The following is a 54,668-nucleotide window of genomic DNA, read 5'->3' as shown; positions in this document are numbered from 1 at the left end:
CTGGCGGGCAAACCCATCGCCAAGGCCCTGGGCCTGGACCAGCTTTCCCGCAGCTACAGCCGCATCCCCGCCCAGGCCACGGGTATGGACTTCCTGCGCGGCCTGGTCGACGCCTTCGGCTTCAAGTGCAACGTCTTAAGCGAGGACCTGGCCCGCATCCCCGCCAGCGGCCCCGTGATGGCGGTGGCCAACCACCCCTTCGGCGGGCTGGAGGGCATCTTCCTGGCCGAGATGCTCAACCGCGTGCGCCCCGACGCCAAGATCATGGCCAACCACCTGTTGGGCCGCATCCGGGAGCTGCGCGAGCTGTTCATCCTGGTGGACCCCTTCGGCACGGAGAACTCCCTGGGGCGCAACATTGCCCCCCTGCGCGAGAGCATCGCCTGGCTGCGCGACGGCGCGGCCCTGGGCGTGTTCCCGGCGGGCGAGGTGGCCCACTTCAACGTGCGCGAGGGCAGGGTGGCAGAACCCAGCTGGAGCCCCTCCATCGCCAGGATCATCAAGGCCTGCGGGGCCACGGTGGTGCCCGTGCACTTCGCCGGGGCCAACGGGGCCATGTTCCACCTGGCCGGGCTGGTGCACCCCAAGCTGCGCACCATGCTGCTGCCCCGCGAGTTCGTGAACAAGGCCCGCACCACCGTGGAGGTGCGCGTGGGCCAGCCCATAGCGCCAGCGCGCCTGGAGGAGCTCTCCGACAAGCAGGCCGCCGACTACCTGCGCCTGCACACCGAGATGCTCGGCGGCGGCGAGGCGCGCAAGAGCCCCTTCAGGAGCTTCCCGGTGCGCTCCATCAGCCGCCAGGAGGCCCTCATCGCCCCGCAGGACTCCTCGCTCATGGAGGCCGAGGTGGCGCGCCTGCCCGAGGCGTCCCTGCTCCTGGAGAGCGGCGGCTTCCGCGTGTACGAGGCCCGCTCCAAGGACATCCCCCTGGTGCTCAAGGAGATCGGGCGGCTGCGCGAGGCCACCTTCCGCAAGGTGGGCGAGGGCACAGGCTCCTCCTGCGACTTGGACTCCTTCGACGCGTTCTACTCCCACGTGTTCATCTGGAACGTGAAGGAGCGCGAGGTGGTGGGCGCGTACCGCCTGGGCCGCACGGACGAAATACTTGCGGAGCGCGGCCCCGCCGGGCTGTACGTGGGCACACTGTTCAGGCTCAAGCCGCGCTTCCTGCACGAGCTCGGCCCGGCCTTGGAGATGGGGCGCTCCTTCGTGCGCGTCGAATACCAGAAAAGCTACAACGCCCTGCTGCTGCTCTGGAAGGGCATCGGCACGGTGGTGGCCCGCGAGCCCAGGTACCGCCGCCTCTTCGGCCCGGTGAGCATCACCAACGAGTATCAGGCTTCATCCCGCCAGCTCATCGCCGGGTATTTCGAATCCTGCGGGCAGAAGCCGGACCTCTCCCGCTTCGTGAAGCCCCGCAAGCCGCTCAAGGCCCCGGGCTGGCTGAAGCGCGCGGCCAGGACCCTGGTGGACGACGTGGAGCGCCTCTCCGAGCTGGTCAGCGCGGCCGAGCGCGACCGCAAGGGCATCCCGGTGCTCCTGCGCCAATATCTCAAGCTTGGCGGCAAGATACTGGCCTTCAACGTGGACCCGGGCTTCAGCGACGCCCTGGACGGACTCATCGTGGTGGACCTGCTCCACACCGAACGCAAGCAGCTGGAGCGCTACCTCGGCAAGGAAGGTCTGGCGGGCTTCCTGGCCTTCCACGACGACGGCGGATTCAAGCGCAGCGCGTGATTAACGTTTTCGTAAAAAAATAATTCTGAGTCCGGCAGCGTAAGCTGCCGGGCTTTTTAGTTAATTTGCTCGACTCCCGCGCCAGCCTGACTATGACGCATTTGGGGGATTGCAAGCATACATTTTTGTAGTTAGTACGGGGGCACAGGCATGGCCGCGCTGGGCGGCCGCCGTCTCCATTTTTTCCCGGAATCGCAATGAACAGCGTCAGCCAGCTGGAACTGAAAGTCCTTTACGAAATTTCGCAAATCATCGGTCAGGCCCTGGATCTGGACCAGACCCTGAGCGACATACTGCGCATCCTCTCCGAAACCCTGGAGATGAAGCGCGCCACCATCACCCTGCTCGACGAGGAGACCAACACCCTGGCCATCAGCGCCTCCCACGGGCTCAGCCCGGAGGAGAAGCGGCGCGGCGTCTACCGCCTGGACGAGGGTGTCACCGGGCGCATCTTCCAGACGGGCAAGCCCTTCGTGGTGCCCGACATCAGCAAGGAGCCCCTGTTCCTGGACAAGACCCAGTCGCGCGGAATGGAGCGCGGGCGCATCGCTTTCCTGGGCGTGCCCGTTACCATCAAGGGCCAGCCCGGCGGCGTGCTCACCGCCGACCGCCTCTTCAGCGACGACGTCTCCTACGACGAGGACGTGCGCTTCCTCTCCATCGTGGCCGCGCTCATCGGGCAGTTCGTGCAGCTGGGCAAGCAGGTGCGCGCCCGGGAGGAGAACCTGCGGCGCGAAAACCTGTCGCTTCGCTTCAAGCTCTCCAAGACCTACCACCGCTTCTTCATCGTGGGCCAGAGCCAGCCCATGACCCGCGTGCACCAGATGATCGAGAAAGTGGCCCCCACCAGGGCCACGGTGCTGCTGCTGGGCGAGTCGGGCACGGGCAAGACCCTCACGGCGCGCATGATCCACGAGCTCTCCGACCGGGCCAAGTATCCCTTCATCAAGGTCAACTGCGCGGCCATCCCGGAAAACCTGCTGGAGTCGGAGCTCTTCGGCTACGAGAAGGGCGCCTTCACCGGCGCGGCCGCGCCCAAGCCCGGCCGCTTCGAGGAGGCCGACAAGGGCACCATCTTCCTGGACGAGATCGGCGAGCTTTCGGCGGGCATCCAGTCCAAGCTGCTGCGCTTCCTGCAGGAGCGCGAGTTCGAGCGCCTGGGCGGCATCAAGACCCGCAAGGTGGACGTGCGCATCATCGCGGCCACCAACCGCGACCTGGCCGAGGCCGTGACCCACGGCGAGTTCCGGGAGGACCTCTACTACCGCCTCAACGTGTTCCCCGTGCTGGTGCCCTCGCTGCGCGAGCGCCGGGAGGACATCCCCGCGCTGCTCAACCACTTCCTGGACAAGCTCTCCCGCGAGTACGGGCGCAGGCTCTCCTTCACGCCCAGGGCCCTGGACGCCCTGGTGAAGTACGACTGGCCCGGCAACGTGCGCGAGATGGAGAACCTGGTGGAGCGCCTCTCCATCATGGTGGAGGACGAGCGCATCGACCTGGCCGACGTGCCGCCCTACTTCTTCACGGCGGGCAAGCCCGCGCCCCAGGCCAGCCTGGACGGCCAGGCCAGCCTCAAGGACATGGAGAAGCGGGAGGTCATGGCCGCCCTGGAACGCCACAACTGGGTGCAGTCGCGCGCGGCCAGGGAGCTTGGACTGACGCTGCGCCAGATGGGCTACCGCATCCGCAAGTTCGGCCTGGAGCGCATGGTCAACGAGCGCCGCGGCCGCGACCAGGACCTGGACCTCGGCTAGCCAGGAGCCGCAAGGGGGCAGAATTGCCAAGACGCGGGGCTCCGCCCCGCACACCGCCAGGGGGCGTGGCCCCCTGGACCCGCAAACGGGACGCGGGGGGCGAGTTTCAGGCGTCATGCCCGGGGCGGTAATGCGCGATCGGAGCAACCGGATTGGATACGGTTTGGCGCGGGGTTCGACCCGCACGGCGAATACGCGAAAGGGGGCCCCACGGCCCCCTTTTTGATTCTGGGCAGGCCACGGCGAGGCTACTGCTCCACAGGTTTTGCCTCGCCGTCTTCATCGGTTTTGGGAGCCTCTTCGGGCTTCTTCCCGTGCTTCTTGTCGTGTTTCTTCTCTTTGTTCTTCACGGCCTTCTTGCCGTCCTTGCGGTGCTTCTCCGGCTTGGGCTCCTCGGCGGGCGGGGCGGCCAGGACGGCCTCGCCCGGTTCGCAGGGCCCCTCGGGGGCCGCATCAGGCGCGGTCGGCTCAGTGGGGCTGATGGTGAACTCGCTCGCGGGAACCTGCTCCGGCACCTCCTCCCACTTCACCTCCAAGCTGAACTTCTGCTTGCCCTTCTTGATGGCGGCCTCGATCTCGAAATCCATGCGCGTGGATGGCTTGAGCGTGACGTACTCCGCGCCCTTGCGCAGGCAGATGGTGCCCGCCCGCAGGCTCCCGGCGAGGTCCGAGAGGATCTGGGCCAGGGCTTGGGGGTCCGTGACGCCGGAGATGGCGATGCTGGCTTTGCTCATGGGGTGCTCCTGTGTCGGGCCGCTTCAGGCGGCCGGGTCTGGGGTGGGGTCCTGGCCGGGCTCCGTGGACGGGGTGGCGGCGCGGCGCGGCCTGTCCTTGTTGTCGCGCTGCATCTCTTCGAGCTTTTTCTCGGCCTTGTGCAGGAATTTTTCGAGGGCCTTGTTGATGCACGTATCCACATCGAGGCGCTTGTCGAACGAACGAGATGCCTCGCGAGCCCTGTCCAGCCGCTCGGCAACATCGACATAAACATTGAAAATCATGCGTTTTGTTTCGCGATCATTCTTGAAGATAGACATGGGTTCCTCTCAAATTCCGTACAGAATTTGTACGGATCATACACAAATCGAAAAGCCCTGCAACCACCACCGGCCTTGACGCGGCAAGCCCATGGGGAACATGGAACCCACAACGGAGGATACGCCGATGGATGGTAAACTGGATATGATCTTCAAGGCCGCCGCCCTGGTGCTGCTGGCCATGCTGCTGCTCGTGTACGCGGAGGGCCGCGACGTGGGGCGCTACGCCTATTTCCGGGACGGCGAGCTGGAGTTCGTGCTGGATACGAAGACGGGGGAGGTCTACCAGGGCGGCTACGCCATGAACCACCTGACAGGCAAGGAAGGGCCGGCGGCCAAGCCCTGAGCGGACGGAATTTTCAGAAAGATGGCGCGCCGGACGGGCGTCCGGCGCGCCGGGAAGGTTGTCCTACTGGCTGTTCATGATGCGCCAGGTGCCGTCGGGCTGGCGGCAGGCCGTGCCCCGGCCGGTTTCCTTCCTGCCGTCGATGTAGATGGACTGGGTGAACTCGCGGCAGGGGGTTCCGCTGGGCTCGTAATAGGTGCGCTCGGGCGTGATGGACGCCTGGCGGTTGGTGTTGGGGTTCTGCCACTGGGTCTGGCGGCGGTCGGGGCTGTTCTCCAGGGCGTAGGCCGCCTGCTTGCGGTCGTAGTCGTCCCAGAGGCTGCCCAGATATCCGCCCACGGCCGCGCCGATGATGACGCCCGCGATGGTGCCCATCACCCGCCCGGCAGGGTCGTTGCCGCCGATGGCTCCGCCTGCCACGCCGCCGGCAGCGCCGCCCGCGACCATGCCCACGTCGCGCTTGGTGATCTGGCCGTCAGGAGCGCAGGCGACCAGCAGTTGCAGGGCGAAGGCGAACAGAACCAGCCTGGTAACGTGCTTCATTACAATCCTCCTATGAGAAACTCGCAGCTTGTAACGCCACTGCGGGCGGTTGGCTACTGAAACCGCGTTCATGTTGCCGCCGCGGGCACCCTTAGGCCGGGTCCACGGTCACGGTGAATTTCTTCAAAAACATCGTTGGGTTGTAACTCATCTTGGCCTTGCGCAGGCCTTCGTCGCCCAGGTCCTGCTCGCGGTTCACGTAGGCGTATTCGCGGTCCAGGTGCTCCAGGAACATCTGGTTCACGGCCTGGTACACGCCCTTGAACGCGGTGTGGCCCTTCTCGAAATGGATCACGAGCATGGAGTCGTCCAGGGCCTCGGCCACGGTGTAGGCGATCATGCGGCCCTCCACCCGGATGGCCCCGCCCAACAGGTTGGGCAGGCGGTCCCAGTCCTTGACGACGCGGGCGATGGCCATGTTCTCGGCCCTCAGGGTGGCGTCGCACTCGGCCTCGCGCCACTGGCACCACTCCAGCTGCATCTGGAGCACCTCCTCGATGCAGTCGGCGGAGAGGGGGCGGTAGTCGTAGTCGTAGGACTTCATGAACTGCGCAAGCAGGTTCTTCTTCTTGTGGAAGCGGTTGCCGGAGAGGGCCACCAGCTCGGGCACGGAGTACACGTAGTCCCAGTGCTCGCGGGCCTCCTGCGCGTGGACGCGCCCGGGCATGGCGTCGGCCCAGATCTCGGCCAGGGCCTCGGGCACGCGGGTGAAGGCGCCGCCCTGGGCCAGGGTGGGGCAGCGGCTCCAGTCCACGTCGCGCCAGGGGGCGATGGGCGCCCAGTAGACGGTCTCGGGGCGGGTCTGGCGGAGCCACACGTGGGAGTCGCCGAATGACCACTCCAGGCCGTACTCCTCGCACCAGCCCCAGAGGTTGGCGAAGGAGTAGTCGGAGGTGCGCTGGGGGCAGCCCGCAAGGCGGGCGAGGTAGTCCTCCCGCCTGTCGAGGGAGAGGGAGACGTAAGGCCTATTCACGGAAACTCCTGGATTTTGTCATGGCGAACCTGGCCCAGTTCTTCACCTGGTAGACGGCGATGAGGGCCGAGGCCTGGAACATCTGCGATACGAGCATGGAGAGCCACACGCCGTCGGCGGTGCCCCAGGCCCTCCAGCCCAGCCACCAGGCCACGGGGAGGCGCACGCACCAGATGGATACGGCGAACACCACGAGGTTGTACACCGTGGCCCCGGCCCCGGTCAAAGCTCCGGCCAGGATCATGCTGGTGCAGCTGAAGGGCGCGGCCACCAGGTTGTAGCGCAGGTAGGAGACGGTTTCAGCCGCGACCACGGGGTCCGGGGCCATGGCCGCGGAGAGGAAGGGCAGGAAGGGCCACAGGCAAAGGGCCAGCAGGCTCATCAGCCCCGTGCCCAGCAGCCAGATGCGAAAGCCCATGCGCTTGGCCTCGGCCGGGTCGCCCGCGCCAAGGGAGTGCCCCACCATGATGGAGGCCGTGAGGTTGAAAGCGAAGGCGGGCAGGAACACCCCGGACTCGATGCGCGCCCCGGCCGCGAAGCCCGCCAGGGCCTCCACCCCGCCGGAGGGCAGCCCGCCGATGACGGCCAGCAGCACCATGTACCCCGAATGCCAGACCACCTGCATCAGCCCCGAGGGAATGGCCACCTTGGCCATGTAGTACCAGGCCCGGCGCACCCAGCGCAGCGGCGGGATCATGGAGGCCCGCAGCAGCCCCGCGCGGCGCATGAGCCAGAGGTTGAGCGCCAGCCCGCCGGTGACAGAGGCGAAGGTGCTCCAGGCCACGCCGATGTAGCCCATGTCCGGCAGGCCGAAGCGCCCCAGGCCCAGGCCCAGGTCCAGCCAGGCGTTCACGAGGCAGACCAGGCCCATGGAGTACAGCGGGGCCATGACCAGCTTGTGGGCGCGCAGCACCGCGCTGGTGATGATGAACAGGTAGTTGATGGGCAAAAGCCAGAGGAACACGGTGAGGATTTCCCTGGTCGGGCCGAGCATGGGCGCGGGGACGTTCAGCAGCGCCAGGAATCCGTCGCGCCAGGCCAGGCCCCCGGCCTGGGCCAGTAAGCCCAGCGCCGCCCCGGAGACCAGGCACAGCCCGCCGTAACGCGCGGCGCGCCCGAACTTGCCCGCCCCCAGCGACTGGGAGAGCGCCGCCACCGAGCCGTTGGACACCGCGATGGCCACCGTGAGGAAGATGAACAGGGCCTGGGCCACCAGGCCCATGGCCGCCTGGGCCTCCCGGCCGATCCGGCCGCACACGGCCACGTCCGCCACCCCGATGAGGAAGTTGAAGACCATCATCAGGATCTGCGGCCAGGTGAGCCGCCAGATGGAGAGGTAGGGGCGGGAAGTGTCGATGTTCACGGGATTCAAGGCCTACGTAAGCGCGGGCGCGTGGTCAATGGGGGATCGCGCCCCGGCGCGAGGTGATGAACGCACGGGCTTCGGGGGGCGATGGTCTTGTGCCGCCATTTCTGTTATGTTAGCCCTAGCATACATGCTTTGTAAGGAAAAGGTGATCCATGGACGCACCCTACGCCGTGCTGCGCCTGCACACCTGGCTTGAGGTCCCCGAGGGGATGCTCTTGGGCCTTGGCAGGGCGGAGCTGCTGATGCGCATCGAGGAGACGGGCTCGCTCAACAAGGCGGCCCAGGTGATGGGCATGTCCTACCGGGCGGCCTGGGGCAGGCTCAAGGCCAGCGAGGCCATCGTGGGCGAACCCCTGGTGGAGAAGACCCCGGGCAACAAGGGCTTCGTGCTCACCGCCCTGGGCAAGCGCCTGACCGTCGATTTCAAGGCCTGGCACGACGACGTGGAGCGCTACGCCCTGGCCCGCGCCCGGGAGACCTTCCCCTGGCCGGTGGAACCCTTCCAGCCCAAGGAGAAGAAGCGCGATGCCGCGGGATAGGCGGGTCTGCGGCCTCAGCCGCGCTGAATACGTGGAGCGCATCACCTGGTTTCACAACTATGCCGCCCCCGGCCTGCTGGTGGGCGGGTTCATGGTGGACGCCGCGCGGCGCAGGCTGCCCGAGGGCACGCTCTTCGAGGCCGCCTGCGAGACCACATCCTGCCTACCGGACGCGGTGCAGCTCTTCACTCCCTGCACCGTGGGCAACGGCTGGCTGCGCGTGCTGGACCTGGGCCGCTACGCCCTGACGCTGTACGACAAGTACACCGGCGAGGGCTTCCGCGCCCACGTGGACCCGGCGCTTCTGGGACCCTATCCCGAGATCGCGGGCTGGTTCCTCAAGCGCATACCCAAGGCCGAGCAGGACACCAAGGCCCTGGAGGACGAGATCTTCGAGGCCGGCGAGTCCATCCTCACGGTGCGGCCGGCGCGGGTCTCCGCCGCGTACCTGGGCAAGAACCACAAGGGCGTCATAGCCGTCTGCCCGGCCTGCGGGGAGGCCTATCCGGCCAAGCACGGCGGGCTGTGCAAGGGCTGCCTGGGCGGCTCGCCCGTGCTGCGTGCCGAGGCCGCGCCCAGGCCCCGCGCCGTGCCAGTGGACGAGGCCGTGGGCAGGCGCGCCCTGCACGACATGACCGAGGTCCAGCCCGGCGTCTCCAAGGAGGCCAGCTTCCTGCGGGGCCAGACCATCACCTCCGGCGACCTCTGCCGCCTGCAGCGCATGGGCCGCATGGAAGTTTTCGTGGAGGACGAAGGCACCCCCGGCACAGGGTTCGTCCACGAGGACGCCGCCGCCACGGCCCTGTCCGAGGCGCTGTGCCAGGGCGGCGCGCTGGAGCCCGCAGGCCCGCCGCGCGAGGGCAAGATCACCCTGCTGGCCGCCCGCGACGGCCTGTTCACCGTGAACGTGGAGCGCCTGCAGGCCCTGAACGCCCTGGCGGACGTGGCCCTCTCCGTGCGCCACCACGGCAGCCTGGTCAAGGCCGGGGAGGCCGTGGGCGGTGTGCGGGCCATCCCCCTGCACCTGGACCGCGCCGTGCTGGACAAGGCCCTGGCCCTGTGCTCCGGGTCGCTGCTGCTGGACGTGGCCCCCCTGCGCCGCGTGCGCGCCGGGGCGCTCATCACCGGCACCGAGGTGTTCACGGGCCTCATCGAGGACAAGTTCGCCCCCGTGCTCGCCGCCAAGCTTCAGGCCCTGGGCTCGGAGCTCGCCGAGGTGCGTTTCGCCCCGGACGACGCCGAGGCCATCGCCGCGGGCGCGCGCGAGCTGCTCCAAAATGGCTGCGACCTGATCCTGACCACGGCGGGCATGAGCGTGGACCCCGGCGACTTGACCCGCAAGGGCCTTCAGGACGCGGGCGTGAGCGGCGAGCTGTTCGGCATGCCCGTGCTTCCCGGCAACATGCTGCTGCTGGCCAGGGCCGGAACCGTGCCGGTGATCGGGGTGCCCGCATGCGCGCTGTTCCATCAGGTCACCAGCCTGGACATCCTGCTGCCGCGCGTGCTGGCCGGGCAGGAGATCACCCGGACGGACCTGGCGGCGCTGGGCCACGGCGGCTTCTGCATGAATTGCGCGCGCTGCGTCTTCCCGCATTGCCCGTTCGGCAAGTAGACGCTATGGGAGCGACATGCTCCTGAGTTTAAAAATCGCCCTGCAGGCCCTGGCCACGCACAAGCTGCGTACGGCCTTGGCCATGCTGGGCGTTTTTCTTGGCGCGCTGGCCCTCACGGGGGTGCGGCACGTCTCCAAGGCCATGCTGCGCCAGGCCGAGATCGAGGTGGAGAAGCTCGGCCCCAACCTCTTCGCCGTGATGGCCGGGCAGGTGCGCTTCACGCGGGGCGGGGCGGCCCGCACGCCCGGCGGGGCCAACACCTTCGCCCTTGAGGACGCCCAGGCCCTGATCCGCTCGCTGCCGGGGGTGGTCAAGGCCGTGCCCCTGGTGCTGCGCACGGTGCCCATCCGCAAGGGCAACACCACGGTGCAGGCCCAGCTGGTGGCCGCCTGGCCGGACTACCCGGCCGTGCGCTCCTTCCAGCCGGAGCTTGGGCGCTTCTACACCTGGCAGGAGGAGAACGAGCGCGCCAAGGTGGTGGTGCTGGGGCTCAAGATCGCCCAGCGCCTCTTCGGCGACCCGCAAAAGGCCGTGGGCGAGGTCGTCTACATCTTCAAGGCCGGACTGGTCGTGGTGGGCGTCATGGAGGAGAAGGGCGCGGACATCTCCGGCACCGACCAGGACGAGCAGATCTTCGTCCCGCTCTCCACCTACATGCGGCGTATGGCCAACCAGACCTGGGTCACGGGGGTGTTCATGCAGATGGCCGACGGCACGGACTTCGCGCGCACCAAGACGGCCGCCACGGAGATCATGCGCCTGCGCCACAATATCACCGGCGGCAAGAAGGAGGACTTCTCCGTGCTCACCGCCGAGGACACCATGCAGCTCAAGCAGCAGGCCCTGGACCTGGTGGAGGTGCTGGGCATCATCAGCTCCACGCTCTCCTTCGCGGTGGGGGGGCTGGGCATCCTCTCCATCATGATCCTGCTGGTGCGGGCCAGGCGGCTGGAGATCGGCGTGCGCCGGGCCATGGGCGCGCGCAGGGTCGACATCATGCGCCAGTTCCTGCTGGAATCCGGCATGATGAGCGCCGCCGGGGGCGCGGCCGGCGTGGCCGCAGCCTTGGGCCTGCTGACGCTGGTCTATTCGCTGGGCGGCTTCCCCTACGTCTACGACGGCTGGCTCATCGCCCAGGCCCTTGCCGGGTCGGCGCTGTTGGGCATCGCCGCGGGGGCCTACCCGGCCTGGCAGGCCGCCAACGTGGAGGTGCTCCAGGTGCTGCGGGGGAAGGAGTAAGAGAGATTTCGGCAAGGCGGGGCGCTGCCCCGAACTCCGCCTGAGAGCGGGATTGTTCGCAGGATACCGGACTCCGGCCGCGCCCGCCAGAGAGCGGGATTGTTTGCAGGATACTGGGCTCCGCCCGAACTCCGCCAGAGAGCGGGATTGTTTACAGGATACGGGGCTCCGCCCCGAACCCCGCCAGGGGGATGATCCCCCTGGACCCCGCAATTAAAAACCGGGAAGGCTTCGCCTTCCCGGTTTTTTGTTATCGGCCCCGGATGATAGTGTCGCGCTTGAGTGCGAAGCGATTGGGGGTGCAGGGGAGTCACTCCCCTGCCGGAGGGGTTCGGGGAGGCAGCGCCTCCCCGAGGAAATTTCACCCCCTGCACCTCAATCGCAGCCGATGACGCGCCTGAGCATCTGCGCGAACTCGTCCATATCCAGCGGCTTGGAGATGTAGTCGTCCATGCCCGCGGCCAGGAATCGCTCCCTGTCGCCCTGCAGCGCGAAGGCGGTCAGGGCGATGATTGGCACGTTCGGGTTGCCCGCCTTGCCGGAGCGGATCAGCTGCGTGGCCTCCTCGCCGCTCATCTCGGGCATGAGCGCGTCCATGAGCACCAGGTCGTAGTTGGCGGCCCGCAGCCGCTCGATGGCCTGCGTGCCGTCCTCCACCACGTCCACGGTGTGCCCCCAGTCCTCCAGGAGGCGGCAGGCGAACAGGCTGCTGACGGGGTTGTCCTCCGCCAGGAGTATATGCAGGGCGGGCGTGGGCTCCACGGGCTGGCAGGAGTCCGCCGGGGGCGCCTCCTCCTCGTACACGCGCTCAAGCTCCACCGTGAAGGAGAAGGTGCTGCCCTTGCCGGGCTCGCTGGTGACCCAGATGGCCCCGTTCATCATCTCCACCAGCCTCTTGGCGATGGCCAGGCCGAGCCCGGTGCCGCCGTACTTGATGTGCGCGGAGGAGTGAAGCTGCTCGAAGCTGTCGAATATGGCCTCCAGCCTGTCGGGGGGGATGCCGATGCCCTCGTCCGCCACCACGAACTGCAGGCGCTTCCTGAGCGAGTCGGAGGTGTTGACGAGGCCGAGGCTCACGCTCACGCAGCCCTTGGGGGTGAACTTGAGGGCGTTGCCCACGATGTTGGTCAGCACCTGGCGCAGCCGCCCGCTGTCGCCCAGGACCTTGGCCGGGATGTCCGGCCCGTGGGAGAAGCTGAAGCGGAGCCCCTTCTCCCTGGCGGCGATCTCCACGGGCTTGAGGGTGGATTCTATGGTCTCCAGCAGGTCGAAGGGCTGGGCGTTCAGCACGACCTTGCCGGCCTCGATCTTGGAGAGGTCCAGGATGTCGTTGATGATGTCCAGCAGGGAGTTGCCCGACTGCTGCACCAGTTGGAGGTATTCGCGCACGTCGGGGGATAGGTCGCGCTTGAGGGCCAGCAGCGTCATGCCCAGGATGCCGTTCATGGGCGTGCGGATCTCGTGGCTCATGTTTGCCAGGAAGTCGCTCTTGGCCCTGCTGGCGGCCTCGGCGGCCTCCTTGGCGCGGCGCAGGTCCGACTCCATGGTCTTGAGTTCGGTGACGTCGCGCGCGATCTCCAGCACGGAGGAGACCTCCCCGCTCATGGAGAACTCGGGGGTGAACCTGGCCTGGTAGAGCCGCAATCCGTCCTGAGTTTCGTAGGCCCATTCCGTCACGTGCTCCGCGCCCGAGCCGAACACCCGGTCGATGGCGTCCTCCAGGCATTGGCGCTGCTGCATGTTCATGCGGCAGCCCACCCTCTTGCCCATGAGGTCCTCGGCGGCCAGGCCCTTGAGGCGGCTTATGGCCGGGTTCACGTAGAGATAGCGGTGCTCCCTGTCGTAGCGGGCGATGATGTCCGGGGCGTTCTCGGCCAGGGCGCGGAACTCCTGCTCGCGCTGGTGGATTTCCGCCGCCCTTTTCTGCAAGGCCTCGATAGCCTCGCGCAGCTTGTCCTCCATGAGCTTGCGCTCGGTGATGTCCAGGTGCGTGCCGATCATTCGCTGGGGCGACCCGGGGCCATCCTGCAACAACACCGCACGCGTGTAGATGGTCCGGTATGAGCCGTCGCGGTGCCGGAGCCGGAATTCCAGCTCGTAATCGGGATATGGCCGCCTCAGGTAGCCATTGACGTGGTCCAGCACGGACTGGCGCTCGTCGGGGTGCAGACGGCTCTCGAATTCCTCAAAGCGGTTGGGGACCTCGTCGTCGGCGTAACCCAACTGCTTCTTCCACAGCGGGGAGAGGTAGGTGTCCCCGGTGCTGATGTTCCAGTCGAAATAGCCGAGGTTGGCCGTCTCGGTGGCCAGGCGCAGGCGCTCCTCGTTGAGGCGCAGACGTTTCTCGGCCAACTCGCGTTCGCGCTCCGCCGAAATCAGGGCCTGGAGCATGTCGGTCGTCACGAGGCCGCCGCGCTGGGCCTCCTGCCTCGCGGCCAGGATGGCGAACAGGAAGTAGGCCGCGCCAAGGAACTGGGCGCAGCGGGACGTCCAGTTCAGGGCGCTCCCCAGGGATGTCTGGAAGAATATTCCGAATATGCCGATCACGAACAGCAGAATGCCCAGGCCGAACCAGTAGGGAAAGGCGAACCCGGTCCTCACATGGCTGAGCATGGACATCGAGCCCGTGAAGGCCAGGAGGATGATCGTGCACAGGAGGATGACCCCGCGCAGATGGGTAGGCCCCTCCCCCTGGATGAAGAAAGGCGGGAACGCTCCCTGCTGGGCGGCGTGCTCGATGAGCAGAGTAAGGAGGACCAGCCCCGGGTAGGCGCAGGCCAGGCTGGCTATCCGCCATCGCCGCGTTTCCACAGTGAGGACGTTCTTCTTGATCGTGAGGATGACGCTCAAGGCGCAGGCCAGCGATGTCAGGAATATGGTGATGTTGTGGATCGTTACGCTGATGTTCGGATCGTCATAGAAGGAGTGCAGGAAATCCCATGAGATGAGCGTGCAGCCGACGCCGTAGACAAGGAACCCTCCGCCGAAGATCAGGAAGACGGGCATACCCGTGCGGAGATAAGTGCGTGATGCGACAACGGCGGTCGCAATCGGTATCAGGCTCTGAAATATGAATGTGAGGGTGCTGCTCAAAAGGGGGAATGAATAAACCCGTGGGGGTCTTGCGATGGAAAGGACCATCGTGGCGCATGCCATGAGAATGACGGGCCATAAGGCGAAATGCTTTATATGCCGGTTACCTGCAGGGGGATGGTGCATGCATGGGTTCCTGGGCGCAATGTGGTGGCTGGTCAGTCGGGATGACTGTAACATTTCCCGGAGCATTTGGGAATGATTGCCGGGCAATTCGGCCGCGGAGCCCCCTGGAGGCCGGCGATGGTACCGGACGCCCGGGAGGCCCGCCTGCCGCGCGCGGGGGGGCGGTCGAATGCAGCGGGCCAAAGCTCAGGCCTGACCGCCTGCCGCGCGGGGGGATCAGCTTTTCTTCACCGGGTCGATGCGCCAGCGCTCGAAGTCTTTGTCGTGCACGAGGCCCGTGTGGTGGGAGCCGAAAACGGCCATGAGGGAGCGCACCAGCCCGTGCATCCCGAAGAGGGTCGGCTTGCGGGGGTCCGTGCGGACGAAGCTCTCGACGATCTGGCCCAGCTTGCCGGGGGCATCCACCTCAAGCCCCCGCCAGTGGCGGAAGGAGGCCAGGGCCAGGCCGGTATCCAGCACGAACTCCAGGCTGGGCAGGGCGCCGCCCTGGCGCAGGATGGAGGCCGATTGCTTGAAGCGTGCGTCGATGTCCTCCCCCTGGGCTTTGGGGGCGATCTCCATGAGCACGGCCTGGACGTACCAATCCAGGGCGGCGTCGAAGAGCGGGCGGTAGGCGTTTCGCAGGTTTGGGTCCGTGCCGGGGGCGAAGCTGGGGTGCGAGAACTGGGGGTGGACCTGCTCGGCCAGCAGGGCGTGGGCCATCTCGTGCAGGTAGCGCCCGAAGCCCGGCGTCTGGCCGGAGGACTCGCGCGGCCAGCACACCACGTGCTTTCGCCGCACCGGGTCCGAGATGACCTCGAAGAGCTCCCGCATGAACTCCTCTTCGATGGGCCAGGTGAAGCGGGAGGTCAGCTCCGCGATGATTTTGTTGCGTTCTTCGGCGGACGCGTCGTTCTTGGCCATGCCGTGTGCTCCTTGGGGATTTGGCTCCGCGCCGGGCTAGAGCAGATGGCGGGCGCTGATGCCGTGGGGCCTCGGGTCGACGATGCCCACGATGTTCACGGGCGTTGCGGGGGCGGGGCCGTCCTTGCCGGAGAGGTCCATGCTCACGGGGTGGATGGGGGTCATGTCCTGGTCGAAGACCACGGTGATCTTGGGGCGCAGGGGCGTATCCGGGTTGGACTGGCAGACCACGGCGTGCTCGCCGGTGCTCAGGCGCACCAGGCTGCCCGCGGGGTAGATGCCCAGGCACTTGATGAAGCGGTCCAGCAGGGCCTGGCCGAAATCCTTCTCGCGCGTGGAGTACATGACGGAGAGCGCCCTGTCCGGCAGGAGCCGCTCCCGGTAGGGGCGGGCCTGGGTCAGGGCGTCGAACACGTCGGTGATGGCCAGCAGCCTGCCGTGGAAGCACTGCTCCGCCCCTTTGAGCCCCTGGGGGTAGCCGGAGCCGTCGTGACGCTCGTGGTGCTCCGCGATGCCGCGCAGCACATGCTCGGGCAGGGTCATGCAGCCGGAGATGACGGAGCAGCTCTCCATGGGGTGGCGCTTGAGCCTGGCGTACTCCTCGTCGGTGAGCTTGGCCGGCTTGTCCAGCAGGTCGCTCGGGGTCAGGGCCTTGCCCACGTCGTGCAGCAGTCCGGCCACGGTCAGGTCGGTCACCTGGTTGCGCGAGAGGCCCAGGGAGTCGCCGAAGGCGGCGGCCGCCACGGCCACGCCCACCCCGTGGCGCACGGAGTAGCTGCCCGCGTCGTGGTGCTTGGTCAGGCAGATGAGGGCGTCGCGGTTGCGGGTGACGGATGCCGCGATATCACGGGCGGATTCGAGGCACGGCCCGGGGTCGATGGGTGCGCCCGCGGCCACGGCCTCCATGGCCCGGCCCAGGGCGGCCAGCGCCTTGCCCTGCACGGCCATGGCCACCTGCAACTCCTCCGCAAGGACAGTGTTCTTGTTGCAGCGGAAGCTTCCGGCGCCTTCGCGCAGTGCCTCGTTGACAGCCTTCTCGATGGCTGTCCTGTCGTAGATGCGGGCCGACGCCTCGTTGTGCAGGTTCTTGTCGGTCTCTATGAAAGCCTCGGCAAAGCCTCCGGCGCGCACCTCCCGAATATGTTCTTCGGACGTGATCGGGCCTTCCTCAGCGTAAAGATAGGGATGGTCGAGCCAGGAGAGCCCTGTATCGACGACATACATGCCGACCTGGAGGTCGAAGATGCGCACCTTTTTAAGCATCGCGGCACAGTCTTGATATTACGAATGTAGCGTACACTAGGCATGAGCGCAGTCATACGTCAAGGGTCGCGCAGGGTTGGCCATCCCGCGAGGACGGACCCGCAACCCGGAGAGCGTCGCAATGATGCGTTGGGGGGCTCGAGGTGTCGGCCATCCCGCACGGGGCGGCGCGGGGCGGAGGGAACTATTCCCAGGAGATGGTCAGCTCGCGCTTGCCCCACCGCAGGGCGCCGGCGTGGTTGCTGCCGAAGTAGATGTCGATGGTCTTGGTGTGCCTGGGATTCATCAGGTCCATGACCACGAACTCGCCCAGGCCCTTCAGACGGATCTTCTGGTCGAGGCGCAGGCCGTGGCTTTCAAGCAGGTCGGGCGAGACGGCGATGGCGTTGACGTCGTCGGTGAGCAGCGTGCCGTTGGCGGCCCGGGGCTTGGCCCGGGAGGAACCGGCCACGCTCTTGGCCGAATAGGCCATGGCAGTGACGTCGAGGGTGTTGGTTTTCTGGGGAAGGGCGAAAAGCCTGTTGGGGGAGCAAGACAGGGTGGCAGGGTCTTGCTCCACCAGGCAGGCTGTCTTCTTGGCACATCCCGGAAGGAGGAGGAGGCCAAGAATCAGGGCTTTTGCGGCCCACGCAAACGACAAGGAGGATGGCTTCAAACAGGTGGCGGAGGAGGAAACACCGCAACCTTCATCATTTGTCATGGTCAAGCGTCTAACAGGCCCCAGGAAATGGAGCAAGGCGCGCAACGGTTTATGAACATCTTTTCATCCACGGGCGCTCAGGGCGCGCTCAGGCCAGGCCGAATCTGCCCGGCACGGTGGCCCCGCACGCATTGCAGCGGCCGTTCTCCAGCGCGACCATCGCCACGGAGAAGCCACGGCGCTCCAGCAGCGTCTTGCCGCAGGAGTGGCAGACCGTGTTGTTGTGGGAGCCCGCGGGCATGTTGCCGATGTAGACGTACTCCAGCCCAGCCTGCCTGCCCACGTCCCAGGCGTTCTCCATGGTGGAGGGCGGAGTGGGCGGGGTGCTCGGCATCATGAAATCCGGGTGGAACCGGGAGATGTGCCAGGGGGTATGCGGGCCCAGCTCTTCGGCGATGAAGCGGGCCAGGTTTCCGAGCTCCTCGGGGGTGTCGTTGAGCCCCGGGATGATCAGGGTGGTGACTTCGAGCCACCAGCCCAGCTTGCGCATCCGCACGAGGTTCTTCTTCACGGGCTCCAGCTTGCCTCCGCAGACGGTGTCGTAGAAGGCCGGGGTGAAAGCCTTGAGGTCGATGTTGGCGGCGTCCACCAGGGGCCCCAGTTCGTCCAGGCAGGCCGGGCTCATGAACCCGTTGGAGACCAGGATGTTCGCCAAGCCGAGCTTCTTGGCCTCCACGGCGGTGTCGCGCGCGAACTCGAAAAATATGGTGGGCTCGGAATACGTGTACGAGACGGACTTGCACCCCGAATCGAGCGCGGTCTCCGCAAGGGCCATGGGCTCGGCCGGCTGGCCCTTGATGGCCGAGCCGTGGCGCGGCGGCTGCGAGAGCGTGTGGTTCTGGCAGAAGCTGCAGCGCAGGTTGCAGCCCGGGGTGCCGAAGGAGAGCGTGGTTGTGCCGGGGAGGAAGTGGTAGAGGGGCTTTTTTTCCACCGGGTCGATGTTCAGAGCGGCCACCAGGCCGTAGACCAGCGTCAACAGTTCCCCGTCCTTGTTCGTGCGCACCCCGCAGAGGCCCCGCTCGCCTGGAGCGATGATGCAGAAGTGGCAGCACAGGTTGCAGTGCACGCGGCCGTCGTCCATGGGCTTCCAGAGCGAGGCGGGGTGTGTGGCGTTCATTGTGGCCGTCCTCTTGGCGCCGGGTTGGGGTTGGGGCGGGGCTGCTGCTGCCCCGGCGGCAGGTAGCCGTAGGGCTGCGTGTTCACCTGGGGATAGACATAGATCGGCCCCACCTGGGGGGCCTGGTCCTGGGCGGGGGCATTGCGCGGGATGCTCATCACGCTGTCGCCCTGTTCGTCCTGGCCGATGCGCAGCTGGTCCGAGGTGGAGAAAGTCGAGGGCGGGCGGTCCCCGGCGTCGTCCCCCTGCGCGAAGGCGGGCGGGAGGCCGTGGAGGGCCGGCAGGACGGCGAGCGCCAGCCAGAGGGTGATGGTTCGGGCCGCGAGCCCGGGGGATGGGGTTGTCATCGGCAACATGCAACGCCTCCTTGAATTTCAGGGGCGGAAGGCTTAGGGTAGGCCAATCACGAGCAAAGGAGCTTTCCAGACATGAGCGACCGCGCCGAGGCCTACCGCCGCGCCGGGGTTGATATCGTCGCCGCCTCGAATCTGGTGGACCGCATCAAACCCCTGGCCCAAGCTACGTTCAACAAGGGTGTCATCACCGATATAGGCGGTTTCGGCGGCCTTTTCAAACTCGATCTTCAGAACATGGAGGAGCCGGTCCTCGTTTCCTCCACCGACGGCGTGGGCACCAAGCTGCTGCTCTCCTTCGAGTTCGAGGGCCACTCCACCGTGGGTATCGACCTTGTGGCCATGAGCGTCAACGACATCCTGGTGCAAGGCGCCAAGCCCCTTTTCTTCCTCGACTATTTCGCCACCGGCAAGCTCGACGTGGCTGTTGCCGAGCGCGTGATCAAGGGCGTTGCCCACGGCTGCTCCGAGGCGGGATGCGCCCTGCTGGGCGGCGAGACCGCCGAGATGCCCGATTTCTACCCCCCCGGCCACTACGACCTGGCGGGTTTCTGCGTGGGCATAGTGGACAACGCCAAGATCGTGGACGGCTCCTCCATCGGCATCGGGGATTCGGTCATCGGCATCACCTCCTCCGGGCCGCACTCCAACGGCTACTCGCTGATCCGCAAGGTGCTGGCCGAGAGCGGCCTCACGGGCGCGGACCTGCTGCCCGGCGCTTCACAGACCGTGGCCGAGGCCCTGCTGGCCCCCACGCGCATCTATGTGAAGTCCGTGCTGAACATCCTGCGGGATTTCCCGGTCAAGGGCATGTGCCACATCACGGGCGGCGGCTTCTACGAGAACATCCCCCGCATCCTGCCGCGCGGCGTGGCCGCACACCTGAACATGGCCGGCTGGCACGTGGCCCCCGTGTTCAAGTGGCTCAAGGAGGCCGGCGGCCTGAGCTGGGGCGAGATGCTCCAGACCTTCAACTGCGGCGTCGGCTACGTCATGGTCGTGGACAAGGCCCTGGAGGAAGACGTGCTCAACCGGCTCAAGGCCCTGCACGAGCAGGCCTGGAAGATCGGCGAGATCGTCAAGCTGGCTGGGCCTGACTCCGAGCGCGTGGTGGTCGAGGTGCCTGCGGAAGGCGGCGCGTGCTGAACGCCTGACCTCGCATGAATTGAAAAGCCCCCGGTTCCCTGAGAGCCGGGGGCTTTTTGATATGATGGAGCGGCCCCGCGCCGCTTGTGCAATTCAGTGGGAGAGTGAACCCGATGGACTGGGCCGTCTATCTGCTGCGCTGCTCGGACGGGACGCTCTACTGCGGCGTCACCCGCGACGTGGAGCGCAGGCTGGCCGAGCACAACGGGCTGCGCGCGGGCGGGGCGAAGTACACCATGTCCCGCAGGCCCGTGGAGCTGGTTGCCGCCGTTCCCGCGTCGGACAGGGCCGAGGCCCTGCGCCTGGAGCTGCGCGTCAAGCGCATGCGGCGGGCCGACAAGCTCGCCTTCTTCACACGGGGCGTCCCGGCGGCGGAGACGTCCGGGTGATGCCCGCCCTGACCCTTATCCGGCGGCGGGCTCCGACCCCGGCATTTTCCCATCCACAAGGTACGGGTTGAAATACCCGAACTTGAGCCACGGGCAGCGCTTGCGCAGCCGCTTCATGAAGTGCGCCAGCCCCATGCTCGCCCCGTAGCCCACCCCGCTGTCCGTAACCACGCCCTTGTATACGTCCGGGTCCAGGTTCAGGTTGCGCAGCTGCACGAAGTCGGCGCGGCTGCCCTCGATGAGCGCGCCCAGGGCCTCCAGTTCATCCTCGGTGTCGCTGACCCCGGGGTGGTACAGAAAGTTCAGGCTCACCCACAACCCGGCCTGCTTGGCGCGGGCCACGGTCTCGGCCACCTGCTCGAAGGCGTAGCCCTGGGGCCGGGTGTAGGCCTCGTAGAGGGGCTTGCGCGCGCTGACCATGCTCACGCGCATGGAATCGAACCCGGCGGCCTTGAGCTCCTCCACCACCTCGGGGCGGCTGCCGTTGGTGTTCACGTTCACCGTGCCCTTGCCGCCCCCGGCCCGGTACAGGCGCGTGGCTTCCGCCAGCAGGGGAGCCTCGGTCAGGGGCTCACCCTCGCAACCCTGGCCGAAGCTCAGGATGGGGCGCGGCTCGCGCTCGGAGTGCACGGCCATCACCTCGGCCACCTCCTGCGGGGTGGGGCGGAAGGTGATGCGGTTCTGGGTGGAGGGGAAGCCGCTGCTCTCGTCCTGCAGGCTCAGGCAGCCCACGCAGCGGGCGTTGCAGGCCTGGGAGGTGGGCAGCGGGGCCTCGAAGCGGCCCAGGGCCAGGTTGCGCGCCGCGGGGCAGCAGTAGTTCAGGGCGCAGTTGGAGAGGTGGCCCAGCAGGCGGTTCTTGGGGAAGCGGGACATGAGCATCCGCGCGCCTTTGGTGATCCTGTCCTTCTTCACGGAGCTGAACACCTGGCGCTGGTCCTGGTCCACGCGCTTGGCGCAGACGTAGAAGCGCCCGGCCGCGAAGCCCACGGCGGCGTAGGCGAAGAGCGGCAGCACCGGCGCGCCTGGGCGCGCCTTGTAGGCCGTGACGCCCGAGACCGTGTGCCCCGGGGAGACGAAGGCGGCCACGGCCAGCTCCTCCATCTCCTCCACCTCGCCGGATTCGGGGTCGAAGCCCAGGGCTGAGCGCCCGGGCAGCAGGAACAGCTCGCTCTCGGGGGGCAGGGGGGTCAGCTCGTCGGGGCGGGGCAGGCCAAGCTGGTCGCCGCGCCGCACGAGCATGTCCAGCTCGGGGTGGTCATAAATGTTGCCGGCCTTGTCCGCGAAGACGAGCTTGGGGGTGGGTTTGTCGGATGCCATGGGCCCTCCTGTCCGGAAGGTTGTAGCGTGATGCGGGGAGGAAGAGAAGCGCGGGCGCTGTGGAAACAGCAGCACAAAAAGGGCTGCTCCAGGAGGAGCAGCCCTTGGTGATCCGATGGACCCCAGCGATTAACGCTTGGAGTACTGGAACCTGGCGCGGGCGCCGCGCTGGCCGTACTTCTTACGCTCCTTGGAGCGGGCGTCGCGGGTGAGCAGGCCGGCCTTTTTCAGCACGGGGCGCAACTCGGCGTCGACCTGCAGCAGGGCGCGGGAGATGCCGTGGCGCAGAGCCTCGGCCTGGCCGGACATGCCGCCGCCGTCCAGGGTGGCGTTCACGTCGAACTTGCCCAGGGTCTTGGTCAGGGCGAAGGGCTGACGGATGATGCCCTGCAGCACGCTGCGGGGGAAGTACTCATCGATGGCGCGGCCGTTGACTGTGATCTGGCCGTTGCCGGGGACGAGGCGGGTGCGGGCGACGGCGGTTTTCCGGCGGCCGGTTCCGTAGAAGAAGTCGGTGCTCATGTTCTGCTCCGTGAATTAGGCCAGGGGCTTGGGCTGCTGGGCGGTGTGGGGATGCTCGCTGCCGGCGTAGACCTTCAGCTTCTTGAGCATGGCGCGGCCCAGACGGTTCTTGGGAAGCATGCCCTTGACGGCCTTGATCAGCACCTGGTCGGGCTTGGTGGCCATCATGTCCTTCAGGACAGTCTCTTTCAGGCCCCCGATCCAGCCGCTGTGGCGGTAGTACATCTTCTGGTCGAGCTTGCGGCCGGTCACCTGCACCTTTTCACAGTTGACCACGACAACGAAGTCACCCGCGTCCATGTGGGGGGCGAATTCGGGTTTGTGCTTGCCGCGCAGACGGCCCGCGATCATGCTGGCCAAACGGCCAAGCACCTGTTCGGAGGCGTCCACGATCACCCAATCACGGGTGATTTCTTTGCTGCTCGGGCTATATGTCTTCATGACGAAATGTCCTCCATGCGACTGGGAAGACGAGTCCTTTACGGAGTTGCGTCGTCCGTGTCAACACCCAATACGGCTTTTATTCGATTTTCCCGCCTTGAGCTTTCCGCGGGGGAAGGATACCTACATCCTATGTCAAACGTGCGCAAGTCCCTCCTGCAGCTTATCTTCACCGGCTCCTCCATGCAGCGCTGGAACGACAAGCTCCGGCCGACCGAGCTCATGGAGGTGGACAAGCAGGCCCACAAGATGATGGTGGCCTGGGTGCTCTTTCTGCTCAACACGCGCGGCATGCCCGCCGAGGAGCGCGTGGAGCTTGGCGCGCGCATAGTGGAGGGCGGCATCTTCGACTACCTCTACCGCCTGATCATCACCGACATCAAGCCGCCCATTTTCTACCGCATCAAGGCCAACCCCGCCCACTACCGCCAGCTTACCGACTGGGTCTTCTCCGAACTGGAGCCCCGCGTGCGCAGTTTGGGCGAGCCCTTCTGGGACCGGCTCCAGGCGTATCTGCGCTCCACCGAGGAGGACTCGCTGGACAGGCGCATCCTCAGCGCCGCCCACCTTTACGCCAGCGGCTGGGAGTACAACCTCATCAAGTCCATGAACCGGCAGGACACCGAACTCATGGACATCGAGGAATCCTTCCGCAACGGCCTGAAGAAGAACGCCGACCTGGCGGGCGTCTCCGACCTGCTGGAGGGGCTCTTCGGCCAGGGCCGCACCCCGGTGGGGCACTTCGCGCAGGTCTGCGGGCAGCTGCGCTTCCAGAAGCGCTGGTCCCAGACGCCGCGCATCCCCGAGACCTCGGTGCTCGGGCACATGTTCATCGTGGCCTGCTACGCCTACTTCTTCTCGCTCTCCATCGGGGCCTGCCCGGCCAGGGCCCAGAACAACTTCTTCGGCGGCCTCTTCCACGACCTGCCCGAGCTGCTCACGCGCGACATCATCTCCCCGGTGAAGCAGTCCGTTGAGACCATCGGCGACCTCATCAAGGAATACGAGGAGCTGGAGCTGGAGCGCGTGATCCTGGAGCCGCTGCGCCGGGGCGGCTTCCCCGACCTAGTGGACAGGCTCTCCTTCTTCCTGGGGCTCTCGGTGGGTTCGGAGTTCCAGGCCTGCGCCACCCTGGACGGCGAAGTGCAGCGGGTGAGCGCGAACGAACTGCAGGCCTTCTACAACGCCGACCAGTACGACCCCAAGGACGGCGATCTGCTCAAGGTCTGCGACTCCCTGGCCGCCTTCCTGGAAGCCTACACCGCCCTGCGCAACGGCATCGCCTCGGACCAGCTGCAGCAGGGCCTGTGGCGCATCCGCAGCAAGTACTCCTCCTGGGTGCTGTTCGGGCAGGTGCACGTGGGCGCGCTGCTGGCCGACTTCGACTAGCTCCCTGGGCTCCTCACTCTTTGACCACGATCACCCCGGACATCTCGTCGTGCCCCTCGCCGCAGAACACGTCGCAGACGAAGGGGAAGCTCCCGGCCTTGTCCGGCGTCAGGGGCACGCGCGTCACCTTGCCCGGCTCCACATCCACACGGATGCCCAGGGCGGGGCACTTGAACCCGTGGAGCCTGTCCGCGCTGGTCAGCTCCAGCACCACTGGCCTGCCCTTGGTCAACACGATCTCGGCGGGGGCGAAGTCGAACCTCTTGGCGGTGATCCGCACCACCTCCTCCGTCCCCTGGGCCCAGGCGGGGCTGGCGGGCAGCGCGGCCCAGAACGCCAGCAGCAGCGCCGCCGCACAACGCAGCAGGGATGGCCGCCGCACGGCTACATGCCCGCCATGGGCTTTTCGGTGAACGTCGGGACGGGCTTGGTCACGCCGGCCTGCACGGTCCTCGCGCCCATGCCCTTGTAGGGCGCGGAGGCGTCCCAGGGCACGGGGGCCTTCTTGGGCACCGAGCCGGGGGCGGGCAGCAGGTAGGCCGTGCTCATGCCCGCGTGCTGGCCGATGTGCCCGGTCTGCTGGTGGTGCTCCTGGTGGATGTGCCCGTACAGCACGGTCACGTGGGGGTGGGATTCCAACAGGGCAAGCACCTTGGCTGAGTCCTTGGTGGCCCAGTCCCATTCGGGGAGGAGGTCGAAGAGCGGCCTGTGGGTCAGCACCACCAGCGGGTCGGTCTTGGGGATGCGGGCGAGCTCCGCCGCGATCCAGGCCAGTTGCGCCTCGCCCACGCTGCCAGCCGGGTCCGAGACGTTGTCGACGGCCAGGAAGTGCACGCCCTTGTGCTGGAACATGTAGTGGGTCTTGCCCAGGATCTCCTTGTAGGCCTCGCCCCAATCCAGCGCGGCGTCGTGCTCGCCCGGCAGGAAGTACACCGACTTGACTTTGAGGCCGCCGGCGATGCGCTTGAACTCGGTCAAGCGGCGCCTGCGCTCCAGCGGGTCGTCCGTGGTGTGGGTCAGGTCCCCGGTGAAGACCACGAAGTCCGGCGGGGGGGTCATGGCGTTCACCCAGTCCACGCCCTTCCGCAGGCTCACCGAGGCGTCGGGGTTGACGGAGGGGTTGGCGTAGCCCACGTGGGTGTCCGCGAACTGCACGAAGCTGAAGCCCTGATCCGCGCCTGCGGCAGCGAGGACGCCGCTCCCGGGGTAGGTGAGCAGCAGCGCGCCGCCCACTCCGGCGGTTTTGATGAAGCCGCGTCTGTTCATGGTCATCTCCGCTCCTCCGTGCTGTCGGGTGTTGTTTTCGGGCCGCCCTGATCCCCCCAGGCAATGTCCCCGGGGGAGGGGCAGAACGCAGCAAGCCGGGCCGCGCACCGCAAGATTGCTGCTCCGCCGGTTCCTAATGGAGCTTTGGTCTATTCTGTAGTGAACTCGAATCGAATAATCAACTCAGTCTGTCGGGAATTTGGAGGCTGCGGGCGGGCCGGGTCGTGATGCCCGTTCTCTAGGCCATGAGGGCGGGGCGCCTGCGGCCCCGGCTGATTCGCCGTGCGGTTTTGAGCGATTCCCCCATAATGCGGCATGTTGGGTGCGGAACGGGTTGGCACGCAACGGGAACGCTACGGCACGCTGTGCTGTTGACAATTCGACTTGGGCGAAGATAAAGTTTTATGATGAATAATAGGTCCTGATGCGTCGGCGTGCCCGGTAACCCCAACAAGCCGGAGGTGCGAAGTGAAAAAATTGGTATCATGCCTGGCGGTCATCTTCCTGATGTCCTTGGCAACGGTCGTTTTCGCGGCGGCGCCGGAAAGCCAGAAGCCTGCGCTGAAGGTCGGCGATACGGTTTACGTGTGCGGATGCGGCTCGTCGTGTCCTTGCAAATCGATGTCCATGAAACCGGCGAAATGCACGTGCAACAAGGAGATGGTGCCGTCGAAGGTGCTCAGGATCGAAGGAGACAATGCCATTTTCAAGGTCAAGGGCGAGGAGGAGACGTTCCCCATGACCGGAAAGTATGTCTGTGGCTGCGGGGCGGGTTGCGACTGCAACTACGTCAGCCAGAGTCCCGGAAAGTGCGCCTGCGGCAAGGAACTGGTTCCCGCGAAATAGACGAGGTTTCGATCCGGCGGGGGGCCTGGCCCCCCGCCGTCATGTCAGGACCCGCCGACGAAGTTCCCCCCAGGGTGAAATGGAGGCAACACATGGCCTTTTCCGACACCAGCCCGGGCGACCTGCTGCAGGCCTCGGGGTGCTACTGGCAGACCTGCGCCCTGCACGCCGGGGCCATGCTCGACGTGTTCAGCCCACTGGCGGAAGGCCCTCTGGCCGCCGCCCCCCTCGCCGCCCGCCTGGGTTGCGACGCCCGGGCCCTGGGCATGCTCCTGGACGCGCTGTGCGCCATGGGGCTGCTGGACAAGGACGCAGAGGCCTACTCTCTGCAAGGCGCGGCGGCGCGGTACCTGGTGAAGTCCTCTCCGGACTACATCGGCTTCATCATCCGCCACCACCACCGTCTGATGGCCTCCTGGGCCAGGCTGCCCGAGGCGGTCCGCACGGGCATGCCCATCCGCCGCTCAGACTCCGCAAAGGAGGAAGGGCGCGAGGACTTCCTGATGGGCATGTACAACCTGGCCTCGGCAATCGCCCCGGGCCTGGCCAAAAGCCTGGACCTGGGCGGCGCGGCCACGCTGCTGGACCTTGGCGGCGGCCCCGGCACCTACGCGGCGCACTTCTGCCTGGCCAACCCGGGGCTCAGGGCCACCGTGTACGACCTGCCCACCTCGGAGGCCTTCGCGCGGGAGGTGGCCGCCCGCCACGGCGTTGGGGACCGGGTGGGTTTCGTCGCGGGGGATTATCTGGAAGATGAGATTCCCGGCGGATTCGACGTGGCCTGGCTCTCGCAGATCCTGCACGCCCAGACCCCGGAGGAGTGCGGGACGATCATCGCCAAGGCGGCGCGGGCGCTCAGGCCCGGCGGGCTGCTGTTCATCCACGAGTTCCTGCTGGACGACGCCATGGACGGCCCCCTGTTTCCGGCGCTGTTCTCGCTGAACATGCTGCTGGGCACGCAGGGCGGGCAGTCCTACAGCGAGGGGCAGCTGCGGGCCATGCTGGCGGCGGCGGGCTTCACGGACGTGACCCGGCTCGACTTCAGGGGGCCCAACGACTCGGGCGTCCTGCGGGCCGTGGCCGGGTAGGGCGCCTGACGGCTCAGGCCCCAGTTCTTGACAGGATGACCTCGATCTCGGCCAGGGCGTTGACCACCTGCGCCATGGAGGCGATCATGGCGTCCTGGGTGAGCTTCAGGCGATCGAAGCACTCCTGGCAGACGGTGGAGCGCATGCCTTCGAGCCCCTGGCCGATGCCGGCCATGGTGGCCATGACGTGGCCAACGTGGATCAGGTCCAGGGCATCGTCGCGCTCCTCGGCCGGGGCCGCGGCGGGGTCCAGGTACCAGCGCACGCAGTTGACTATGGGTGCGGGCAATTCCCAGCGCCTGAGCATCATGGCCCCAAGCTCGGCGTGGTCGATGCCCAGGAGCCTGCGTTCGGCCTCCTCGAAGGGGATGTTCTCGTTGTAGGAGAGGGCCAGCAGCTGGTCCGCGTCCACCTCGAGGAACTTGCCCAGCACGATCTTGCCGATGGTGCACAGCAGCCCGGCTGTGAAGGTATAGTCCGGCGCGCGCAGGCCCAGCTCCCGCGCGAGGACCTCGGCGCCCGTGCCCACGGCGATGCTGTGGCGCAGCAGCTCGCCCTCGTTCAGCTTGTAGCCCGCCACCGCGGGCTGGGTGCGGGGGGCCACGCCCGAGGCGATCACCAGCTGGACCACCCGGCGGGTGCCCAGGCGGAAGAGGGCGTCGCGCACGGTGGTAATGCCGCCCGCGCCGCCGAAGAAGCTGGAGTTCGCCATGCGCAGCACGTTCACCGTGAGCCCCGGGTCGTATTCGATGGCCGTGGCCAGTTCGCCAAGGTCCGCGTCGGGTTTGGAGAGGTAGGCCATGATCCGCATGACTGGCGCGGGCATCTGGGGCAACTGCTCCATGCGGGAGATGATCTGGTCACGCAACGTCATATTTCCCACTCCTGTCCCTGAGATGTGATGGTCACTTTGCCTGTTTCCACATCCAGCATGAGCGTTCGGGGGATGGTGCCCCCGACGTCCTGGGCCGCCAGGACAACGCCGTTCCTAGTGAAGAGCGATTCGAGCATGGCCATGTTCTGGGCGCCGGTGTCGAACTGGTTCTGTATGAGATTCATCCGCCCGCAGCCAGCGGCCTTGAAAACAAGGCCCTCCTTGGCGCAGCCCATGGAGGCCAGCTTGCGGATCATCAGCGGCACCCCCACGTTGACGTACATGTAGGGGTTCTCCACGTTGGGGCCAACGGCGCGGGGAAGCAGGCAATGGATGAGCCCCCCCACCCGCGCGGCGGGGTCGTAGGCCGCCAGGCCCAGGCAGGAGCCCAGCGAGTGGGTGACAAGCATGTCCCGCGGCCTGCGCGAGATCTTCATGTCGGAGATTGATACGACTAAGCGGTTTTTCACGGGGGGGTGGTCCTGGGGCTTTTCAAGGAGCCGCCAACCAATTAAGATTACAAAAAGCAACGCCGTTGGTAAAGCGCGGCAAACCCCACGAGGACCATCCATGCTGTTACGCGAACGCGCCTGGGACGTCATGCGCACCGATTTCATCACCATCCGCGAGAGCGACAGCCTGCGCGAGGGTGCGCTCAGGCTGCGCAAGGCCATGAAGGATCACCCTGAAAGGGCCTGCGCCGTGGTGCTCTCCGAAGACGGGGAGTTCAAGGGCGCTGTGACGGCCTGGTGGCTGCTGCTCTACACCGAGCAGTGCGCCCTGGACGACTCCCTGAAGCTGACCCAGGGGCAGGACTTCGAGTCCAAGTTCCGTACGGTCTGCCGCAAGTGCTTCTCCCGCAGGGCCGGAGAGGTGGTGGAGCGCGACCTGCCCGTGGTCAAGCCGCAGGACCCCCTGGCCGTGGTGCTGGAGTCCATGCTCTCCACCCGCAGGCGCTGGGCCGTGGTGCTTGAGGGCGGCAAGGTGCTGGGCGTGATCGCCGCCGAGGACGTGTTCATGCAGCTCGACTGGGAAGACTCCCAGGAAGGCTGATCCGAAACTGATTTCAGGGCGGCTCCCCAGGCTTGGGGTGGCTGAAAAGCCCGGGCCGGGGATGTGCGCGCACATCCCCGGCCCGGGCTTTTGATTGATATGCACGCTCGGCGGCCGGCTACATCTGCTTCGTGTTGATCAGGTAGGTGGCCAGCTGCTTGGTGAAGCGCGGGTCGTATTTCGGGTCCCCGCCCAGGGCGGCCGCGGCGGCCTTGGGGGGCATGGCCTTGGCGTAGGGCCTCTCGGTGATCATGGCGCAATAGGAATCCACCACGGCGGTCAGCAGGCCCGGGATGGACAGGTCGCCGCCCGAGAGCTTCTGGGGGTAGCCGGTCCCGCCCAGGCGTTCGTGGTGTTGCAGCACGCACTGCTCCACCTCGGGGAAGCGCAGGTCGAGCTTGGCCAGCATCTCCATGCCCAGCAGCGGGTGCTTGAGGAGCTTCTGGCGCTCCTCGGACGTGATGGTCTGGGTTTTCTCGCGCAGGAAGGCTGGAATCTTGCTCATGCCCGCGTCGTGCAGGAACAGGCCGAGGGCCAGCCGGTCCAGGGCCTGGCGGCCTTTGGGGTCCTGCTTGATGTCGGGCGCGGTCTGCAGGAAGAGCTGCAGGCCCACGAAACCGCAGTTGACCGAGTGGTTGGCCAGGGTGTGCTTGGCGTGCACCCGGCGCGAGATGGCCTTGCCCCGGTTCACATCCTGCCAGAGGTATTCGGTGAGCACCAGCACGTCGGCCACGAGCTTGTCGGCCACGGCCTTCACGGGTTGCTCGATGAATTCCTCCATGCGCCGGGTGAGGGCGGCCTGGAAGATGTCGGCGGTTTCGCTTTCGGTGAGGTGCCGGTCCATGAGCACCAGGTCCAACTGGTAGGAGATGTGCTTGACGTAGACCGCGTGGTCCGCCCGGGAGACGAAGATGAGGCCCAGCTGGACCAGGTTCTCCAGCTCCTCCCCCTTCTCCTTGCTCAGGCGCTCCCCTACCTTATAGAAAGGTACCAGCCGGACGACGTCCTCCTTGAGCCTGAAGATGTTCAGGGGAGGGCGGAACTTGTTGAAGCTGAGCAGAATGTCCGGGCTGATCTGGTAGTATTCCTCTTCCAGATCCTCCATCTCTTTGTTCAGGCGCTTCTCGCTCATGTGGATAGGGTGGGTTGTGGGTCGCCGCGCATAATCCCTCGGCTTGCCGGTACACCTACCCTGCCCGGTTCGCTATTACAAGCATTACAACCGGTTTTGCGACGGTCGGGGCGCCTGGCGCGGCGTCCGCGGCGTGTCGCGGACAGCCCCTCAGGCCACCCTCTCTCCCCCCATCCGTTCGCGGCGCGGCCCGTCCGAAGCCCGGCAGTGAGTCCGGGTGGTAAAATCGCGCCGAAGTGGGAGATGCCCCCTCCGGGTGGGAATCGGCGCCTGCCCAGAGTGGGACCATCCGGGGACGTTTTTTGACCCTTTCCGAGGGGTCTTCAACGCCGATTCTTCAAATATCACGCGTTGTTGAGGTGTTGCGATAGTTAGCGGCGCGAAGCAACGCTTTGAGAATTTTCCTTTTAACTTGACATAAAGGGGGGATTGTTTGAGAGGCAAGTGGAAGAGAGTGGTAAAAAGTGGTGAGTTGTGTGAGGGCCTGAATGTTCAGAGGACACTCCGAACGAAATCTCGACCCCAAGGGGCGTCTGATGCTGCCTCCCGATTACCGGGAGGAGGTCTTCAGGCATTCCCCGGAGGGCAGGCTCATGCTCACCAACTTCGACGGCTGCGTGGTCGGCTACACCCTTCCGCAGTGGGCCTCCATCGAGGAGGGCTTCAAGCGCGTCAACGTGCTCAACACCACCCTGCGCAAAATCCAGCGCTTCATCATCGCCGGAGCGGTTGAGGTCGAGCTGGACAAGCAGGGCCGCATCCTCGTGCCGCCCTACTTACGCAGCTATGCCAAGCTCGACAAGGACTGCATCCTGGCGGGCATGGTGGACAAATTCGAGATCTGGGACAAAGCCACCTTCGAGTCCATGCGCAAGGAGACCGAAGACAACCTCGACGCCGACCTGACGACCCTCGCGGACGCCGGGTTCGAGCTGCATCTCTAGATACCGGGGGACATCGTGGAACACGACCCCCGGCACGCCCCCGTCCTCGTGCGGGAGGTGTGCGATCTCCTGAACCTCCGTCCCGGGATGCGCGTCCTGGACGCCACCCTGGGGCTGGGCGGCCATTCCCTGGCCATGCTGGCCAGGACGGGAGGCGACTTGGAGATTCTGGGGCTGGACCGCGACGAATCCGCCATCAACCGCGCCACCGAGAACCTGTCGGGCTACCCCGGCAAGGTCACGGCGCGGCAGATGCGCTTTTCGCAGTTCCCCCAGGCCCTGGAAGAGATCGGCTGGGACGGCGTGGACGCCGCCCTGGCCGACGTCGGCGTTTCGTCCCCCCAACTGGACGAGGCCGAACGCGGCTTCAGCTTCGTGGCCGACGGCCCGCTGGACATGCGCATGAGCGTGGCCGACGGCTCCGAGCCTGCCGCGAATATCGTGAACAAATGGAATTTCGAGCGCCTGCGCGACCTCATCCGCGAATACGGCGAGGAGCCCCAGGCCGGGCGCATCGCCCGGGCCATCGAGGCCGAGCGCGCCAGGAAGCCCATCGAGACCACCCTGGAGCTGGCCAAGCTGGTGGAGCGGGCCTACCCGCCCAAGTGGAGGGCCAACGCCCGCAACCATCCAGCCACGCGCACCTTTCAGGCGCTGCGCATGGCCGTGAACCATGAACTCGACGAATTGAAGGATTTTCTGGACAGGATCGTGGACTCCCTGCATCCCGGCGGCCGCGTGGCCGTCATCTCCTTCCACTCCCTGGAAGACCGCCTGGTGAAGCAGGCCTTCCGGCGCGAAGCCTCCAGCTGTCTGTGCCCGCCCCGTCAGCCGCTGTGCACCTGCGGCCACGCCCCACGTCTGCGCATCCTGACCAAGAAGCCCCTCATGGCCTCCCCCGAGGAGGCCGCCGCCAACCCAAGGGCCCGCAGCGCCAAGCTGCGCGTGGCGGAAAGGCTGCCCGCCCAGGAGGCCAAGTGAAGACCGGCGTCACCAAGGAATGGGCCATCACCATGGCCTTTTCGGTGCTCGTCTTCCTGGCGCTGGGCCTGGGCTTGACCTGGGTGAACATCGAGCGCGTGGACATGGCCTACGAGCTCAAGCGCCTCCAGACCGAGATCGTGGCCCAGGAGTCGCTCATCTCCAAGCTGGAGGTGGAGCGCAACACCATGCTCACCCCGGAGCGGCTGCGCGTGCTGGCCTCCCAGTACGGCCTGACCCAGGCCCGCCCCGGCCAGATCAGGCGCCTGGGCGCCGCCGGCGAGGAGCTGGCCTCCCCGGTGATCAAGGCCGCTCCCCCGGCCCCGGAGAAGGTCGCCAAGAAGAAGCCCGAGGACTGCCCGCCCTCCAAGGTGATGAAGAAGGCCCCCCGCAGCAAGGTGGCCGGCCCCGCAGGCCCCGAGCAGGACGCCAAGAGGAAGAAGAGTACGTGAGCCGCGCACAGAAACAGATCCGCGACTTCAGCCGCATGCGACTCATGTTCGTTGGCGGCGTGTTCTTTTTGTTCTGGGCCAGCCTCTGGGTCCGGGCGGGTTTCCTGCAGATCGTGCAGGGGCCACAGCTGGCGGAGCAGGCCCTGCGCCAGCACATGGCCTCCGAGTATGACAGGGGCAAGCGCGGCGTCATCCTGGACCGCAACGGCCAGCTGCTGGCCAAGTCCGTGGAGTTCGTGGCCGTCTCCGCCGTGCCCAAGGAGGTCAAGAACCCCGAGGAGGCCGCCAACGCCCTGGCCAAGATCTTCGGCGTGCCCCCTAAGGACATCCTGCGCAAGCTCACCAGCCACTCCAACTTCGTGTACCTGGCCCGCCGCGTGAACGACCGCGCCGCCGCGCAGGTCAAGGCCCTGAACATCCCCGGCGTGACCCTGGCCACGGAGTACGGCCGCTCCTACCCCAACAAGCAGATGGCCGGGCAGCTGCTGGGCTTCGTGGGCTACGACGACCAGGGCCTTGAGGGCCTGGAGAAATTTTTCGAGCCCCAGCTCGCCGGCAAGAAGGCCAAGTACGTGGTCCAGCGCGACGCCTCGGGCCGCAGGCTCTACCTGGACGCCCAGGGCCGCGAGATGGCCAACGCCGACGGTGCGGACGTGCGCCTCTCCATCGACTCCCAGATCCAGTTCTTCGCCGAGGAGGCCCTGGCCAAGGCCGTGGTGGACAACAAGGCCAAGGCCGGCACCTGTATCGTGGTGCACGTCAAGAGCGCGGAGATCCTGGCCTGGGCCAACTACCCCTTCTTCAACCCCAACGGCGGGTCCGACTCCGACCCCAAGGCCGCGCGCAACCGCCTGGCTTTGGACGTGCTGGAGCCCGGCTCCACCATGAAGCCCATCCTGATCGCGGCCGCGCTGCAGGAGAAGGTGGTCCGCCCCGAGACCACGTACAACTGCGAAAAGGGGCAGTGGAACTTCCATAACATCGCCACCATCCGCGACACCCACCCCTACGACGTGCTGCCAGTGAACAAGATCCTGCGCTGGTCCTCCAACATCGGCGCGGCAAAGATCGGCATGGACCTGGGCGCGCCCCGGCTGCACGCCTACTTCGAGAAGGTCGGCTTCGGCCAGCCCACGGGCCTGCCCCTGCCCGGCGAGGCCAAGGGCCTGCTGCGTCCCCTCTCGGCCTGGAGCAAGCTGGACCTGGCCACCAACTCCTTCGGCCAGGGCATCGGCGTCACCCCGGTGCAGCTGGCCCAGGCCTTCCACATCGTCGCCAACAACGGCGTGCGCAAGCCCCTGCGGCTGGTGCTCGACCCCGTGCAGGACAACGCCTACTGGCCCGAAGTCCGCGTGTTCGACCCGCAGGTCGCCAGGACCGTGCAGCAGATGATGCGCGAGGTCGTGGAGGAGGAGAAGGGCACCGGCGTCAAGGCGCACATCGACGGGCTGGAGCTCGGCGGCAAGACCGGCACCGCCCAGAAGGCCAAGGCCACAGGCGGCTACGGCGACAAGTACCTGGCGGATTTCGTGGGCTTCATCCCCGCCGTGGACCCGGAATACATGATCCTCGTCATGGTGGACGAACCCGAGCCCAACCATTATGGCGGCGTGGTCGCCGCGCCCGCCGTGCGGGAAGTGGCCATCAAGAGCCTCTCCTACCTGGGCCGCATGCCCGAATCCGTGAAGCTGGCCCAGGAGCAGCGCCCGGCCCCGGCCGCCCGTTCCCAGGCCCAGGGCCCCACCGGCTCGGCCCCGGACGTGGCCGAGGTGCTGGGAGTGGCCTTCCCGCCCATGAACCTTTCGGTCAACGGCGCCGAGGTGCCCAACCTGGTGGGCCTGCCGCTGCGCAAGGCCTCCGAGATCCTGGCATCCAAGGGCGTGGTGCCCTCGCTCAAGGGCAGCGGGCTGGTGGTGGGCAAGCAGAACCCAGCGGCCGGGACCCCCTGGAACGCGGTCGAGAAAGAACCTTTCACCCTCTGGCTGGCCAAGGCATCCTGACAATGAGCTTCACAGACAAGCCCGAAACAGCCGCCTGGGCGGACCTCCTGAACCGCGTGGCTGCGGGGCTGCCCATCCGCACGGACTCCCGCCTGGTGGAGCCCGGCGACGTGTTCGTTGCCGTGCCCGGCGCGGCGCAGGACGGCGCCGATTACGTGCCCATGGCCGTGGAGAAGGGCGCGGGCTACGTGGTGGCCGCCTCGGCCGAGAATTTCCCCGCATGCACGCGGGCGGAGCTGGTGCTCACCGACAACCCCCGCCGGGCGCTGGGCCAGCTCGCTGCCGCCTTCAACGGCACCGCCAAGCTGCCCTTCCCCCTGGTGGGGGTCACCGGCACCAACGGCAAGACCACCATCGCCTACCTGGTGGAGCACGTGATGGCCTCGGCAGGCGGCAAGCCCGGGGTGCTCTCCACGGTGGAATACCGCTGGCCCGGCGAGTCAGTGCCCGCCAACCTAACCACCCCAGGCTGCCTGGCCATCCACTCCATGCTGGGCCGCATGATCCAGGCTGGCGTCACCGGCGCGGTGATGGAAGCATCCAGCCACGCCCTGGACCAGGGCCGCCTGGAGGGCCTGACCTTCGACGCCGCCGCCCTGACCAACGTGACCCAGGACCACCTGGACTACCACCAGGACATGGAGACCTATTTCAAGGCCAAGCGCAGGCTCTTCGAGGCCTACCTCAAAAGCTCCACCGGCGCGGTGCTCAACGGCGACGACCCCTACGGGCGCAGGCTCCTGGACAGCATGCCCGACGCCCTGGGCTACGGCCTGGGCGGGGCGGGCGCCTCGAAGCGCTGGCTCCAGGGTGTGATCCTCAGCAACACGGCCCACGGCATGGAACTGGAGATGCGCTACGTCGGCGGCTCCTGGCGTTTCTCCACCCCCCTGGCCGGGGCGCACAACGCCTCCAACCTGCTGGCCGCCCAGGGCGCGTGCCTGGCCATCGGCTTCACCCCCGAGCAGCTTGCGAGCCTGGCCACCTGCCACGGCGCGCCGGGCAGGCTCGAGCGTGTGCCCAACTGCCGGGGCCTCAACGTCTACGTGGACTACGCCCACACCCCCGACGCCCTGGTCAACGTGCTCAAGGCCCTGCGCAAGCTCGATTTCGGCAAGATCGTCACCGTGTTCGGCTGCGGCGGCGACCGCGACCGCACCAAGCGCCCGCTTATGGCCAAGGCCGTGGCGGACTGGTCCGACGTGGCCGTGCTCACCTCGGACAATCCCCGCCACGAAGACCCCCAGGCCATCATGGACGACGCCATGCCCGGCCTGTCCGGGGCCAGGCAGGTCATCGCCCACCCGGACCGCCGCAAGGCCATCGCCATGGCCCTGGAGCTGCTCACCCCGGCGGACGCCCTGCTCATCGCGGGCAAGGGGCACGAGACCTACCAGCAGATCGGCGACGTGAAGCACCCCTTCAACGACGTGGCGGTGGTCAAGGAGCTTCTGGCATGAGGCTCACCCTGGGCGAAATCATGGCCGCAGTGCAGGCCGAGGCCGACATCCGCCCCTTCGCGGACGCCGTGTGCGACCTCGTGACCAGCGACAGCCGCCAGGCGCGCCCCGGGGCGCTGTTCTGCTGCCTCAAGGGCGAGCGTGCCGACGGCCACGACTTCGCGGCCCAGGCCGTGGAGCGCGGCGCGAGCGCGCTGCTGGCCTCCCGCCCGCTGACCGAGGCGGAGGGCAGGGCGGCCGTGCTCCAGGTGCCCGACGTGCTGGTGGCCATGGGCCTGCTGGCCCGCCACTGGCGCAGGCGCACCCGCGCCGTGGTGGCCGCGCTCTCGGGCTCGGCGGGCAAGACCACCGCCAAGGAGATGCTGGCCTCCATCGCCGCGCGCATGGCCTCCTCCATCAAGAACCCTGGCAATTTCAACAACCAGCTGGGCCTGCCGCTCTCCATGCTGGCCGCCGGAGAAGAGCACCGCCTCTGGGTGCTGGAGCTGGGCATCAGCCGCCCCGGCGACATGGAAGAGCTTGGGGCCATCTGCGAGCCCGACGTTGCCGTGGTGCACAACATCGGCCCCGCCCACCTGGAAGGCCTGGGCAGCATCGAGGGCGTGGGCCGGGCCAAGGCCGGGCTGTTCCACTTCCTGCGCCCCGGCGGGGTGGCCCTGGCCAACCGCGACTACCCCGAGCTGTGGGCCGCCGCCAGGGAGATCCGCCACGACGTGCAGGCCATGTCCACCAGGGACCGCGAGGCCCCCTACTATTGTTCCTTCACCGGCTGCGACCCGGACGGGCGCGGCCTGTACCGCCTGAACCTGCAGGGCCTCAAGCTGGAGGTGGCGCTCTCCTGCCACGGCGGCCACCTGGCCGAGAACGTGCTGGCTGCCGCCGCCGCGGCCAGCGTGCTGGGCGCGGACGCCCGGCAGATCGCCGAGGGCCTCGCCGCCGCGGAGCTGCCCGGCCGACGCTTCGATGTGCGCCGCATGGGCCCGCTGGCCGTCATCGACGACACCTACAACGCCAACCCCCTGTCCATGGCGGCGGCCATCGAGTCCGCCAGGTCCCTGGCGGGCGGCGGGCGGCTGGTGCTGGTGCTGGGCGAGATGGGCGAGCTTGGCCCCGAGGCCGACCAGGCCCACCAGGCCCTGGGCGAGTGCATCGCCAGGGGCGGTTGCGACCTGCTTGTGTTCAAGGGCGGCGCGGCCGGGCATGTGGAGCGCGGCCTGCGTTCGGCTGGCTACGCCGGGCGCTTCGTGCCGGTGGAGACCGCGGAAGATTTCGAGGGCGTGGCCCGCGACATGGATATCGACGAGGGAGCGGTGCTCTTCAAGGGCTCGCGCTCCCAGCGCATGGAGGAGTTCTTGGATCGTTTTCTTGCAACCCGCGGGGGGGAAAGCAAGTGATCTTCTGGCTGCTGGTCCCCTTCGCCGCCCAGATGACCGTGCTGAACGTGTTCCGCTACATCACGTTCCGCGCCATCTACGCTTTCGCCACGGCTCTCATCATCTCCATCGTGTTCGGCCCGCGCATGATCCGCTGGCTGACCAAGATCAAGTGCGGCCAGTACATCCACGAGGACGTCAAGGCCCACCAGTGCAAGGCCGGAACCCCCACCATGGGCGGGCTGCTGATGGTCGCCTCCATCCTGGGTTCGGTCCTGCTCTGGGCGGACCTGACCAACGCCAACGTCTGGATGGCCATCATGGTCTTCGTGGGCTTCGGGCTCATCGGCCTGGGCGACGACTACCTGAAGGTGGTCAAGAAGAACAACAAGGGCCTTTCCGCCAGGGGCAAGCTCATCGGGCAGCTGGTCATCGCCGGCATCGCCGTGGGCGCGCTGCTCATGGACCCCGACTTCTCCACCAAGCTCCAGGTGCCCTTCTTCAAGAACTTCTCGCCGGACCTGGGCTGGTGGTACCTGCCCTTCGCCGTGCTGGTGATCGTGGGGGCCTCCAACGGCGTGAACCTCACCGACGGGCTCGACGGCCTGGCAATCGGCCCCACGGTGGTGGCGGCGGGCATGTTCGCCCTGTTCGTCTACGTGGCGGGCCACGCGCAGATGGCGCGCTACCTCCAGGTGCTGCCCGTTGCCGGCGTGGGCGAGGTCGCGGTGTTCTGCGCGGCCATGGCCGGGGCCGGGCTCGGGTTTTTGTGGTTCAACGCCTACCCGGCGCAGGTGTTCATGGGTGACGTGGGCTCCCTGGCCCTGGGCGGGGCGCTGGGCTTCGTGGCCGTGGTCTGCAAGCAGGAGTTCATCCTGATGATCGTGGGCGGCGTCTTCGTGCTGGAGACCCTCTCCGTGATCCTGCAGGTGGGCTACTACAAGTTCTCGGGGGGCAAGCGCATCTTCCGCATGGCCCCGCTGCACCATCATTTCGAACTCAAGGGGATACCGGAATCCAAGATCATCATCCGGTTCTGGATACTCTCCATCCTCCTGGCCTTCGTGGCCTTGAGCACGCTGAAGCTGAGGTAGCGGGATGCAGGCGCTGATCCACAAGTCGCAGCTGGCCGGGCACAAGGCCGTGGTGGTGGGAGCCGCCGTGTCCGGCGTGGCCGCCGCCCGCCTGTTGGCCGCGCTGGGCGCCGCCGTCCGCCTGCTGGACCGCAACCCCGAGGCCCTGGACGCCGGGGCCCGCGCCATGCTTGAAGGCCTGGGCGTGGAGCTGCGGCTCGGACCCCACAAGCCCGAGGACTTCGAGGGCGCCCAGATGGTGGTGCTCTCCCCCGGCGTGCCCGTGGCCAAGCTCGCCGCGTTCCTGGCGGCCTGCCCGGACGCCCAGGTGCTCAGCGAACTGGAGCTGGCCTCCTGGTTCAACCAGGCCCCCATTGTGGCCGTCACCGGCACCAACGGGAAGACCACCACGACCACGCTCATCGGCGAGATCCTGCGCCACGCCGGGCGACGGGTGTTCGTGGGCGGCAACATCGGCACGCCCCTCTCCGAGCATCTGCTCTCGGGCGAGCCCTGCGACGTGGCCGTGCTGGAGGTCTCCAGCTTCCAGCTGCAGAACGTGAAGAGCTTCCGCCCCAAGGTGGGCGTGCTGCTCAACTTCTCGGCCAATCACCTGGATTTCCACGCCGACATCGAGGAATACCTCACGGCCAAGCTCAACCTCTTCACGCGCATGACCGAGAACGACCTGGCCGTGCTGCCGCTGGAGATGAAGGATGAGCTCGAGGCCCGCAAGTTCACCAAGGCCCGCCGCGTCTACTTCACGGGTACTTCCCGCTTCCCGGAGAACCACCTGCCCGGCGCGCACAACAGGGCCAACATGGAGGCCGCCTGGCTGGCCTGCAGGGCCATGGGCGTGACCGAGGAGCAGGCCCGGGCGGCCGTGGCCGCGTTCAAGCCCCTGGCCCACCGCCTGGAGAGCCTGGGCGAGAAGGGCGGCGTGCTCTTCGTGGACGACTCCAAGGCCACCACCGTGGACGCCATGCGCGCAGCCGTGCAGAGCTTCGACCGCCCCGTGCGCCTGCTGGCCGGGGGCGTGTTCAAGGGCGGCGACCTGGAGGCCGTGCTGCCGCTGTTCAAGGGCCGCGTGGTGGAGGTGGGGCTGTTCGGAGCCAACCGCGAGATTTTCGAGGCCGCCTGGAGCGGGCAGCTGCCCCTGTTCTGGGAGCCCACGCTTGAGGCCGCCGTGACCAGGCTCTACCGGAACAGCGAGCCGGGCGACGTGATCCTGCTCTCCCCGGCCACGGCCAGCTTCGACCTGTACTCCGGCTACAAGGCCCGCGGCGAGGACTTCGCCCGGATCATGGCCGGCCTGCCCGACGAGACGGAGGCCAGGCAATGAGCGTACACGCCCACGCCCACTCCCAGGCCCATGTCGCGGCCCCGGCCATCACGGCGCCCCGCTCCGGTTTCGACTGGTGGCTGGTGGCCTTCGCCGTGGCCCTGGCCGGGCTCGGCGTGGTCATGGTGCTCTCGGCCTCCGGCATCATGGCGGAGCGCATGGTCCACGACAAATATTTCTTCTTCAAGAAGCAGGCGATCTTCCTGGGCATCGGGGTGTGCCTGATGTTCTTCGTGGCCTGGCTGCCGCGCAAGATCCTCTACGGGCCGGTGTACCTCTGGCTGTTCATGGTGCTGGCGCTCTTGGCCATGACCATGATCCCGCCGTTCTCGGTCAAGGCGGGCGGGGCCAGGCGCTGGATGCACATCGGGCCGCTGCTGCTCCAGCCCATGGAGCTGGCCAAGGTGGTGCTGGTGTTCTACCTGGCCTATTTCTACTCCAGCAAACAGGCCCTGGTGAAGTCGTTCTCCGTGGGCTTCATCCCCCCGGTGGTGGTCACGGGCATCCTGGGCGTGGTGCTGCTCATCCAGCCGGACTTCGGCGGCGCGGTGTTCCTGGGCATGCTCTTCTTCCTGATGAGCCTGGTGGGCGGCACCCGCATCATCTACCTGCTGGTCTCGGGCCTGTTCGGCGCCGCCGCGGCCGTGCTGCTGGTGGTCAACTCGCCGTACCGCTTCAAGCGCTGGTTCGCCTTCCTGGACCCCTTCCAGGACCCGCAGGGCACGGGCTACCAGCTGGTGCAGTCCTTCTTCGCCTTCGGCTCCGGGCAGATCACGGGCGTGGGCTTCGGCGCGGGCAAGCAGAAGCTCTTCTACCTGCCCGAGGCGCACACGGACTTCATCATGGCCGTCACCGGGGAGGAGCTGGGCTTCATCGGCGTCTCCGTGATCCTGGCCATGATCGGGGTGCTCATGTGGCGCTCCTTCCGCATCGCCCTGGCCCAGGACGACCTGCGCGACCGCTTCACCGCCTACGGCATGGCCATGGTGCTGGGCATCGGCTTCCTGCTGAACCTGGCCGTGGTCATGGGCTGCGTGCCGCCCAAGGGCGTGGCCATGCCCTTCCTCTCCTACGGAGGCTCAAACCTGATTTCCGGCTTCCTATGCGTCGGCATCCTCCTGAACCTCTCGAGGAGGAAACCCGCATGAAGCGCGCCATCGTTACCACGGGCGGCACCGGCGGCCACATCTTCCCCGCGCTGGCGGTGGCGGCCGAGCTGAAGGCCATGCACCCCGGCGTGGAGATCCTCTTCGTGGGCGGCGAAGGCCCCGAGGGCGATCTGGCCCGCAGGGCGGGCGTGAGCTTCCGGGGACTGGCCGTGCGCGGCGTGCTCGGCCGGGGCCTCAAGGCGGTGCCCGCCATGCTGCGGATGGCCTGGAGTCTGGTCACCGCGCTGGGCATCGTCAGGGATTTCAGGCCGCAGGTGGTGGCCGGTTTCGGCGGCTACGCCGGGTTCTGCCCGGTGCTGGCCGCCTGGATGCTGCGCGTGCCTACGGCCGTGCACGAACAGAACAGCGTTCCCGGGGTGACGAACCGTTTCCTTGGCCGGGTGGTGGACAAGGTGATGGTGACTTATCCCGACGAAACCCACGCTTTCCCGGCCTCCAAGGTGCTCGTCACGGGCAACCCGGTGCGCCCCGAAATCGCGGGATACGTCGAGACGGAGCCCTCGCGGGTGGTGCCAAAAAGGGTTCTTGTCTTGGGTGGCAGCCAAGGGGCCCGGGCCGTCAACCGGCTGATGGTGACGGCCTGGCCCCGTTTGGCCGCTGAAGGGGTGGAGCTCTGGCACCAGACCGGCTCCGCCGACTACGAGTCCTTCTCGCAGCACTATCGCGGGCAGGCGGGCGTCCGTGTGGAGCCCTTCATCACGGACATGGCCGGGGCCTACGCCTGGGCCGACCTGGTGATCGGCCGCGCCGGGGCCTCCACCCTGGCCGAGCTGGCCTGCATGGGCAAACCCTCGCTGCTGGTGCCCTTCCCGCACGCCACCCACGACCACCAGCGCGTGAACGCCTCCTGGCTGGAGCGCGAGGGCGCTGCGGTGGTCATCGACGAGAAGGACCTGACGGCCGATCTCCTGGCCGGCACAATCCTCGGGCTGCTGGGCGACCAGAACAAACTTCTGGCCATGGGCCGCGCCGCGCGCGCCCAGGCCAAACCGGACGCCGCCGGGGTGATCGCGCGCGAGCTCACCCGGCTGGCGGCATGATGAAAGGAACCAACGTGGCTGACATCGATACGAGTTGCAACCCCGCGCGCGGCATGCGCACCCAGGTGAACCGCATCCACATGGTGGGCATCGGCGGGTCGGGCATGTCCGGCATCGCAGAGGTGCTCCTGAACCTGGGCTATCAGGTCACGGGCTCCGACATGTCCCTCTCGGACACGGTCAAGCGCCTGCAGCGCCTGGGCGCGGAAATCTCCATCGGCCACGGCCGCGAAAACCTGGGCCAGGCCGACGTGCTGGTCAAGTCCACGGCCATCACCGAGGCCAACCCCGAGGTTGAGGAAGCCCGCCGCAAGGGCATCCCGGTGATCCCCAGGGCCGAGATGCTGGCCGAGCTGATGCGCCTGCGCTCAGGCATCGCGGTGGCAGGGACCCACGGCAAGACCACGACCACGTCGCTTTTGGCCACCATCTTCTCCGAGGCCGGGCTCGACCCCACGGTCATCATCGGCGGCAGGCTCAACGCCATGGGCGCCAACGCCCGCCTGGGCGAGGGGCAGTACCTCATCGCCGAGGCCGACGAGTCCGACGGCTCATTCCTGTGCCTCTCCCCGGTGATGACGGTGGTCACCAACGTGGACGCCGACCATCTGGACTTCTACTCCGGTCAGAACGAGATCGACGCCAGCTTCATCCGCTTCTGCAACGCCATCCCCTTCTACGGGATGAACGTGATCTGCCTGGACGACCCGGGCGTGCGCCGCATCCTGCCGCGCATCAACCGCCCGGTGCTGACCTACGGCGTGCAGGACGCCAAGGCACGCCTGCGCGGCCGTATTCTGGACTCCGGGTCGCGCCCCCGTTTCGAGGTGCTCCTGGACGGCGAGCTCTGGGGCGAGGTGACCCTGAACCACCCGGGCCGCCACAACATCCAGAACGCCCTGGGCGCCATCGGCGTGGCCATCGAGGCGGGGCTCGAGAAGAAGGCCGTCCTGGCCGCGCTGGCCAACTTCGCGGGCGTGGGCCGCCGCTTCGAGAAGAAGGGCGAGCGCGACGGCGTGCTGGTCATCGACGACTACGGCCATCATCCGGCCGAGATCACGGCCACGCTGACCACCGCCAAGAGCTGCTACCCGGACCGCAGGCTCGTGGTGCTCTTCCAGCCGCACCGCTTCACCCGCACCCAGGCCCTGTTCGGCGACTTCTGCAAGAGCTTCGAGGAAGTGGACGAGCTGGTGCTCACCGAGATCTACCCGGCGTCGGAAAAGCCCATCCCCGGCGTCTCCGGCCAGAGCCTGGCCCAGGGCATCCGTCAGGTCTCCAAGACCAAGGTGACCTACGTGCCGGACTTCGACGCGGCCCTGCACACCCTGCAGGCCATGCTGCGCCCCGGCGACGTGCTCATCACCCTGGGCGCGGGCAGCGTCTGGAAGGTGGGCGTACAGTTCCTGGAGGGGGCGCATGGCGCTTAAGATCCAGCCCGGACCCCGCTTCGCGGAGCGCACCACCCTGCGGGTGGGCGGCCGCGCGCAGGCCGAGATCCTCCTGGAATCCCCGGAGGACGCGGCCCTGCTCGGGGACGAGCTGGCCCGGCACGCGGGCAGGCCCTTCGTGCTGGGGTGGGGAAGCAATCTTCTGGCCCTGGACGGCGACCTGGACATCGCGGTCGTCAGCCTGGGCCAGGCGGGGAGCCCGGTGCGCGCCGGGCTTTCCTCCGACGGCCGTGAGCTGGTGCTGGCACCGGGCGGGCTCATGCTGCCCAAGCTGCTGGGCTGGGCCGCGCGTGAGGGCCTCTCCGGTATGGAAGGGTTGGCCGGCATCCCGGGCACCGTGGGCGGGGCCGTGGCCATGAACGCGGGCAGCTACGGGCGCGAGACCGCCGAACTGCTGGACGCCGTGCGCGTGTGGGACATGTCGGGCGGCCTGCGCTGGATCGGGCCGGAGCAGTGGCTGGCGGGCTACCGCCGCTTCACTCCCCTGGGCCTGGACGAGCCCTGGCTGGTGCTGGAGGCGCGCTACGCCCTGACCCAGGCGGCTCCCGAGGCGGTGCGCGCGGCAATGGACGACGTGCTGGCCCGCAAGAAGGCCACCCAGCCCGTGAGCGCGGCCACCTGCGGCTGCGTGTTCAAGAATCCCCCGGGCGCGAGCGCCGGGAAGATGCTCGACGAGCTGGGCTTCAAGGGCAAGGCCCTGGGCGGGATGCGCTTCTCGGGCATGCACGCGAATTTTCTGGTGAACGACGGCAGGGGCACGGCCATGGCGGCGCTGGAGCTCATCGACCAGGCCAGCCAGGCGGTCCTCGAACATTTCGGCGTGGAGCTGAAGCTGGAAGTGAAGGTGGTGCAGTGAGCGTGGCCGCACGACCCACATCGCGCCTGGGCCTGGGCGCGAGCAGAAGCCGCAACGCCCACACCTACGGTGGCGGCAAGGACTCGCGCGCCAAGATCACGGCATCCCGCACGGCCAACCGCGAAGGCCGCCTGACCCTGGCCAAGGCCAAAGGCAACAAGGCGCGCGGCAAGTCCGGCGCGGGCTTCAAGGCCATGCTCCTGGGCGGCATGTTCGCCAAGCTGTGCACCCTGGTGCTGGCCTGCGTGCTGATGGTGGCGGTTTCGGTGGGCCTGCTGGCCGGGTATCGCTGGCTGACCACCATCGAGTACTTCACCATCCGCGACCTTCAGATCACGGGCATCAACCGCATGTCCCGCGAGGACGTGGTGGCCCAGGCGGAGCTGACACAGGGGCAGAACCTGCTGGCCGTGAACATGGAGAACGTGGAGTCCCTGCTGATGCGCAACCCCTGGATCGAGTCGGCCCAGGTGACGCGCGTGCTGCCGGACACCCTGCGCATTTCCGTCACGGAGCGCGAGCCCAGCTACCTGGTGCAGTACGAGGAGAGCCTCTGCTACGCCGACGGCGAGGGCCGCATCATCGACAAGGTGCAGGCGGACAAGTTCGTCTCCCTGCCCCAGGTCGAGGTGGAGTCCGGCATGGAGCGGCATCTGCCCCTGCTGGAGCAGTTGCGCCAGGCCCTGGCCGACAAGAAAGGCCCCTTCGGCCTGGAGCAGGTGGCATGGATCAGACTTTCGTGGAGATACGGCCTGGAGATCAGGCTCATGGATAGGAACGTCCTGCTCTGCGTGGGCGTGGACGATTGGCAGAACAACCTCACCCACCTTGGGCTGGTCTGGAGCAACCTGCAGAAGCGCGGCGAGCTGGACCAGGTCGCGATCATCTCGGCCCAGAACCACAAGGTGTGGGTGGAAAAGCACGGTTAAGACCACGCGAGCAAGGAGCGAGGGGGACCCCAAATGGCCAAGTCTTCGGAACTCATAGTCGGATTGGATATCGGCACCACCAAGATCTGCGCGGTGGTGGGCGAACTGTCCGCGGAAGGCGTGGATGTCGTCGGCATCGGAACCGCGCCCTCCACGGGGCTGCGCAAGGGCGTGGTGGTCAACATCGAACAGACCGTGGCCTCCATCAAGAAAGCCCTGGAGGAGGCGGAGCTCATGGCCGGGTGCGAGATCCGCACGGTCTACGCGGGCATCGCCGGGAGCCACATCAAGGGCTTCAACTCCCACGGAGTCATCGCGGTCAAGGGCGGCGAAGTCACCCAGAAGGACGTGGAGCGCGTGCTGGACGCGGCCAAGGCCGTGGCCATCCCGCTGGACCGCGAGGTCATCCACATCCTGCCGCAGGAATTCATCGTGGACGACCAGCGCGGCATCGCCGACCCGCTGGGCATGGCCGGCGTGCGCCTGGAAGTGAAGGTGCACATCGTCACCGGCGCGGTGACCTCGGCCCAGAACATCGTTCGCAGCTGCCACCGCGCCGGCCTGGACGTGGCGGACATCGTGCTGGAGGCCCTGGCCTCCTCCAAGGCGGTGCTCACCGAGGAGGAGCGCGAGATCGGGGTGGCCCTGGTGGACCTGGGCGGCGGAACCACGGACCTGGCCGTGTTCTCCAACGACTCCATCAAGCACACCTCGGTGCTGGCCCTGGGCGGCAACAACCTGACCAACGACATCGCCTTCGGCCTGCGCACGCCCATGGCCAGCGCGGAGAAGATCAAGATCAAGTACGGCTGCGCCCTTTCCGACCTGGTGAGAAAGGACGAGGTGATCGAGGTCATCAGCGTGGGCGGCCGCGAGCCCCGCAGGCTCTCCCGCCAGGTGCTGGCCGAGATCTGCGAGCCGCGCATCGAGGAGATGCTGGCCCTGGTGGATCAGGAGCTGGTCAAGTCCGGGCTCAAGAACGCCATCGCCGCCGGCGTGGTGCTCACGGGCGGAACGGCCCTCATCGAGGGCATTCAGGAGCTTGGGGAGCAGATCTTCAACCTGCCCACCCGCGTAGGCTTTCCCCTGCGCGTGGGAGGGCTCAAGGACGTGGTGAACAGCCCCATGTACGCCACGGCGGTCGGATTGCTCATGTACGGGGCGGAGAAGGAAGGCGTGGAGAAGCGCTTCCGCATCCGCTCGGACGAGAAAGTGTTCAATCGCATCCTCGGCCGCATGCGGAAATGGTTCGTGGATGTGAAGTAGAAACGAGGGACAGGTTTATGAACATTCAGGGGGATCTTTTGCAATCGCAAGGAGAGGGGAACATGGACATTTACGACATCGATTTCGAATCCAACGCACGCATCAAAGTGGTCGGGGTAGGCGGTGGCGGCGGCAACGCCGTGAACAACATGATCTGTTCGGCCCTGCGCGGCGTGACGTTCATCACCGCCAACACGGACATCCAGGCGCTCAACAAGTCCAAGGCCGAGTTCAAGATCCAGCTTGGCGACAAGCTGACCAAGGGCCTGGGCGCGGGCGCCAACCCGGACTGCGGCCGCGACGCCGCGCTTGAATCCATCGACCAGATCCGCAAGACCATCTGCGACGCGGACATGGTCTTCGTCACCGCCGGCATGGGCGGCGGCACCGGCACGGGCGCGGCCCCGGTCATCGCCCAGGCCGCCAAGGAAGCGGGCGCCCTCACCGTGGGCGTGGTCACCAAGCCGTTCTTCTTCGAAGGCAAGAAGCGCATGGCCGCCGCCGAGCGCGGCATCGCGCTGCTGCGCGAGCAGGTGGACTCCATCATCACCATCCCCAACGACCGCCTGCTGACCATGGCCTCCAAGAAGGCCGCCTTCATCGAGATGCTCAAGAAGGCCGACGAGATCCTCTACTACGCGGTGAAGGGCATCTCGGACCTGATCATGGTCCCCGGCCTGATCAACCTGGACTTCGCCGACGTGAAGGCCGTGATGAGCGAGATGGGCCTGGCCATGATGGGCTTCGGCGTCGCCCGCGGCGAGAACCGCGCCAAGGAAGCCGCCCTGAAGGCCATCACCAGCCCCCTGCTGGAGGACGTGACCATCGACGGCGCCAAGGGCGTGCTCATGAACATCACCTGCTCGCCCGACCTGACCATCGAGGAAGTGGACGAGGCCGCCTCCGCCATCACCGAGGCCGTGCATGAGGACGCCAAGGTCTTCTTCGGCACCGTGTTCGACGAGAACGCCGGGGACGAGATCCGCATCACCGTGATCGCAACGGGCATCGAGAGCGCCGCCGAGATGAGCCGCACCCATGCCTCCAAGGTCAGCGTGCACCCGGCCGTGGCCGGTGCGGTGACCCAGCACGCGGAGCCCGCGCCCCAGCCCAGGGCCGCCCAGCCCGTTCACCAGCCCGTGCATCAGGCCGGGCAGCAGCCTGTTCACCAGGCCGCGCACCAGCCGTACGCCGGGCACGACGAGCTGCGCCCCCGCCGCGACCTGCCCCCGCAGCAGCAGGCCGCCAGCCGCACCGAGCGCGCCCTGGCCGCCCACAGCGACCTGACCATCCCGGCCTACCTGCGCAAGGGGCGCAAGGGACCTGATTCGGCGGGCATCGCCCAGTACAGGAACCACTCGCCCGGTTCGGAGGACTTCGTGTTCGACGAGGACGAGTTCGAGGTGCCGGCCTTCATCCGCATGCAGGCGGACTAGGCGCGCTGACACCGGGCCATGGCCGCCCTCCCGATCAGGAGGGCGGGTTGCGGGGCGGACCCGCAGCCAGCGATGACGGGCGTATCCGGCGGGTGCCGGTACGGCCCGCGCGGCCCGGCATGGAACTGATTATGAGAACGTCGAGGCATTCAGGCCGCTTCGCTGTCCGCTTGGCCCGGGGGACGATCCCCCCCGCCGGGCACGGATAGAGGCGTGCCGAAGGAGGGCGCGGCGAACCGCACCGTCTATTTCAGAGGCCAGGAGCCTGTGTTGCCGGACCCCGGCGGCAGGCTGCCGGTGGCCCTCGCCTACCCTGGCGCCGTGCGCGCGGCGTTGTCCGCACTGGGTTGGCAGGCCGTGTACCGTCTGGCCGAACAGAGCCCGTGGCTGGTCATGGAGCGTTTCTTCCTCTCCGCAGGGAAGAGCGTTCCTCGGTCGCAGGATACGTCCTCCCCTCTGGACGCCTTCCCGCTGGCCGCCTTCTCACTGGCTTTCGAACTGGACGGTGCGGTTCTCGCCCTGGCCCTCGAGGCCTCAGGCATCCCCCCGCTTGCGAGCCAGCGGTCCGGCTACCCCCTTCTCCTGGGTGGCGGGCCGCTGGCCTTTTTGAACCCCGCGCCGCTTTCCCCCATACTTGACGCCTGGTTCGTGGGCGAGGCCGAGGCCGGGCTGATCCCGGTTCTGGAGCGCGCCGCGGCGATGGTGCTGGCCGGGGCTCCCAAGGCCGACGTCCTGCGGGAACTGTCCGGGATGCCGGGCATGTATGTCCCAGGACTTTCGCGTACGCCCGTGCGACGCGTGGTGCCGCCGGGCGGGCGCGTGCTGGCCGACCCCGCCTGCTCCAGCTTCGTGAGCAACGAGGCCGAATTCAAGGACACCCTGCTCCTGGAGGTCAACCGGGGCTGCCCCCACGCCTGCCGCTTCTGCGCGGCAGGGTACGTGTATCGTCCGCCCAGGCAGGCCCGAGTGGAGGACCTGCGGGATATCGTGGCCCAGGTGCGCCCCAAGAAGGTCGGTCTGGTGGGCACCGCCCTCACGGACTGGCCCGAGCTGCCCGGCTTCCTGCGCTGGCTGGGGGCGGAGAAGATCAAGTACACGCTGTCCTCCGTGCGCGCCGACGGCGTGAACGAGGAGCTGCTGGATATTTTGCGAAACGCGGGCCTACGCACCCTCACACTGGCGCTGGAGGGACCGAGCGAGCGCATCCGCCGCATGGCCAACAAGAACCTGGAGCCGGACGTGTTCCTGCGCGCCGTGGAGCTGGCGGCCAAGCGCGGGGTGAACCACCTCAAGGTCTACCTCATCATGGGCTGGCCCCTGGAGTCGGACGAGGACTACGCCGAACTGGAGCGCTTCCTGGCCGAGGTCTGCCGGGCGGGCAAGGTGGGTTCCGGCAAGAAGGGCATCGGCCACATGACCCTGGGGGTCAATCCGCTGGTGCCCAAACCCTGGACCCCCATGCAGTGGGCTCCCATGGCCTCGGAAGAAGTGCTTGAGGCCCGACAGGTCTGGATGGCCTCCATGGTCAAGCCGCTGCGCGGCGTGCGCCTGGAGGGCGAGAAGCCGTTCTGGGCGCGCGTGCAGGGCCTGCTGGCCAGGGGAGGGGAGGAACTGGCCCCCATGACCCTCCTGGCCGCCCGGGAAGGTTGGCGTGCCGCGATGAAGGAGTACGCGGCCAACGCCGCCGACGTGCTGGACCGCGAGCGCGGCCAAGACGAGCCCTTCCCTTGGGAGTGCGTGGACGTGGGCGTGAGCCGCCAGGCGCTCTGGGACGAGTGGCTGCGATACAAGGAAGGCCGCCGCAGCCCCAAGTGCCCGGACGAGCCCTGCGGGCGCTGCGAAGCCTGCTCCTGGCAGGGGCCCTAGGGGACGTCGGCCCCCTGGAGAGCGCATTCCTCCGGACGGCACAACACATCCCCACCCTTGGCTTTGGCGCGGTAGACGGACATGTCCGCCAGGCTGACGGCCTGGCTGAACCGAGAAGCGGAGCAGCCGTTGCGGGCCACGCCGCCGGGAGGCAGCGTATCCCGGCAGGGGGGAGGGCAGGGGACCAGCCCCATGGACAGGGTGCAGCCCCGGCCGTTCACGTCCCTGAAGCGCATGCGGATACGCTCGGCCACATCCCGGGCCTTGAGCTCCCGGCAGCCGAGCATTACGGCGAACTCGTCCCCACCCAGGCGGAAGGCCTGGTCCACGCCCTCGCGAACGCTGTCCTGAAGGATCCCGGCCAGCACCAGAAGAACCTCGTCCCCGGCCTGGTGGCCGTGGGAGTCGTTGACCTGCTTGAACTTGTCGCAGTCGATGAGCAGCAGGTGCCTCTCGGGGAGGGTATTCGGGCAGGCGCGGGCCAGGGCGTCCTCGAAGGCGCGGCGGTTTCCGAGCCCGGTCAGGGGGTCGCGGCGGCTCAGGTCCTCCATGTCGCGGCGCATCTTGTCGGTCTCTTCCAGACGCCAGAGCAGTCGCCTCTCACGGTCCTCCAGCAGGTGCAGCATCCAGTTGAGGTTCCGCTTGAGCCGGATGAGCATGTGCTCGTCCTCCGCTTCCACGGGCAAGGCGAACGGCTCGGGCAAGCCGCCTCGCCTGAGCCTGGCTGAGAAGACGCTCAGTTCCTCCAACTCGCGGTAGACGACGAAGCGCAGGATCGCGCGGGAGAGAAAGGGCAGCAGCGCCAGGCCCAGAGCGGCGTGCAGGGCCAGCAGGGCCAGGGCTGGCGCGCCTTTGCCGGCCTCCAGCAGGGTCATGGCCGCCAGGGAAGGGCACACCATGATCGCGGCCAGGATGCAGGAGAGTTTCAGATGAGGGCTCATCAAATCCTCCGGAGCGGGGATGAAGATATGATTTTGAGAATCATTTTCAAGCGAGCACTACAGAGCGACAGCAACACTGTCAACGCCCGGATCAGGGGCCGGTTCCCGTCCGCGAAGTGCGCAGATTTCGTCACCGATGGGCAAAAATCGTAACCGATGCTGAACGTCGCGATCAAAACCAGCATGATATCGAGGTGGTACGCTGTGGCACGGGATGTGATAGGGCAGGGTTGGAGGTACATGTCATGAAAAGCCTGCTGCTCGCCGCCGTACTCGTCTGCCTCGCCTCTTCCCAGGCGCTCGCGTACGGTTCGTTGTCCGTTAGCCCTTGGGGCGTTTCCGTGTCGGTGGGCACCCCCGCGCCGCCGCCTCCGGTGTACGTGGCGCCTGCTCCTGTCTATGTCGCGCCGCCGCCCCCGCCCCCGGTGTACGTTGCGCCCGGCTACTACTACGCCCCTCCTCCGGGCCATGTGTACCGCCACAAGCACCATCCGCACCGATATTACGGCTGGTAGACACCGCAAAAAAACCGGGGGGCCCAGGCCCCCCGGCTGTTTATTGGCCTCCCGGCTTGCGGTCTATCCCGGTGACCACGAACACCCTCCCCGGCCCGTCCTTGGGCGCGGGCGCGTCCTCGGCGGTCTGCCGGGCGATGTCCTTGATCTCCTTGGCCGCAGCCAGCTGCACCTTGTCGTCTTCGGCCTCAAGCAGGCGCTCCAGCACGTCCAGCACCTTCTCGGAGAGAAGCGCCGCCGCCCGCTGGCACACCGGCTTGCGTCTGGCCGATGTTCTGCGCGCTCCGGGCATGCGTCACTTCACCGCCTGCCGCACCAGCCTCTCCCAGGCGGCCAAGCCCAGCCAGGCCAGCCCGCCGCCCACCAACGAGGTGATAACTGCGTTGAAGATCTGGGTGCGCAGGGAGAAGGCACCGCGCAGCAACTGGTGATGCCGGGCGTGCTCGCCCGGGGCCAGGTCGCACCCGGCGCAGCAGTCCTGGCGCAGCGCGCCGTCTTCCAAAGCCTCCTTGAGGGCTTCCCTGACGAGGGGTTTGAGGTTGTCGTTCACGGGCGGCCTATGCGACGCGCTCCGAGGTGAAGAGCCGCAGGGCCGTGTTTGTCACGGCCAGCAATGCGGCCTGCAGGGCAGGGTCCATCACGCTGTTGCCCACGGCGGCCTGTGCGCCCACCGCGGCCAGCGCGGCCACATTGGTCCATATCGTCTTGGAAGCGTACCACTTCTTGGCGTTCAATTGTTTCTCCTGTGATGTTTGCGCCACTGCCAGGGCGGCACGGGCGCGGGGTCGGCCCAGAGGCCCAGCCCGCGCAGCCTGGCCGCTGTCTCGGCCAGGCGCAGCCCGTAGCAGGGGCGGCAGTAGTTGCGGTACACCCAGGCGTGCCCGGCCCGCACCATCTCCGTGTTGAGTTCGGAGCCGTCCGGCAGCAGGACCACGGCCACGGTGCGCCCGTAGGCGTCCCTGTCCTTCTCGCGGACGTCCACGCGTTTGCCCAGGGCCAGGTGGCGCAGGTAATCCCTGGCGTCCTGGCCGCCTCGCTGGGCGAGTTCGGGCGCGTCGATGCCGAAGAGGCGCACATGCACGCCATCCACGGTGATGGTGTCGCCGTCGGCCACGCGCTGGACCGTCCCGTCGAAGGCCGACGCGGCGCAGGCGGCGAGGATCAGGCCCAGGGCCATGAGGCCGGGCAGGGAACGTCTGGTGATGTTCTTCATTGGGGCCACTTCCCGCCGAGGGCGCGGGCGATCTTGTCCACGTAGGACTGGTTGACGAACGCGCCGTCGGCGCCGAAGCGCGCCGATCCGGCGTTGTAGGCGGCCGCCACTCCGGGCCAGCCGTGTTTGCCGTGCAGCCGGTCGCGCAGCCGTGCCAGCAGCCTGCAACCGTATTCCAGCCCGGTGGCCGGGTCCGTCAGGGCCGAGAGAAACGGCCCCTGGAAACCCAGTCCCCTGGCTGTGGCGCCCATGACCTGCATCAGCCCCCAGGAGGTGGCCAGGGCCTGGCGTTCGGAGTCCAGGCTGCAGGGTGCCTTGGAGCGCACGGAGGCGTCCTTGGCCACATGGCGCGCGTAGTACGCGGGTTCATACCGGAAGGCCCACGCGTTGCCTCCCGACTCCACTCCAACCACCGCCGACACAAGCTCCGGGGGCAGTCCCCAGTCACTGGCGGCGTTCTCGATGAGCGTCTCATGCTCGGTCATCGTTACTCTCTCCTGGCGATGTGCCCAAGCGCGAACGGCGCGCCCGGCCGGGCGTCATGGGAGCGGGTCCGCCCGGCGCGCCGTGTCATGGGGTGCATCATAGGCAAGCCGCGTTTGGTGTAAACGGTACATGGGGGCATGCGGCCATTTACATTCTGGCGGATATGCAGCGGAGGGGAAACTCTGGAAAAGCAGGGGCGCACATGGTAGAAAAAGACAAACCAGAATAAGGAGCTGCCATGGGCAAGCTGCGTGAAATACGGAAGATCGTGCTGGAGGTGCTGGCAGGGGACGACTGGCCCCAGGGCCTGACGGCGCTTGAGGCCATCCCCCCCAAACAGCTGATCGGCCCGCTGTTCGCCTGCCTGCTGGAGCCCGACCAGCTGGTGCGCTGGCGGGCGGTGACCGCCTTCGGCGTGGTCGTGCCGCGCCTGTACCGGGAAAAGCCGGAGGACGCCCGCCAACTGATACGCCAGCTGATGTGGCGCCTCAACGAGGAGTCCGGCAACATCGCCTGGGGCATCCCCGAGGCGTTCGGGGAAATCCTGGCCAACCAGCCCGACCTGGCAAAAGAGTTCCACCGGGTGCTGGCCTCCTACATCAACGAGCGCGACTGCAAGACCGGCGACAACTACCTGGAATTGTGCCCGCTGCGTTGCGGGGCCTACTGGGGGCTGGCGCGCCTGGCCCAGGACAGGCCGGATCTGACGATGACCGCCTTTGATGACCTGGTCCTGGCTCTTGCCGGCGAGGACCCTGAGAGCAGGGCCCTGGCTGCCTGGGCGGTGGGCCCCATGCTCAAGTACGCCCACGCGCGCGTGAAGGCGGTGAGGGGCGTGCTGGATGCCCTGGCGGGGGACGAGTCTGCGGTGGAGCTGTACCGCGACGGCAAGCTCGGCCGCACCACAGTGGCCGCGCTGGCCAGGGAGGCCCTGGAGAAAATTCCTTGACTGGGTGGCAGGAATGATTATTAAAAAATTTATCATCCTGTTTATTCAAACGGCAAGGAGACAGCCATGGATGAACTCAGAAGCTTCGAGGAACATGACGTGGACTGGGAAATGACCCCGGAAGCCGCCGTGACCCTCTATCTCGAATGGGGCAACAACTGCTGGCTGGGCGATTTCAAGCCGGTTCGACACCGCAGCGACTCGACCACCTATTTCGTGGTCAGCACCTGGGAGCCGGAGCCCAAGCTGATGCTCATCCACCGCACTTGCGACGAGGCCAAGGAACTGGCTGTATTGCCTTTGCCCGCGCATCTGCGGGAGCACTTCATGCAGGATGTGGGCTTCAACAAGGGCATCTATCCGCCGACCCCCGAGATCAAGGATTGGCTGCGGACGCAGATGCACAATTGATCCTCTGAAACGATTTTTGTTCAAAAAAGACCGGCCGTCCGGTCTTTTTTTGTTGCCGTAAAAGGGTCGGCGGCGATATTGAAGGCTCGCGTACCCGATGTGTGGCCAGGGAGGCGGCAATGAAACCCGCATCGATCATGATTGTGGAGGACGAGCGCATCATCGCGCTCGACTTGTGCTTCAAGCTCAGGCGGCTGGGCCACACGGTCTGCGGGGTGGCCCACAACGGCGAGGAGGCCGTCCGCCTCGCAAGCGAGCTGCACCCCGACGTGATCCTTCTCGACATCATCCTGGAAGGCGGCATGGACGGCATCGACGCGCTGGAAGTCATCCGGCGCAACCACCCCGTG

General features: G+C 67.2%; 57 protein-coding genes (2 of these 57 cut by a window edge). 32 read left to right on the top strand and 25 right to left on the bottom strand.

Annotated features, from left to right (window positions below; genetic code table 11):
• Nucleotides 1-1,737, top strand: partial view of a lysophospholipid acyltransferase family protein gene (locus tag MLE18_RS06735; protein WP_243368557.1) — the 3' portion only. Its footprint begins 87 nt before the window's first position; only the last 1,737 of its 1,824 coding nucleotides appear in the window; the start codon falls outside the window, past its left edge; it ends in the stop codon at nucleotides 1,735-1,737.
• Between the two features lie 197 nt (nucleotides 1,738-1,934).
• Complete coding sequence (locus MLE18_RS06730) at nucleotides 1,935-3,491, top strand: sigma 54-interacting transcriptional regulator (RefSeq protein WP_243368555.1); 1,557 nt, start codon at nucleotides 1,935-1,937, stop codon at nucleotides 3,489-3,491.
• A gap of 248 nt (nucleotides 3,492-3,739) precedes the next feature.
• On the opposite strand, the gene MLE18_RS06725 is transcribed toward MLE18_RS06730, so the two are convergent.
• Together MLE18_RS06725 and MLE18_RS06720 are read right to left on the bottom strand one after the other, a co-directional pair.
• Nucleotides 3,740-4,225, bottom strand: a complete 486-nt coding sequence (locus MLE18_RS06725) for an amphi-Trp domain-containing protein (RefSeq protein ID WP_243368553.1) — start codon at nucleotides 4,223-4,225, stop codon at nucleotides 3,740-3,742.
• Nucleotides 4,226-4,249: 24 nt separating this feature from the next.
• The gene (locus MLE18_RS06720) at nucleotides 4,250-4,525 is read right to left on the bottom strand and encodes a hypothetical protein (RefSeq protein WP_243368551.1); all 276 of its coding nucleotides are present in this window, start codon (nucleotides 4,523-4,525) and stop codon (nucleotides 4,250-4,252) included.
• A 127-nt stretch (nucleotides 4,526-4,652) separates the two neighbouring features.
• Between MLE18_RS06720 and MLE18_RS06715 the strand changes: the two genes are divergently transcribed.
• Nucleotides 4,653-4,871, top strand: coding sequence for a hypothetical protein (locus MLE18_RS06715; protein ID WP_243368549.1), 219 nt, complete (start codon nucleotides 4,653-4,655; stop codon nucleotides 4,869-4,871).
• Between the two features lie 63 nt (nucleotides 4,872-4,934).
• Here MLE18_RS06715 and MLE18_RS06710 read toward each other — a convergent pair whose 3' ends face one another.
• From MLE18_RS06710 to MLE18_RS06700, 3 genes are all read right to left on the bottom strand, one after another.
• Nucleotides 4,935-5,414, bottom strand: a complete 480-nt coding sequence (locus MLE18_RS06710; protein WP_243368547.1) for an RT0821/Lpp0805 family surface protein — start codon at nucleotides 5,412-5,414, stop codon at nucleotides 4,935-4,937.
• Nucleotides 5,415-5,505: 91 nt separating this feature from the next.
• On the bottom strand, nucleotides 5,506-6,387 hold the full coding sequence (locus MLE18_RS06705) for a DUF2156 domain-containing protein (protein ID WP_243368545.1): 882 nt from the start codon (nucleotides 6,385-6,387) through the stop codon (nucleotides 5,506-5,508).
• Complete coding sequence (locus MLE18_RS06700; protein ID WP_336605567.1) at nucleotides 6,380-7,750, bottom strand: MATE family efflux transporter; 1,371 nt, start codon at nucleotides 7,748-7,750, stop codon at nucleotides 6,380-6,382. Before MLE18_RS06700 ends, MLE18_RS06705 begins: the two co-directional genes overlap by 8 nt.
• Nucleotides 7,751-7,908: 158 nt before the next feature.
• Here MLE18_RS06700 and MLE18_RS06695 point away from each other — a divergent pair, with 158 nt between their 5' ends.
• Genes MLE18_RS06695 through MLE18_RS06685 form a run of 3 tightly spaced genes read left to right on the top strand, consistent with a single transcriptional unit; the run spans nucleotide 7,909 to nucleotide 11,147 of the window.
• Complete coding sequence (locus MLE18_RS06695) at nucleotides 7,909-8,295, top strand: winged helix-turn-helix domain-containing protein (RefSeq protein WP_243368543.1); 387 nt, start codon at nucleotides 7,909-7,911, stop codon at nucleotides 8,293-8,295.
• Nucleotides 8,282-9,907 (top strand): FmdE family protein, encoded by a 1,626-nt coding sequence (locus MLE18_RS06690; RefSeq protein WP_243368541.1) that lies wholly within the window; start codon nucleotides 8,282-8,284, stop codon nucleotides 9,905-9,907. The genes MLE18_RS06695 and MLE18_RS06690 overlap by 14 nt, the downstream gene beginning before the upstream one ends.
• Nucleotides 9,908-9,923: 16 nt before the next feature.
• Entirely contained in the window at nucleotides 9,924-11,147 is a 1,224-nt protein-coding gene (locus tag MLE18_RS06685; protein WP_243368539.1) for an ABC transporter permease, read from the top strand.
• 375 nt (nucleotides 11,148-11,522) lie between these two features.
• Here MLE18_RS06685 and MLE18_RS06680 read toward each other — a convergent pair whose 3' ends face one another.
• From MLE18_RS06680 to MLE18_RS06655, 6 genes are all read right to left on the bottom strand, one after another.
• Nucleotides 11,523-14,153 carry an ATP-binding protein gene (locus MLE18_RS06680; protein ID WP_243368537.1) on the bottom strand — a complete coding sequence of 877 codons (2,631 nt, stop codon included), beginning with the start codon at nucleotides 14,151-14,153 and terminating at the stop codon, nucleotides 11,523-11,525.
• A gap of 429 nt (nucleotides 14,154-14,582) precedes the next feature.
• Nucleotides 14,583-15,269, bottom strand: a complete 687-nt coding sequence (locus tag MLE18_RS06675) for a hypothetical protein (protein WP_243368535.1) — start codon at nucleotides 15,267-15,269, stop codon at nucleotides 14,583-14,585.
• A gap of 36 nt (nucleotides 15,270-15,305) precedes the next feature.
• On the bottom strand, nucleotides 15,306-16,532 hold the full coding sequence (locus tag MLE18_RS06670) for a cyclic di-GMP phosphodiesterase (protein ID WP_243368533.1): 1,227 nt from the start codon (nucleotides 16,530-16,532) through the stop codon (nucleotides 15,306-15,308).
• A 184-nt stretch (nucleotides 16,533-16,716) separates the two neighbouring features.
• Nucleotides 16,717-17,091, bottom strand: a complete 375-nt coding sequence (locus MLE18_RS06665) for an RlpA-like double-psi beta-barrel domain-containing protein (RefSeq protein ID WP_243368531.1) — start codon at nucleotides 17,089-17,091, stop codon at nucleotides 16,717-16,719.
• A 229-nt stretch (nucleotides 17,092-17,320) separates the two neighbouring features.
• A complete protein-coding gene (gene amrS / locus MLE18_RS06660) occupies nucleotides 17,321-18,349 on the bottom strand; it encodes an AmmeMemoRadiSam system radical SAM enzyme (RefSeq protein WP_243368529.1) in 1,029 nt (342 codons plus the stop codon).
• Nucleotides 18,346-18,705, bottom strand: coding sequence for a hypothetical protein (locus tag MLE18_RS06655; protein WP_243368527.1), 360 nt, complete (start codon nucleotides 18,703-18,705; stop codon nucleotides 18,346-18,348). The genes amrS and MLE18_RS06655 overlap by 4 nt, the downstream gene beginning before the upstream one ends.
• 72 nt (nucleotides 18,706-18,777) lie before the next feature.
• Between MLE18_RS06655 and purM the strand changes: the two genes are divergently transcribed.
• Nucleotides 18,778-19,848, top strand: a complete 1,071-nt coding sequence (purM, locus tag MLE18_RS06650; protein ID WP_243368525.1) for a phosphoribosylformylglycinamidine cyclo-ligase — start codon at nucleotides 18,778-18,780, stop codon at nucleotides 19,846-19,848.
• A 113-nt stretch (nucleotides 19,849-19,961) separates the two neighbouring features.
• A complete protein-coding gene (locus MLE18_RS06645) occupies nucleotides 19,962-20,237 on the top strand; it encodes a GIY-YIG nuclease family protein (protein ID WP_243368523.1) in 276 nt (91 codons plus the stop codon).
• Between the two features lie 15 nt (nucleotides 20,238-20,252).
• On the opposite strand, the gene MLE18_RS06640 is transcribed toward MLE18_RS06645, so the two are convergent.
• The 3 genes from MLE18_RS06640 to rplM form a co-directional block, all read right to left on the bottom strand.
• Nucleotides 20,253-21,554, bottom strand: coding sequence for a radical SAM family protein (locus MLE18_RS06640; protein ID WP_243368521.1), 1,302 nt, complete (start codon nucleotides 21,552-21,554; stop codon nucleotides 20,253-20,255).
• Nucleotides 21,555-21,683: 129 nt separating this feature from the next.
• Entirely contained in the window at nucleotides 21,684-22,076 is a 393-nt protein-coding gene (gene rpsI / locus MLE18_RS06635; RefSeq protein ID WP_243368519.1) for a 30S ribosomal protein S9, read from the bottom strand.
• Nucleotides 22,077-22,091: 15 nt separating this feature from the next.
• Nucleotides 22,092-22,517 (bottom strand): 50S ribosomal protein L13, encoded by a 426-nt coding sequence (gene rplM / locus MLE18_RS06630; RefSeq protein WP_243368517.1) that lies wholly within the window; start codon nucleotides 22,515-22,517, stop codon nucleotides 22,092-22,094.
• Between the two features lie 132 nt (nucleotides 22,518-22,649).
• Between rplM and MLE18_RS06625 the strand changes: the two genes are divergently transcribed.
• Nucleotides 22,650-23,906, top strand: coding sequence for an HD domain-containing protein (locus MLE18_RS06625; RefSeq protein ID WP_243368515.1), 1,257 nt, complete (start codon nucleotides 22,650-22,652; stop codon nucleotides 23,904-23,906).
• 13 nt (nucleotides 23,907-23,919) lie between these two features.
• On the opposite strand, the gene MLE18_RS06620 is transcribed toward MLE18_RS06625, so the two are convergent.
• Entirely contained in the window at nucleotides 23,920-24,288 is a 369-nt protein-coding gene (locus MLE18_RS06620) for a cupredoxin domain-containing protein (protein WP_243368513.1), read from the bottom strand.
• Nucleotides 24,289-24,290: 2 nt separating this feature from the next.
• On the bottom strand, nucleotides 24,291-25,178 hold the full coding sequence (locus tag MLE18_RS06615) for a metallophosphoesterase family protein (protein WP_243368510.1): 888 nt from the start codon (nucleotides 25,176-25,178) through the stop codon (nucleotides 24,291-24,293).
• A gap of 462 nt (nucleotides 25,179-25,640) precedes the next feature.
• On the opposite strand from MLE18_RS06615, the gene MLE18_RS06610 reads away from it, so the two are divergent.
• Nucleotides 25,641-26,018, top strand: a complete 378-nt coding sequence (locus MLE18_RS06610) for a hypothetical protein (RefSeq protein ID WP_243368508.1) — start codon at nucleotides 25,641-25,643, stop codon at nucleotides 26,016-26,018.
• A 92-nt stretch (nucleotides 26,019-26,110) separates the two neighbouring features.
• Nucleotides 26,111-27,106: an acetylserotonin O-methyltransferase gene (locus MLE18_RS06605; protein WP_243368506.1), complete on the top strand. Its 996-nt coding sequence runs from the start codon at nucleotides 26,111-26,113 to the stop codon at nucleotides 27,104-27,106.
• A gap of 13 nt (nucleotides 27,107-27,119) precedes the next feature.
• On the opposite strand, the gene MLE18_RS06600 is transcribed toward MLE18_RS06605, so the two are convergent.
• Together MLE18_RS06600 and MLE18_RS06595 are read right to left on the bottom strand one after the other, a co-directional pair.
• Nucleotides 27,120-27,980 carry an HDOD domain-containing protein gene (locus tag MLE18_RS06600; RefSeq protein ID WP_243368504.1) on the bottom strand — a complete coding sequence of 287 codons (861 nt, stop codon included), beginning with the start codon at nucleotides 27,978-27,980 and terminating at the stop codon, nucleotides 27,120-27,122.
• Complete coding sequence (locus tag MLE18_RS06595; protein ID WP_336605566.1) at nucleotides 27,977-28,450, bottom strand: chemotaxis protein CheD; 474 nt, start codon at nucleotides 28,448-28,450, stop codon at nucleotides 27,977-27,979. Before MLE18_RS06595 ends, MLE18_RS06600 begins: the two co-directional genes overlap by 4 nt.
• 100 nt (nucleotides 28,451-28,550) lie before the next feature.
• Here MLE18_RS06595 and MLE18_RS06590 point away from each other — a divergent pair, with 100 nt between their 5' ends.
• Nucleotides 28,551-29,033, top strand: a complete 483-nt coding sequence (locus tag MLE18_RS06590; RefSeq protein WP_243368502.1) for a CBS domain-containing protein — start codon at nucleotides 28,551-28,553, stop codon at nucleotides 29,031-29,033.
• Nucleotides 29,034-29,151: 118 nt separating this feature from the next.
• Here the strand turns inward: MLE18_RS06590 and MLE18_RS06585 are convergent, their stop codons facing one another.
• Nucleotides 29,152-30,165, bottom strand: coding sequence for an HD-GYP domain-containing protein (locus MLE18_RS06585; protein ID WP_243368500.1), 1,014 nt, complete (start codon nucleotides 30,163-30,165; stop codon nucleotides 29,152-29,154).
• A gap of 536 nt (nucleotides 30,166-30,701) precedes the next feature.
• On the opposite strand from MLE18_RS06585, the gene mraZ reads away from it, so the two are divergent.
• The 16 genes from mraZ to MLE18_RS06505 all read left to right on the top strand — a co-directional run bounded on the left by mraZ (nucleotide 30,702) and on the right by MLE18_RS06505 (nucleotide 49,803).
• On the top strand, nucleotides 30,702-31,109 hold the full coding sequence (gene mraZ / locus MLE18_RS06580; RefSeq protein WP_336605565.1) for a division/cell wall cluster transcriptional repressor MraZ: 408 nt from the start codon (nucleotides 30,702-30,704) through the stop codon (nucleotides 31,107-31,109).
• Nucleotides 31,110-31,124: 15 nt separating this feature from the next.
• Entirely contained in the window at nucleotides 31,125-32,090 is a 966-nt protein-coding gene (rsmH, locus tag MLE18_RS06575) for a 16S rRNA (cytosine(1402)-N(4))-methyltransferase RsmH (RefSeq protein WP_243368496.1), read from the top strand.
• Nucleotides 32,087-32,542 carry a hypothetical protein gene (locus MLE18_RS06570; protein WP_243368492.1) on the top strand — a complete coding sequence of 152 codons (456 nt, stop codon included), beginning with the start codon at nucleotides 32,087-32,089 and terminating at the stop codon, nucleotides 32,540-32,542. The genes rsmH and MLE18_RS06570 overlap by 4 nt, the downstream gene beginning before the upstream one ends.
• Entirely contained in the window at nucleotides 32,539-34,542 is a 2,004-nt protein-coding gene (locus MLE18_RS06565; protein ID WP_336605564.1) for a penicillin-binding transpeptidase domain-containing protein, read from the top strand. Before MLE18_RS06570 ends, MLE18_RS06565 begins: the two co-directional genes overlap by 4 nt.
• A 2-nt stretch (nucleotides 34,543-34,544) precedes the next feature.
• Nucleotides 34,545-36,002 carry a UDP-N-acetylmuramoyl-L-alanyl-D-glutamate--2,6-diaminopimelate ligase gene (locus tag MLE18_RS06560; protein ID WP_243368490.1) on the top strand — a complete coding sequence of 486 codons (1,458 nt, stop codon included), beginning with the start codon at nucleotides 34,545-34,547 and terminating at the stop codon, nucleotides 36,000-36,002.
• On the top strand, nucleotides 35,999-37,396 hold the full coding sequence (locus MLE18_RS06555; protein WP_243368488.1) for a UDP-N-acetylmuramoyl-tripeptide--D-alanyl-D-alanine ligase: 1,398 nt from the start codon (nucleotides 35,999-36,001) through the stop codon (nucleotides 37,394-37,396). The genes MLE18_RS06560 and MLE18_RS06555 overlap by 4 nt, the downstream gene beginning before the upstream one ends.
• Complete coding sequence (gene mraY, locus MLE18_RS06550; protein ID WP_243368486.1) at nucleotides 37,393-38,469, top strand: phospho-N-acetylmuramoyl-pentapeptide-transferase; 1,077 nt, start codon at nucleotides 37,393-37,395, stop codon at nucleotides 38,467-38,469. Before MLE18_RS06555 ends, mraY begins: the two co-directional genes overlap by 4 nt.
• 4 nt (nucleotides 38,470-38,473) lie before the next feature.
• On the top strand, nucleotides 38,474-39,790 hold the full coding sequence (gene murD / locus MLE18_RS06545; protein WP_243368484.1) for a UDP-N-acetylmuramoyl-L-alanine--D-glutamate ligase: 1,317 nt from the start codon (nucleotides 38,474-38,476) through the stop codon (nucleotides 39,788-39,790).
• Nucleotides 39,787-40,938: a putative lipid II flippase FtsW gene (gene ftsW / locus MLE18_RS06540; protein WP_243368480.1), complete on the top strand. Its 1,152-nt coding sequence runs from the start codon at nucleotides 39,787-39,789 to the stop codon at nucleotides 40,936-40,938. Before murD ends, ftsW begins: the two co-directional genes overlap by 4 nt.
• Nucleotides 40,935-41,999, top strand: coding sequence for an undecaprenyldiphospho-muramoylpentapeptide beta-N-acetylglucosaminyltransferase (gene murG, locus MLE18_RS06535; protein WP_243368478.1), 1,065 nt, complete (start codon nucleotides 40,935-40,937; stop codon nucleotides 41,997-41,999). The genes ftsW and murG overlap by 4 nt, the downstream gene beginning before the upstream one ends.
• 53 nt (nucleotides 42,000-42,052) lie before the next feature.
• A complete protein-coding gene (murC, locus tag MLE18_RS06530) occupies nucleotides 42,053-43,429 on the top strand; it encodes a UDP-N-acetylmuramate--L-alanine ligase (protein WP_243368685.1) in 1,377 nt (458 codons plus the stop codon).
• Nucleotides 43,419-44,306 carry a UDP-N-acetylmuramate dehydrogenase gene (gene murB, locus MLE18_RS06525; RefSeq protein WP_243368473.1) on the top strand — a complete coding sequence of 296 codons (888 nt, stop codon included), beginning with the start codon at nucleotides 43,419-43,421 and terminating at the stop codon, nucleotides 44,304-44,306. The genes murC and murB overlap by 11 nt, the downstream gene beginning before the upstream one ends.
• Nucleotides 44,303-45,235, top strand: coding sequence for a cell division protein FtsQ/DivIB (locus tag MLE18_RS06520; RefSeq protein WP_243368471.1), 933 nt, complete (start codon nucleotides 44,303-44,305; stop codon nucleotides 45,233-45,235). The genes murB and MLE18_RS06520 overlap by 4 nt, the downstream gene beginning before the upstream one ends.
• Nucleotides 45,236-45,268: 33 nt before the next feature.
• Nucleotides 45,269-46,501, top strand: coding sequence for a cell division protein FtsA (gene ftsA, locus MLE18_RS06515; protein WP_243311907.1), 1,233 nt, complete (start codon nucleotides 45,269-45,271; stop codon nucleotides 46,499-46,501).
• 62 nt (nucleotides 46,502-46,563) lie between these two features.
• Nucleotides 46,564-47,937, top strand: coding sequence for a cell division protein FtsZ (ftsZ, locus tag MLE18_RS06510; protein ID WP_243368469.1), 1,374 nt, complete (start codon nucleotides 46,564-46,566; stop codon nucleotides 47,935-47,937).
• Between the two features lie 213 nt (nucleotides 47,938-48,150).
• Nucleotides 48,151-49,803: a radical SAM protein gene (locus MLE18_RS06505; protein WP_243368467.1), complete on the top strand. Its 1,653-nt coding sequence runs from the start codon at nucleotides 48,151-48,153 to the stop codon at nucleotides 49,801-49,803.
• Here MLE18_RS06505 and MLE18_RS06500 read toward each other — a convergent pair.
• Nucleotides 49,800-50,744: a GGDEF domain-containing protein gene (locus MLE18_RS06500; RefSeq protein WP_243368464.1), complete on the bottom strand. Its 945-nt coding sequence runs from the start codon at nucleotides 50,742-50,744 to the stop codon at nucleotides 49,800-49,802. The genes MLE18_RS06505 and MLE18_RS06500 overlap by 4 nt on opposite strands.
• A 245-nt stretch (nucleotides 50,745-50,989) precedes the next feature.
• On the opposite strand from MLE18_RS06500, the gene MLE18_RS06495 reads away from it, so the two are divergent.
• On the top strand, nucleotides 50,990-51,259 hold the full coding sequence (locus MLE18_RS06495; protein WP_243368462.1) for a hypothetical protein: 270 nt from the start codon (nucleotides 50,990-50,992) through the stop codon (nucleotides 51,257-51,259).
• 40 nt (nucleotides 51,260-51,299) lie between these two features.
• On the opposite strand, the gene MLE18_RS06490 is transcribed toward MLE18_RS06495, so the two are convergent.
• Genes MLE18_RS06490 through MLE18_RS06470 form a run of 5 tightly spaced genes read right to left on the bottom strand, consistent with a single transcriptional unit; the run spans nucleotide 51,300 to nucleotide 52,957 of the window.
• Nucleotides 51,300-51,551, bottom strand: coding sequence for a hypothetical protein (locus MLE18_RS06490; protein WP_243368460.1), 252 nt, complete (start codon nucleotides 51,549-51,551; stop codon nucleotides 51,300-51,302).
• Nucleotides 51,552-51,554: 3 nt separating this feature from the next.
• On the bottom strand, nucleotides 51,555-51,809 hold the full coding sequence (locus tag MLE18_RS06485) for a hypothetical protein (protein ID WP_243368458.1): 255 nt from the start codon (nucleotides 51,807-51,809) through the stop codon (nucleotides 51,555-51,557).
• 7 nt (nucleotides 51,810-51,816) lie between these two features.
• Nucleotides 51,817-51,993 carry a hypothetical protein gene (locus tag MLE18_RS06480; RefSeq protein ID WP_243368456.1) on the bottom strand — a complete coding sequence of 59 codons (177 nt, stop codon included), beginning with the start codon at nucleotides 51,991-51,993 and terminating at the stop codon, nucleotides 51,817-51,819.
• Nucleotides 51,990-52,472, bottom strand: a complete 483-nt coding sequence (locus tag MLE18_RS06475) for a thermonuclease family protein (RefSeq protein WP_243368454.1) — start codon at nucleotides 52,470-52,472, stop codon at nucleotides 51,990-51,992. The genes MLE18_RS06480 and MLE18_RS06475 overlap by 4 nt, the downstream gene beginning before the upstream one ends.
• Nucleotides 52,469-52,957 (bottom strand): transglycosylase SLT domain-containing protein, encoded by a 489-nt coding sequence (locus MLE18_RS06470; RefSeq protein WP_243368452.1) that lies wholly within the window; start codon nucleotides 52,955-52,957, stop codon nucleotides 52,469-52,471. Before MLE18_RS06470 ends, MLE18_RS06475 begins: the two co-directional genes overlap by 4 nt.
• Before the next feature lie 239 nt (nucleotides 52,958-53,196).
• Between MLE18_RS06470 and MLE18_RS06465 the strand changes: the two genes are divergently transcribed.
• The 3 genes from MLE18_RS06465 to MLE18_RS06455 form a co-directional block, all read left to right on the top strand.
• Nucleotides 53,197-53,907 (top strand): DVU0298 family protein, encoded by a 711-nt coding sequence (locus MLE18_RS06465; RefSeq protein ID WP_243368449.1) that lies wholly within the window; start codon nucleotides 53,197-53,199, stop codon nucleotides 53,905-53,907.
• Between the two features lie 66 nt (nucleotides 53,908-53,973).
• Nucleotides 53,974-54,318: a DVU0772 family protein gene (locus tag MLE18_RS06460; protein WP_243368446.1), complete on the top strand. Its 345-nt coding sequence runs from the start codon at nucleotides 53,974-53,976 to the stop codon at nucleotides 54,316-54,318.
• 119 nt (nucleotides 54,319-54,437) lie between these two features.
• Nucleotides 54,438-54,668: the 5' portion of a response regulator gene (locus tag MLE18_RS06455; RefSeq protein WP_243368444.1), read on the top strand. The gene runs 153 nt beyond the window's last position; 231 of the gene's 384 nt are visible here — the first part of the coding sequence; the start codon lies at nucleotides 54,438-54,440; its stop codon lies off the right edge, out of view.

It is taken from the genome of Fundidesulfovibrio soli (assembly GCF_022808695.1).
Lineage (GTDB): Bacteria > Desulfobacterota > Desulfovibrionia > Desulfovibrionales > Desulfovibrionaceae > Fundidesulfovibrio > Fundidesulfovibrio soli.
The sequence above is the reverse complement of the archived record's forward strand: the minus strand, read 5'-3'. Positions and strand labels throughout refer to the sequence as shown.

Excerpts from the sequence above, each read along its gene's own strand:
- MLE18_RS06585 (WP_243368500.1), bottom strand. The coding sequence starts at position 30,165 with ATGAGCGAGAAGCGCCTGAACAAAGAGATGGAGGATCTGGAAGAGGAA.
- MLE18_RS06555 (WP_243368488.1), top strand. The coding sequence starts at position 35,999 with ATGAGGCTCACCCTGGGCGAAATCATGGCCGCAGTGCAGGCCGAGGCC.
- MLE18_RS06615 (WP_243368510.1), bottom strand. The coding sequence starts at position 25,178 with ATGACCATGAACAGACGCGGCTTCATCAAAACCGCCGGAGTGGGCGGC.
- MLE18_RS06500 (WP_243368464.1), bottom strand. The coding sequence starts at position 50,744 with ATGAGCCCTCATCTGAAACTCTCCTGCATCCTGGCCGCGATCATGGTG.
- MLE18_RS06640 (WP_243368521.1), bottom strand. The coding sequence starts at position 21,554 with ATGGCATCCGACAAACCCACCCCCAAGCTCGTCTTCGCGGACAAGGCC.
- MLE18_RS06690 (WP_243368541.1), top strand. The coding sequence starts at position 8,282 with ATGCCGCGGGATAGGCGGGTCTGCGGCCTCAGCCGCGCTGAATACGTG.
- purM (WP_243368525.1), top strand. The coding sequence starts at position 18,778 with ATGAGCGACCGCGCCGAGGCCTACCGCCGCGCCGGGGTTGATATCGTC.
- murD (WP_243368484.1), top strand. The coding sequence starts at position 38,474 with ATGCAGGCGCTGATCCACAAGTCGCAGCTGGCCGGGCACAAGGCCGTG.
- MLE18_RS06645 (WP_243368523.1), top strand. The coding sequence starts at position 19,962 with ATGGACTGGGCCGTCTATCTGCTGCGCTGCTCGGACGGGACGCTCTAC.
- murG (WP_243368478.1), top strand. The coding sequence starts at position 40,935 with ATGAAGCGCGCCATCGTTACCACGGGCGGCACCGGCGGCCACATCTTC.
- MLE18_RS06680 (WP_243368537.1), bottom strand. The coding sequence starts at position 14,153 with ATGCCCGTCTTCCTGATCTTCGGCGGAGGGTTCCTTGTCTACGGCGTC.
- MLE18_RS06470 (WP_243368452.1), bottom strand. The coding sequence starts at position 52,957 with ATGACCGAGCATGAGACGCTCATCGAGAACGCCGCCAGTGACTGGGGA.
- rpsI (WP_243368519.1), bottom strand. The coding sequence starts at position 22,076 with ATGAGCACCGACTTCTTCTACGGAACCGGCCGCCGGAAAACCGCCGTC.
- MLE18_RS06675 (WP_243368535.1), bottom strand. The coding sequence starts at position 15,269 with ATGGCCAAGAACGACGCGTCCGCCGAAGAACGCAACAAAATCATCGCG.
- ftsZ (WP_243368469.1), top strand. The coding sequence starts at position 46,564 with ATGGACATTTACGACATCGATTTCGAATCCAACGCACGCATCAAAGTG.
- MLE18_RS06600 (WP_243368504.1), bottom strand. The coding sequence starts at position 27,980 with ATGACGTTGCGTGACCAGATCATCTCCCGCATGGAGCAGTTGCCCCAG.
- MLE18_RS06590 (WP_243368502.1), top strand. The coding sequence starts at position 28,551 with ATGCTGTTACGCGAACGCGCCTGGGACGTCATGCGCACCGATTTCATC.
- murB (WP_243368473.1), top strand. The coding sequence starts at position 43,419 with ATGGCGCTTAAGATCCAGCCCGGACCCCGCTTCGCGGAGCGCACCACC.
- MLE18_RS06495 (WP_243368462.1), top strand. The coding sequence starts at position 50,990 with ATGAAAAGCCTGCTGCTCGCCGCCGTACTCGTCTGCCTCGCCTCTTCC.
- MLE18_RS06710 (WP_243368547.1), bottom strand. The coding sequence starts at position 5,414 with ATGAAGCACGTTACCAGGCTGGTTCTGTTCGCCTTCGCCCTGCAACTG.
- MLE18_RS06715 (WP_243368549.1), top strand. The coding sequence starts at position 4,653 with ATGGATGGTAAACTGGATATGATCTTCAAGGCCGCCGCCCTGGTGCTG.
- amrS (WP_243368529.1), bottom strand. The coding sequence starts at position 18,349 with ATGAACGCCACACACCCCGCCTCGCTCTGGAAGCCCATGGACGACGGC.
- MLE18_RS06460 (WP_243368446.1), top strand. The coding sequence starts at position 53,974 with ATGGATGAACTCAGAAGCTTCGAGGAACATGACGTGGACTGGGAAATG.
- MLE18_RS06685 (WP_243368539.1), top strand. The coding sequence starts at position 9,924 with ATGCTCCTGAGTTTAAAAATCGCCCTGCAGGCCCTGGCCACGCACAAG.
- MLE18_RS06465 (WP_243368449.1), top strand. The coding sequence starts at position 53,197 with ATGGGCAAGCTGCGTGAAATACGGAAGATCGTGCTGGAGGTGCTGGCA.
- MLE18_RS06725 (WP_243368553.1), bottom strand. The coding sequence starts at position 4,225 with ATGAGCAAAGCCAGCATCGCCATCTCCGGCGTCACGGACCCCCAAGCC.
- ftsA (WP_243311907.1), top strand. The coding sequence starts at position 45,269 with ATGGCCAAGTCTTCGGAACTCATAGTCGGATTGGATATCGGCACCACC.
- MLE18_RS06670 (WP_243368533.1), bottom strand. The coding sequence starts at position 16,532 with ATGCTTAAAAAGGTGCGCATCTTCGACCTCCAGGTCGGCATGTATGTC.
- MLE18_RS06490 (WP_243368460.1), bottom strand. The coding sequence starts at position 51,551 with ATGCCCGGAGCGCGCAGAACATCGGCCAGACGCAAGCCGGTGTGCCAG.
- mraZ (WP_336605565.1), top strand. The coding sequence starts at position 30,702 with ATGCTGCCTCCCGATTACCGGGAGGAGGTCTTCAGGCATTCCCCGGAG.
- MLE18_RS06605 (WP_243368506.1), top strand. The coding sequence starts at position 26,111 with ATGGCCTTTTCCGACACCAGCCCGGGCGACCTGCTGCAGGCCTCGGGG.
- murC (WP_243368685.1), top strand. The coding sequence starts at position 42,053 with ATGCGCACCCAGGTGAACCGCATCCACATGGTGGGCATCGGCGGGTCG.
- MLE18_RS06560 (WP_243368490.1), top strand. The coding sequence starts at position 34,545 with ATGAGCTTCACAGACAAGCCCGAAACAGCCGCCTGGGCGGACCTCCTG.
- MLE18_RS06730 (WP_243368555.1), top strand. The coding sequence starts at position 1,935 with ATGAACAGCGTCAGCCAGCTGGAACTGAAAGTCCTTTACGAAATTTCG.
- ftsW (WP_243368480.1), top strand. The coding sequence starts at position 39,787 with ATGAGCGTACACGCCCACGCCCACTCCCAGGCCCATGTCGCGGCCCCG.
- MLE18_RS06625 (WP_243368515.1), top strand. The coding sequence starts at position 22,650 with ATGTCAAACGTGCGCAAGTCCCTCCTGCAGCTTATCTTCACCGGCTCC.
- MLE18_RS06720 (WP_243368551.1), bottom strand. The coding sequence starts at position 4,525 with ATGTCTATCTTCAAGAATGATCGCGAAACAAAACGCATGATTTTCAAT.
- MLE18_RS06695 (WP_243368543.1), top strand. The coding sequence starts at position 7,909 with ATGGACGCACCCTACGCCGTGCTGCGCCTGCACACCTGGCTTGAGGTC.
- MLE18_RS06475 (WP_243368454.1), bottom strand. The coding sequence starts at position 52,472 with ATGAAGAACATCACCAGACGTTCCCTGCCCGGCCTCATGGCCCTGGGC.
- rplM (WP_243368517.1), bottom strand. The coding sequence starts at position 22,517 with ATGAAGACATATAGCCCGAGCAGCAAAGAAATCACCCGTGATTGGGTG.
- MLE18_RS06655 (WP_243368527.1), bottom strand. The coding sequence starts at position 18,705 with ATGTTGCCGATGACAACCCCATCCCCCGGGCTCGCGGCCCGAACCATC.